Source organism: Streptomyces sp. NPDC097617 (genome assembly GCF_044761485.1).
GTDB lineage: Bacteria > Actinomycetota > Actinomycetes > Streptomycetales > Streptomycetaceae > Streptomyces.
Genome location: NZ_JBIWCL010000034.1, coordinates 1 through 56,203, shown reverse-complemented (window position 1 = coordinate 56,203; position 56,203 = coordinate 1). Strand labels below are relative to the sequence as shown.

Genomic DNA, 56,203 nt, shown 5'->3' with positions numbered 1-56,203 from the left:
AAGAGGTGTACGCCTGTGCCCGCTCTTGTGCTGCTCGGAGCTCAGTGGGGTGACGAGGGCAAGGGAAAGGCCACCGACCTGCTCGGTGGATCCGTTGACTATGTAGTGCGCTACCAGGGCGGCAACAATGCCGGCCACACGGTCGTCGTAGGCGACCAGAAGTACGCGCTGCACCTTCTCCCTTCCGGCATCCTCTCCCCCGGATGCACCCCGGTCATCGGTAACGGTGTCGTCGTCGACCCGGCCGTCCTGCTCTCCGAGCTGCGCGGCCTCAACGAGCGCGGCATCGACACCTCCAAGCTGCTCCTCAGCGGCAACGCGCACCTGATCACGCCGTACAACGTCACCCTCGACAAGGTCGGCGAGCGTTTCCTGGGCAAGCGCAAGATCGGTACGACCGGTCGCGGCATCGGCCCGACGTACGCGGACAAGATCAACCGCGTCGGCATCCGCGTCCAGGACCTCTACGACGAGTCGATCCTGGTCCAGAAGGTCGAGGCGGCGCTCGAGGGCAAGAACCAGCTCCTCGCGAAGCTGTACAACCGCCGTGCGATCGACGCCGCCCAGATCGTCGAGGAGATGCTCCAGTACGCGGAGCAGATCAAGCCGTACGTCGCCGACACCACCCTCATCCTCAACAACGCGCTGGACGAGGACAAGGTCGTGCTGTTCGAGGGCGGCCAGGGCACGCTGCTCGACGTCGACCACGGCACCTATCCCTTCGTCACCTCGTCCAACCCGACCGCCGGCGGCGCCTGCACCGGCACCGGCGTGGGCCCGACGAAGATCAGCCGTGTCATCGGCATCCTCAAGGCCTACACGACCCGAGTCGGCGCGGGCCCGTTCCCGACCGAGCTGTTCGACCAGGACGGCGAGGACCTGCGCCGCATCGGCGGCGAGCGCGGCGTGACCACCGGACGTGACCGCCGCTGCGGTTGGTTCGACGCGCCGATCGCACGTTACGCCACCCGTGTGAACGGCCTCACCGACTTCTTCCTCACCAAGCTGGACGTACTGACCGGCTGGGAGCAGATCCCGGTCTGCGTCGCGTACGAGATCGACGGCAAGCGCGTCGAGGAGCTGCCGTACTCGCAGACGGACTTCCACCACGCGAAGCCGATCTACGAAAACCTCCCCGGCTGGTCCGAGGACATCACCAAGGCCAAGACCTTCGACGAGCTGCCGGCGAACGCACGGGCGTACGTCAAGGCCCTGGAGGAGATGTCGGGCGCCCCGATCTCCGCGATCGGCGTCGGCCCCGGCCGCACCGAGACGATCGAGATCAACTCGTTCCTCTAGGCCCTGACCCCGAAGGGGCGGCAGGCGCACCCGCGCCCGCCGCCCCTTCGGCGTTCCGGGGACCGCGCGCAGGGGCCCGGAAGATTTTCCCGCCCTCCGTCACATCCGTGCGCGCCCGTCCGTCAGTGCTGTGTGGACCCCGATCGGGGCACCGAACCGGGAACACCGACCGAAGGACAGCAGCCATGACGAGCACCTCCCTCTCGCGGATGCCCGACCCGGCCGAGTTCGTCCCCGAGCTGAACGACATCAGCGCGGCCCTCTTCCGGGCCACCGGCAACCGCTCGGTGCCGCGGACCACGATGAGCCTGGTCCACCTGCGGGCCGGGCAGATCGTCGGCAACACCTACCTGACCATCCTGAACACGGGATTCCTGCGCAGGGCCGGGGAGTCCGAGGAGCGCATCAACGCCGTCTCCTCCTGGCAGGACGCCCCTTACTTCACGGACGCCGAGCGCGCCGCCCTCGCCCTGGTGGAGGCCACCCTCCAGGGCGCCCCGCACGGGCGGGAGCGGGTCAGCGACGAGCTGTACGCCGAGGTAGCCGCGCACTACGACGAGAAGGCCCTGGCCACCCTCACGATCGCGATCGGGCAGATCAACTTCTTCATCGCCCTGGCGGTCCTCGGCAAGCCGCAGCCGATCGCCTCGCTGGCCGACGAGCAGTGGGACTGAGCCCCCGCAGGGTGATCCCGGCCCCGGCAGGGCGTGAGCCCGCCCCCGGCTGAGCCCGGGACCGCCCCCGGGGCGGGCCGGGTCTCGGCGGGCGGGTTCCGGGTAGGCGGAAATATGATGTGCACGGGCTTTTCGCGCAGCGGAAGCAGGGACGGACGGATGGATGCACCTCGGAGCGTTCCGTGAGTCCTCGCCGTGCCCCGCGGGCGGCCAGCGCCGACCTGCTCAGCACCCTCGGGCGGCTCGCCGACCAGGCCCGCCGCGGGGTGGAGCTGCAGCAGGCCCGGGTGGACCTGGCCGAGGCGCTGCAGAGCGAGATGCTCCCGGCGTCGCTGCCCGCGCTGCCGGGCCTGCGCTCCGCCGCCCGGTACTCGCCGGCCCGGCACGGCCTGGACATCGGCGGCGACTGGTACGACGGCTTCAAGCTGCCCGAGGGCGCACTCGCCTTCTGCATCGGCGACGTCCAGGGGCACGACGTGGAGGCGGCCGCCTTCATGGGGCAGGTGCGGATCTGCCTGCGCGCCGTGGCCGCCGTCGTCGTCGATCCGGGCGAGGTGCTGAGCCGGGCCAACGAGGTACTGCTCTCCATGGACCGCGAGCTCTTCGCGACCTGCAGCCTGCTCCGCTTCGATCCGCAGACCCGGGAGCTGGAGACGGCGCGGGCCGGCCACGTTCCGGCGGTCTGGGCCACCGTGGACGGCGAGTACGGCATCGCCGAGGACGACGGCGGCCTGCCGCTGAACCTGATGCCCGGCTCGGGGTACGCGGTGACCCGGCGCCGGCTGACGAAGGCCGGGTCGATCGTCCTGCTCACCGACGGGGTGGTCGAGGGCCCGCAGTTCCCGATCGAGGTGGGACTGGAGCGGGTGGCCAAGGTGGTGCGGGAGGCGGCGGGCACCGATCCGGGCGAGCTGGCCGCCGAGGTGATGAAGGTGGCCGACTCCACCGGCCACGCCGACGACGCCGCCGTGCTCGTCCTCAGCCACGACGCGGCCGGGCCCGGTAACGGTCGGTAGCGCACCGTAGCGCGTGTCACGGCCCGGCCGGGCGCCGGGCTGTTGTCTGATGCTGTGGTGCGCACCGAGGGATGGCGACGTCTGCCCGCAGCTCTGCTGCCGATCCTCGCCGTCGCGCTCGCCTACTACGCGGGCGGACTGATCGGCCTGTACCAGCGCGTGGTCGTCAACGGCGCGGAGGTCACGCCCCTGTGGCTGCCGACCGGCGTCGCGGTGGCCGCCCTGCTCTGGCTGGGCCCACGGGTCTGGCCGGGGATCGCGCTCGGTACGTACCTCACCATCGAGCGGATCACTGATTTCGACCCGCCCGGCCTGATCATCGTCGCGGGGAACGTCCTCGCCCCGGTGTGCGCGTACCTGATGCTGCGCCGGGCGGACTTCCGCGTCGAGCTGGACCGGCTGCGGGACGCCCTGGCGCTGGTCTTCCTGGGCGGTCTGCTGCCCATGCTGATCAGCGCCACGATCGGCACGTGGACGCTGGTGCTGACCGGCGACCTGCCGATGGCGCAGTTCTGGCCGGTCTGGACGGCCTGGTGGGCCGGGGACGCGATGGGCGTGCTGGTACTGACTCCGCTGCTGCTCGTCCTGCGCAGGGTCACGGTGGCCCGGCTGCCCCAGGGCGCCTACCGGGCGGTCGAGGCGACGGCCCTGGCGCTCTGCACCGTCGGCGCCACCCTCGTGGCCACCCGGAGCACCCTCTCGCTGCTGTTCCTCGTGTTCCCGCTGATCATCTGGGCGGCCGTGCGCTTCCAGCTCGCCGGGAGCGCGCCGGTCACCCTGCTGGTATCGGTCCTGACGATCTCGGCGGCGACCGACCACACCGGGCCGTTCACCGACCACACCCTCCTGGAAATCATGATCAACCTCCAGGCGCTCAACGGCGCGGCGGCCCTGACCGGGCTGCTGCTGGCGGCTCTGGTCACCGAGCAGAACAACGTGCGCCTGAAGATCGAGCAGGTCTGCGAGGACCTGGCCGAACTGGTGGCCAACCTGGCCCCGGGAAAACGGGACCGCTGGACCGGGCCGGACGGCTGAGGGCGCCCGCGAAGGCCGGGGCGCTCCCCGGGCCGGCGGACACGCGAAGGCGCCCCGGGACAGGATCCCGGGGCGCCCTGGTGCGGAGGGACTAGTTGGTCTCGTAGTAACCGAAGAAGTCGACGACCAGGTCGGTGGTCGCCCACTCCTCCCAGCTCTGGTTGAAGAAGTCGACGATGCCGTTCTCGCCGGAGCTCGCCTGGACCAGGTTCGCGACGGTCCGGCCCTTCCCGAGCCAGTTCAGGGTCGAGGAGCCCGGTGCCTCGACCGGCTCGGTCGTACCGTTGCGGTAGTCCTCGAGCGAGTTCGGGTCCGGGGCGACCGAGAGGAAGCCGCTGTTGGCGGTGTTGGTGACCGTGGCGTTCAGCACGTAGCCCGAGACGCCGTCGTCCGCGGCGCTGGGGGAGAAGATCACGGGCAGGAAGTAGCCGCCGGGGATCGCACCGTGGTACGGGTCCTGCGGCTCACGCGTGTCCAGCCGGCGGAACGGGGCGACCGGGACGAACGCGCCCTTGCTGTCCGGGCTGTAGTAGCCGACCACGTCGACGACGACGTCCGCGCCGGCGTAGGCGCCGTTGCGGAAGCTGACCTTGCCGTCCTTGCCGACCGGCACGATCACCGAGTTGGCGATGGTCTGACCGGCACCGAAGTTCAGGCTGGAGGTGTCCGGCGCCGCCTGGCCGCTCGGGAAGACGGTCAGGTGACCGTACTTGCCCGGGTTGGTGACGGTGACGTTCAGCGCGACGGCGGTGGTGCCCTGGGGCACACCGCGCAGGCCGTTGATCTGCGTGCTGAAGGTCGTCTGGCCGGCCAGCTGGCCCCGGGAGGTGCCGAGGCCCTCGCGGGTGTCGACGAAGCGGGCCGGGGTCATCGGCGTGTAGCCGCTGGACGCCTTCGGTGTGAAGTAGCCGCTGACGTCGGCGATCAGGTGGGTCGCAGAGCCCCAGCTGCCGTTGTACAGGTCGACGTAGCCGTTCTTGCCGACCGGCACGATCACCTGGTTCGGGACGGTCTGACCGGCCACCCAGTTGACATTCGACGTGATCGGGCGCTCGCCGCCCTCCGGGAAGGCGGTGACGAAGCCGGAGTTGTTGGTCTCGGTGGCGGTCACGTTGAGGACGACCGCGGTGACCCCCTCGGGGATGCCGGCGTTGCCGCCGACCTTCACCCGGGCGGTGCCGGAGGGCAGCACGATGCCCTGGGGCCCGCCGATGCCGGTCCGGGTGTCCAGGAGGCGCGTGGGCGCGACCGGGGTGAACTCCGACCCCGCGGTGCCGTATTCCAGGTTGTTGACGACCTCGACCGCGTTCGCGGCGTCCGTCACCGTGACCTTGATGTTGTACTCGCCCAGCTCCGCGTAGGCGTGCTGGTGCGTCACCGGGCCGGCGCCGGAGGCGGCGACGACGTCCTTCCTGCCGTCGCCCCACTCGACGGTGACGGTCAGCGACGCGGTCTCGCTGATGAGGTCGGTCACCAGTTCCACGCCGTGGGCGCTCTTGCTGGTGGCCGACAGGACCATGTTCAGGTCCGGGTTGCCCGCGGCGGCGGCTGCCTTCCCCTTGGCAGCCGGCAGCGCCTTGCGGACCGACTTCTCCGCCGGGCTCTTGAAGGTCTTGAAGTTCGACGCCGCGGCCTTGCCGAGGTCGAGCTTCGGCGCCGAGACGGGCGGCGGCGAGACGGGCTCGGCCGCCTGCGCCATACCCGGAACGAGACCGATCGTGGCCGCGATGACGGCAACGGAAATTACGAGACGGCGACTGCGCACCGGCCCCCCCATTTTTTTGAACGCGCTCAGTATTGAGCCTCCAGAGTACACAGATCTTCCTGGAGCGATCAGTAATTTACATACAAGCGCGGGGAGTTGGCGTGATTCTGTCCGGCAGTGAGCACATTGCCCTCTTCGGCCCCGGTGCGCCAACGGGTGGGAGGGGCGGCACGCTCTCGCGCACCGCCCTCCCACCCGTTCACCGGCGCATCAGTCGTTCTCGTAGACGCCGAAGATGTCGACGACCAGGTCCGCGTCCTTCCAGCCCTGGTTCCAGAAATTGATGATGCCGTGCTCACCGGCGCTCGCCTGCACCAGGTTCGGAACGGTCCTGCCGGCCGTCCAGTTCAGCGTGGAGGCGCCGGGACGCGGCGGCTCGGGCGCGTTCGGGTCGTCGTTCACCAGCCACGGGAAGGGGCTCGGCGCCACCGAGAGGAAGCCGGAGTCCGCCGTCTCGGTGACGGTGGTGTTCAGGACGTACGCCTCGTCGCCCTGCGCCTCGCCGGTGACCCACTGCGAGATGTGGCCGCGGGCCGGCAGGCGGCCGCCCGGCCACCAGCCGCCCGGGTCGCGGGTGTCGAGCATCCGGCGCGGCGTGAACGGCACGAAGGCGGCCTTGCTGTCCTTGCTGTAGTAGCCGACCACGTCGACCACGACGTCGGTCGGACCCCAGGCACCGTTGAACACGCTGATCTCGCCGTTGGCGGAGACCGGCACGATCACCGAGTTCGCGATGGTCCGACCGGCCGCGAAGTTCAGGTTGGACGCCGTCGGGACCGGACCCCCGGCCGGGAAGACGGACAGGTGACCGAGCTGCTGCGGGTTGGTCACCGTCACGTTCAGCGCCACGGCCGTGATGCCCTTCGGCACACCGCGCAGGCCGCCGATCTGCGTGGTGAACACACCCTGCCCGGCGAGCTGCCACTTGGGCGCGCCGAGGCCCTCACGGGTGTCGACGAAGCGCACCGGGTCCAGCGAGGTGTATCCGCTGGACGGGGTGCGGGTGAAGTAGCCCGTGACGTCGGCGATCAGGTCGACGGCGCCCCAGCCCGCGTTGTAGAGCTCCACGTAGCCGTCGGTGCCCACCGGCACGATCACCAGGTTCGGGACGGACTGACCGCCCACGTAGTTGATGTTCGAGGTGTCGGGCCGCTCCGTGCCCTTGCCCGGCCACGCCGTGATGTGCCCGGCGATGGAGGTGTTGGTGACCGTGACGTTGAGGGCGACCGCCCTGACCTCGCCGGGGATCTCGGCGTTGCCCGCCACCTTCACTCGGGTCGTGCCGCGCGCCGCGACCTTGCCCGCCGTGGTGCCTGTTCCGTTGCGCGTGTCCAGCAGCCGGGTCGGGGCGTGCGGGGTGAACTCGGAACCGATGGTCATGATCATGATGTCGTTGGAGCCTGCGATGGCGTTGGCGACGTCGGTGGCCGTCACCTTGACCTTGTACTCGCCGACCTCGGCGTAGGTGTGGCGGTGGAAGAGCTCGCCGGAGCCCTTGATCGTCGTCTTCTCCGTCGTGCCGTCGCCCCAGTCGACGACGACATCGAGTACGGAGTCCGGACCCGTGATCTTGGAAGTGACCTCGAGCCCGTGCGCGGTGTGGCTCCGGGCGTCGATCCCCACCGACACCCCCTGGTGGTCCCCCGCGACCTTGTTCCCGCCGGTGGGCAGCCCCGTGCGGACCGTACGGCCGGCGGGGCTGCTGAACGTCTCGCGTGCGGATGCCCCGGCCTTCGCCGCACCGGGCGAGGCGACGGGCTTGGTCGGCCCGGTCGGCCCCTCTGCGGCCGAAGCCGTGCCCGGGATGACACCGAGACCCGCCGCCACGAGGGCAGCGGTCATTACGAGTCGGCGATTGCGCACCGGCCCCCCATTTTTTCATTTTTGAACGCGATCAGAGCAAACATGATCAGCGTACACATGGATCAAGCCACCCCTACGCCGACTTTCGGGCCGGACCAGGGGGCGGGTCAGAGGGCGGGTCAGGGGGCGGCCGGGGCCGGATCGTGGAGGCGGGCCGGGGGACGGCTCGGCTCTACCAGGCCAGCTGCGAGATCTCCTCGGCGACCACCGCGCACGCGTCCGCCGCCGGGTCGATCAGCGGGAAGTGACCGACCGCGTCCAGCAGCGTCAGCCCCACCGTCTCCCCCGCCTGGGCGGCCGCCGCCACATACGCCTCGGCCACCTGCTGCGGCACCACGATGTCGTCCCGGCCCTGGACCACCGCCGTGGCGATCCCGGTCGGCAGCAGCGCCGCCGGATCGGCGCACGGCAGCCGCTCCTCCCAGTGGTCCGCCCCGCCCAGCAGCTGCGCGCTCGCGCCGCCGCACACACCCAGCTCCTCCGCGACCGCGAAGTCCGCGATCGGGGCCAGCGCCACCACACCGCGCAGCTTCGGCGGGGCGGGCAACCGCCACGGGGAGTCGTACGGGAGCACGTGCCGGGCCGCGGCCCACAGTGCGAGGTGACCGCCCGCCGAGTGGCCGGTGACGACCGTGCGGCGGACGTCGGCCTGCGGGAGGGCGGCGGACGCCAGCGCCGGAAGGGCGTCCATCGCGGCGGCGACGTCGTCGAAGGTCTCCGGCCAGCGCCCTGCGACCGGCCCCTCCGCGTTCTGGTGCGGCAGGGAACTACCGCGCCGGTACTCGACATTGGCGACGGCGAAACCCCGCCGGGCCAGGAAGTCCGCGAAGGGTGTGACGTGCTGCCGGTCGTACGGGGCCCGCCACGCGCCGCCGTGCAGCAGCACCACCAGCGGGGCCGGTCCCCGGGTCTCGCCGCGCGGGGCGTAGAAGTCGACGACGTGGTCGGGGTGTTCCCCGTACGCGGCGGTCACGTCCGGCGCCACGGCCGGGTGGGCGAAGGCCGAGGCGGCCTCCGCGGCGTCCCGTTCCACTGCGGCGGGGTCCGTCATCGGCTCAACCTCTCGGTAACGCGTGGGACAGCGGGGACAGATGTTCCGGTGATCCGGCAGAGCGGGACCGTATCAGTCCGGAACAGGCCGTTCCGTGCGGGGCCCGGAATATGACCGGGCGGACGGAGCCGTAGCCCCGCCCGCCCGGTGATGTGACGTTTCGCTACCGAGTCACCCGAAAATGTGACCCAGTGTGCGTGCGGCACGCTCGGCGTCGGCGAAACCGACGTAGAGCGGGGTGAAGCCGAAGCGCAGGACGTCGGGCGCGCGGAAGTCGCCGATGACGCCCCGGGAGATGAGCTCGCCCATGACCTCGCGGGCGTTCTCGGTCCGCAGCGAGATCTGGCTGCCGCGGCGCTCGTGCTGGTCCGGGGTCACCGACTCGACCCGGCCGTGCGGGACGTACGCGGCCACGCAGGCGAGGAAGAAGTCGGTCAGGGCGAGGGACTTGGCCCGTACGTCTTCGACGGACACCCCGTCCCAGGCGTCGAGCGCCGACTCCAGGGCCAGCATGGACAGGATGTCCGGCGTGCCGACGCGACCGCGGGTCGCGCCCTCGGCCGCCTCGAAGGCCGGGGTCATCGCGAAGGGGTCCGCGTGACCGTTCCAGCCCGGGAGCGGGGAGTCGAAGCCGGCCTGGTGGCGGTCGGCGATGTACAGGTACGCGGGCGCGCCGGGGCCGCCGTTGAGGTACTTGTACGTGCAGCCCACCGCGAGGTCGACGCCGTGCTCGTCCACGCCGACCGGGAGGGCCCCGGCGGAGTGGCACAGGTCCCAGACCGTGACCGCCCCGGCGGCGCGGGCCGCCGCGGTGAGGGCGGGGAGGTCGTGGAGCCGTCCGCTGCGGTAGTCGACGTGGTTGAGGAGGACCACGGCGGTGTCCGCGTCCATCGCCCCGGCCGCGTGCGAGGGGTCCACCGGGACGACGGTCAGACCCGTCATCCGGGCCGCCGACTGCGCGATGTAGCCGTCGGTGGGGAAGGTCGCGGCGTCGACCAGCAGCCTGGTCCGGCCGGGGGCCGCGAGACGGGCGGCGCCTACCAGGGCCTTGAAGAGGTTGACGCTGGTGGAGTCGCCGACGACCACCTGGCCGGGGGCCGCGCCGATGAGCGGGGCCAGCTTGTCGCCGATCCGCTCGGGCGCCGTCCACCAGCCGCTCTCGTCCCAGGACCGGATGAGGAGCTCGCCCCACTGCCGGGCGACCACGTCGGCGGTGGTGTGCGCGACACCGGCCGGCAGGGCGCCGAGGGAGTTGCCGTCGAGGTAGACGACCCCGTCGGGGAGGGTGAAGCGCTCGCGGAGCTTCGCGAGCCCGTCGGCGGCGTCCAGCGCGGCCGCGCGGCCGCGCAGGTCCGCCGCTGTGCCCGTGGAGTCGTCAGACATAGCTGCGCGCCGTCCAGAGCTCCGGGAAGACGTTCTTCGTGGCGCGCTTCTCCAGCCAGGTCACGCCGGCCGAGCCGCCCGTGCCGGTCTTCGCGCCCATGGCGCGGCGGGTGGCGACCAGGTGGTCGTTGCGCCAGCGCCAGACGAGCTCGGCGACATCGGTGAGGACCTCGCCGAGGCGGTGCAGGTCCAGGGTCTCGTTGTCGTCCGGGGCGGCGTACAGGCCCGTCCAGACGGCCTCGACCTCGGCCGAGGGCTCGTAGCGCTGCGACAGGTCGCGGTCCAGGACGGCGTTGGGGACCGGCAGCCCGCGGCGGGCGAGCAGGCGCAGCACCTCGTCGTAGAGGCTGGGCTCCTGCAGGGCCTTCTCCAGCTCCGCGTGAACGCGCGGGGCGCCCCGGTGCGGGACCAGCATGGAGGCGGACTTCTCGCCGAGCAGGAACTCCATCCGGCGGTACATCGCCGACTGGAAACCGGAACCTTCGCCGAGGGCGGCGCGGTAGGCGTTGAACTGGCCCGGGGTGAGCTGCGCCAGCGGGCGCCAGGAGGCGTTGAGGGCCTCCAGCTCGCGGAGTGAACGTTTCAGCGCATCCATCGCGACCGGGATGCGGTCCTCGCGCAGGGCCGTCGCGGCGGTCTCCCACTCATGGACGATGACCGTGAACCACAGCTCCATGACCTGGGTCGTGACCAGGAAGACCATCTCGCCCGGGTCGTCCGAGCGCAGGTGCTGGAGGTGGGTGAGGACGTCCGCCTGGACGTAGTCCTCGTACGGGGTAGTGCCGTCGAAGTCGAGGTTCGGGGTGTCCGACCCGCCGACTCCGGAGGCATCAAGGGTTTTCGACATCGCTGTCTCCTCGACACGTGCTTCCGGGTAGCGGTCCGCCCCTTCCGTGAGGTGAGTGGAGCCCCGGTCCCCTGCCCGCATCATAGGACCCCGTCGCGCCGGCGCTCCAGCGGAGAGTGACGCAGACCACACAATTTCGGTCGGTGTCACTCCCCGCCGTACGGACTCAGGCGCTCAGCGTGTCCGCCGCCGTCGGGGAGGAGTCCCGCAGGAAGGTCGAGCAGCGCGCGTACTCCTCCTTCTCGCCGATCTCCCCGGCCGCGCGGGCCAGGGCGTGCAGGGCGCGCAGGAAGCCGCGGTTCGGCTCGTGCTCCCACGGGACCGGGCCGTGGCCCTTCCACCCGGCGCGGCGCAGGGCGTCGAGGCCGCGGTGGTAACCCGTACGGGCATAGGCGTACGACTCGACCGTGTTGCCGGCGGCGAAGGCCTCGTCGGCGAGGATCGCCCAGGCGAGGGAGGACGTGGGGTGCGCGGCCGCCACCTCGACGGCGGGGGTGCCGGCGGCGATGGCCTCGCGGCCCGGCTCGTCGGGCAGGTGGGTGGGGGCGGGGCCCCCGAGCAGGTTCTGGTGAATGGACATGCCCCCAGTCTGCCGGGCCGCCGGCGCCGGGTTGAGCGGTGGTGCGCCGCGTCCCCGTACGGACGGGACGGATCCGGGGCGGATGAGCCCGAAGCGGGCGCCGCGGCCCGGCGCGTCGGGGGCGAACGCCGAAGGGCCCGGCCTCCGTCCTGGGACGGGGCCGGGCCCGGTGGTGCGGCTCGCTGAGGCCGACTACTTCAGCTTGGTGCCCGTGGAGCGCAGGTTCGCGCACGCCTCGGCGACGCGCGCGGCCATGCCCGCCTCGGCGGCCTTGCCCCAGGTGCGGGGGTCGTACTTGGACTTCGTACCGACCTCGCCGTCGACCTTCAGGACGCCGGCGTAGTTGCTGAACATGTGGTCCACAACCGGACGGGTGAAGGCGTACTGGGTGTCGGTGTCGAGGTTCATCTTCACGACGCCGTTCTCCAGCGCGGTGGCGATCTCCTCGGCCGAGGAGCCCGAGCCGCCGTGGAAGACGAAGTCGAACGGTGAGGCCTTGCCGTACTTCTCGGCGACACCGGCCTGGAGGTCCTTGAGGAGCTCGGGGCGCAGGACGACGTTGCCCGGCTTGTACACGCCGTGGACGTTGCCGAAGGACGCGGCCAGCAGGTAGCGGCCCTTCTCGCCCAGGCCGAGGGCCTCGGCGGTGCGGATCGCGTCGTCGACGGTGGTGTAGAGCTCGTCGTTGATCTCGTGGCTGACGCCGTCCTCCTCGCCACCGGTCGGGGTGATCTCGACCTCAAGGATGATCTTGGCGGCGACGGCCTTGGCGAGCAGCTCCTGGCCGATGGCCAGGTTGTCGGCCAGGGTCTCGGCGGAACCGTCCCACATGTGCGACTGGAAGAGCGGGTTCAGACCGCGGGCCACGCGCTCGGCGGAGATGTCGAGCAGCGGACGTACGTAGCCGTCCAGCTTGTCCTTCGGGCAGTGGTCCGTGTGCAGGGCGACGGTGATGTCGTACTTGGCGGCCACGATGTGCGCGAACTCGGCCAGGGCGACGGCGCCGGTGACCATGTCCTTGCTGTGCTGGCCACCCAGGAACTCCGCACCACCGGTGGAGATCTGGATGATGCCGTCGCTCTCGGCCTCCGCGAAGCCGCGCAGGGCAGCGTGCAGGGTCTGGGAGGAGGTCACGTTGATGGCCGGGTAGGCGAACTTGCCTGCCTTCGCCCGGTCGAGCATCTCGTTGTAGACCTCGGGGGTTGCGATGGGCATCTGCCGGCTCCTTGAATGTGCGGGGAGTGTGCTTATTGCGGGCCCTGACCTGGGGGCGACGTCATCGTCGCGCCTATCCTTCCAGACTCGGCGCGGGGGTCCAGACCGCCGGTCTCACGTGGTGGGCGAACGGCCCGGGATGTTTCACGTGAAACATCCCGGGCCGCCGGATTCTGCCAGGTCAGGCCACTCCCATGGGCGGCCGAGGACCTTCTTCACCAATTCGCGCGGTGGCCGGACCTAGGACAGGCCGAGGTCCCCGAGGAGGTATCCGGTGAGGTAGGGCAGCCCGGCCGCGGCGATCGCGTCGGCCGCACCACGGTCGACGATCGTCGCGACGGCGACGACCTCGCCGCCGGCCTCCCGGACCGCCTCGACGGCGGTCAGCGGGGACCCGCCGGTGGTCGAGGTGTCCTCGACCACCAGGCAGCGCTTGCCCTTCACATCGGTGCCCTCGATGCGGCGCTGCATGCCGTGGGCCTTCTGCGCCTTGCGGACGACGAAGGCGTCCAGGCTCCGGCCGCGCGCGGCGGAGGCGTGCAGCATCGAGGTCGCGACCGGGTCGGCGCCCAGGGTCAGACCGCCGACACAGTCGAATTCGAGCTCGGCGGTGAGGTCGAGCATGACCTGACCGACCAGCGGGGCCGCCTCGCCGTCGAGGGTGATCCGGCGGAGGTCGATGTAGTAGTCGGCCTCGCGACCGGAGGAGAGGGTCACCTTGCCGTGCACGACGGCCTTGTCCTTGATCTGCTGCAGAAGCGCATCGCGTACATCACTCATGTCCCTGAGCTTAGAGGCGGCCTAGCCGAGGCGACGCCAGGTCCAGGTGGTGGATACCTCCAGCGGATCCACCGGCGTGACCAGGCGCGGGAGGGTGTTCAGCCCGTTCGGCGGGCCCGACTGGGGCTCCACGCACACGGACTCGGGCTCCTCGTCGTAGATGACCACCCATTCGGCCCGGCTGGTGACCCGCAGTTCGAGGGCGCCCGGCCAGGTGAGGGTGACGTCGACGCCGTGCGGCATGCCGAAGCAGTCGTCCCAGGGGCGGGGCTTCGGGTCGATGCGCCTGCCGGTGGGGATGTGGTCCTCGCCGCGCTCCTCCTGCCATCCGGGCTCGAAGGCGACCTCCGCGTCCGGGCCGCCGGTCCCGAGGTTGCGCAGGAACCAGGGGTGCCAGCCGACCTGGGCCGGGAAGGAGTCCCCGTACGTCTCGACGCCCATGGTGAGGGTCAGCGAGTCCTCGGCGAGCGCGACGACCTGTGTCACCCGGCCGGGGTAGGGCCACGGTTCGGCGAGGTCGTAGGCGAAGGCGGCCTCGGTGGTGGCGGCGCCGGCCGGGCGCCAGGGCGCATCGCGGGCGAAGCCGTGGAGCGCGTGGGGCGGGTGGTTGAGCGGCATCTGGTGGACGTTCGCGCCGTCGCGGAACTGTCCGTTCGCGGTCCGGCCGCACCAGGGGACCATCGGGAAGGCCCCGTACCTCGGCCCCTGGCGCAGCAGTTCCGTCCCGTCGATGCGCAGGCTGCTGATCCGGCAGCCGTTCTCCTGGTCGACCGTCACCTCGGCGCCGCCGGCGCTCAGTTGCGTACTCATGCGCCCGACCCTAATGCGGCCGGCCCCCGGTTCAGCGACGACGGCGCAGGGCCCGCCCGATGACAACCGCCGAGGCCAGCGCGATGGCGGCGGCCGGGGCGATCCAGCGCAGGCTGTCGCCGGCGGTGGCGGACGCGGGCGCGGGGACCGGGGCGTACCGGCCGCGCGGCGGGGCGTGGTCCACCTCCTCCGCGCTGCGGCCGATCATGGTGCGGCGGGCGTGGGCGGCTTCGGCCGGGGGCTGCGGCGCCGCGTCGGCGCCGTCGAACTGACCGGCGAGGAAGGGATCCAGGGACGGCGGCGGCGCATCGGTCTCGGACAGGGAGGCGCTGACCTCGCCGACCCCGTCGTCGCCCGCTTCGGACTCGGGTGCGGACTCCGACTCGGCCACCGGGTCGTCGGGCGCCGACCCGAGGGTCAGCGCCCCGGCGGCCCGGTCGAGCAGCCGCTGCACGGCGGTGGCCGTGGCCTCGGGAGGGAAGCCCGCGGCCCGTCCGTCGGCGGTGGCCGTGGCGGTGAAGTCCAGCCGGGTCCCCTCCGGCACCGGGACCAGCCTCAGGTCGAGGAGGAACTTCACGCTCCCGCTGCCCCGGACCTCGGTCCCCTCGCCGTCGAAGGTGAAGTGCCCGGGGTCCCGCTCGGTGACGGTCAGGGCGCCCCGGTAGGTCACGGTGCTCCCCCCGATCCGGACCTTGAGCCGGCCCGAGAGCGGCCCGGCCGCGGTGTCGGCGTCCTGCTGGAGTCCCGGCACGCACCGGGCCACCCGAGCGGGGTCGCGCAGCACGGCGCGGAGATCGTCTGCCGGTACCGGGACGAACACCTGATGCTCCATGCGGTCGAGCCTACCGACGAGACCGCACCGGGTCACGAATACCGCGGGTGCGGCAGGGTCGACGGCGGAAGTCCGGGCACCCGGGTGCGTTCCGCGTCGCGTGCGGCGTCCTGCAGGGAGCGGGTCGACAGCGAGCGCAGTGCGGGCGTGTCGCGGTCCACGCGCAGCGGCGGGTCCTGGTCCCGGGAGGCCAGGACGAAGCCCCAGTCCTGCGGCGGTGCGTCGCTCTCGCCGAGCGGAGTGCGGTCGGGTCCGGCGGCGAAGCCCGTGAGGCGGCCGCCCGCGCTGTAGGGGGCGGTGCGCAGTCCGGCCGCGCGGAGGGTGGAGTCGACGGTCCAGTACGTACGCGGGCGCGTGGCGAGCGGTCCGGCGTGCACGGCGATCCGGCCCCCGGGGCGCAGGGCCCGCGCGGCCAGCCCGTAGAACTCCTGCGAGTACAGCTTCGTGCTGGGGGTGATGCCCGGGTCGGGGAGGTCGGAGACGATGACGTCGAAGCGGTCGCCGGCGGCCGGTCCGCGCAGCCAGCGGAAGGCGTCCTGGGTGACGACGGCAAGGCGCGGATCCTCGTACGCCCGGGAGTTGAGCGCGGAGAGCATCGGATCGGTGCGGGCGAGGCGGACCACGCCGGGGTCGAGCTCGACGACGGTGACCGAGGAGACGTCCCCGTACTTGAGCACCTCGCGGGCGGCGAGCCCGTCGCCGCCGCCGAGGACCAGGACGCGGGAGTGCGGGCCGGTCATCGCGGGGTGGACCAGGGCCTCGTGGTAGCGGTACTCGTCGTAGCCGCTGACCCGCAGCCGCCCGTCGAGGTACAGGTCGAGGGAGCGCGGGGAGCCGGTCGACGGCCCGGTGAGCACCAGTTCCTGCACCCCGGTCTGCACGGCGACCCGCACCTCCCCTCCGTACACGGCACGCCGGGCGGTCCGCTCGAAGTCGTCGGCGAGGACGGTCGCGGAGGCGAGTACGGCCAGGACGGTCACGTTCGCCGCGACCAGCAGCCAGCGGCAGCGTCTGCTCAGGTCCCGGCGGAACAGCCACAGGACCAGCCCGCCGCCGACGATCACGTTGACGGTGCCGGTGACCATGGCGCCCGTGAGCTGGCCGAGCAGCGGGAGCAGCAGGAAGGGGAAGGCGAGGCCGCCGACGAGGGCGCCCACGTAGTCGGCGGCGAACAGGTCGGCGACGGCCCCGCCCGCGTCCTGTCTGCGGATGCGCTGGATGAGGACCATCAGCAGCGGGATCTCCGCGCCGATGAGCACCCCGATGGCGAAGGCGAAGGCGACCAGCGCGGGGCGGGATTCCCCCAGCCAGGCGAAGCTCGCGTACAGCGCCATGGCCGAGAGCCCGCCGAGAAGGGCGAGCGCGGCCTCGATGGCGCCGAAGCCGAAGGCGGGCCGGTGGCGGAAGCGCTTGGCGAGCAGGGAGCCGACGCCCATGGCGAAGACCATGACGGACAGCACGACCGACGCCTGGGTGACCGAGTCGCCGATCAGGTAGGTGCCGAGGGCGAGCAGCTCGAGCTCGTACACGAGCCCGCAGGCGGCGCAGATGAACACGGTGGCCAGGACGAGGAGTCGGCCGGTCCGGGGCCGTACGGGCAGGGCGGCCGGGACGGTCGCGGCGCCCCGAGGCTCCGGGGCCGGAAGCACCCGGCGCGGGACGGAACGGTCGATCATGAAGCGAACCGTACGTCACCGCCCACTCGCATCCGGTCACCCACATGGGTTCAAGTGGGGTGCTGATCCCGCCAGTTGGCGTAACCGCGGCGGATAATCGCGCCCCGGCGCCCGCTACAGCAGCGCCTGCGACTCCAGGGCCGCCGTCGCGGGAGCCCCCATCCGTACGCCCACCCGCGTGCGGGTGGCCACCAGCTGGCCCTCCTGCGGGTACGCGTGCCACGTCCGCCAGCGCACCTGCCCCTCGTAGTGCTGCGCGAGCATGGCGGTGAAGGCGTGCGGACTGCCCGGAAAGGTCCCCGCTAGCCCGTTCGGGTGGTCCGCCACCAGTGCGAGCAGCTCTTGGGCCCGCCCCGCGAAGGATCCGCGGGACAGGGTCTCGACCCGCGCGGCGAACTCGTACTCCCAGTCGCCCACCCGCTTGGCCACACCGAGCGGCAGCGGCGTGCTGCTGCCGGGCATACAGGCGACCGTCTCCGAGCAGAGCACCTCCCCCTCCTCCAGAAGCACCTGGTGGGACGCCCCGAGCAGGCGCAACTCCACCTTCGCCCCCGAAAGTTCGAGATTCAGTACGGCCAGGGCGGGCAGCCGGTCCCGACCCAGGGCCCAGGCGAGATCGGCGGCACGCGTGTCGGTGTATGAGGTCTGGAGGGTCGTGAGCATGAGTCGGCTCCGCAAACGCGCGAGGGAGATGGGCCGGGGCCCGCCAGCGGTAGCAAGCGCGGGTGGGGGGACACCGGCACGGGTCCACAGGAAGTCCAGGGAGGTCCGAGGACTGGTCTACTCAACCGAGGGAATCATGAAAGGCACGGCACTCACAGCGTTTTTACCCAACTTGAAGGGGTTTACATCCCCCCGGGGGCTCCGCAGTTCACGTGTTCAACAAGTTGCGCCCCGCGCGTCGTCATGCATCGACGAACAAGAGGGCGCCCGACGGCAGTCGGGCCGTCGAACGCCCTCGTCAACTCGGTGTCGCGCGGTGCCGGCCGCCCCGTGTCAGCTGGAACCGCCGCACCCGCCACCACCGCCGCACGAGGAGGACGATCCCCCGCACGACGAGGAGGAGCCGCAGCTCGACGACGACCCGCAGCCCGAGCCCGACGAGGACCCGCCGTCCACCCACCAGCTGCTGCGGCGGCCCCGGCGACGGGGCGAGGTACGCCCCCTGGAGGAGCGGACCAGCTTGGTCAGGAAGAAGGCCGCAAAGAAGAGCAGGATCACTACGAAGACGAACCCCATGTCCGCCACCTCTCTCACACCCCGGTCTTCCCGGGGGAGCAGGATCCCCGCGTCCTGCGTGAAGGGGGGATTCCCGCGGCCCGCACGACCCAAAGCACACTTGAGGAAGTCCAGAGGTTGCCCGCAGGATGGCGCTCATGAGCGCACCCGTGAACAGCGACCGCCCCTTCCTGAACCGCCGCCTGGCGGCCTTCGGCACGACGATCTTCGCGGAGATGTCGGCGCTGGCCGCCCGCACCGGTTCGATCAACCTCGGCCAGGGATTCCCCGACACCGACGGTCCCGCGCAGATCGCGGAGGCGGCCTCCCGCGCGGTCCTCACCGGACGCGGCAACCAGTACCCGCCGGGGCCCGGCGTCCCGGAACTGCGCACCGCGATCGCCGCCCACCAGCAGCGCTTCTACGGCCTCACCCACGACCCCGACACCGAGGTCCTCGTCACGGCCGGCGCCACCGAGGCCATCGCCGCCACGCTCCTCGCCCTCCTGGAGCCCGGCGACGAGGCCATCGCCCTGGAGCCCTACTACGACTCGTACGCGGCCTGCATCGCCATGGCCGGCGCCGTACGCGTCCCCGTCACCCTGCGCCCGCACGCCGGGGCCTTCGTCCTCGACCTGGACGAACTGCGCGCCGCCGTCACCCCGCGCACCCGCCTGCTGCTCCTGAACACCCCGCACAACCCGACGGGCACCGTCCTGACCCCGGCCGAACTCACGGCGATCGCCGAGCTGGCCGTCGAGCGCGACCTGCTGGTCGTCACGGACGAGGTGTACGAGCACCTGGTCTTCGAAGGCGCCCACACGCCCCTCGCGGGCCTGCCGGGCATGCGCGAACGGACGGTCACCATCTCCTCGGCCGGCAAGACCTTCTCCTTCACCGGCTGGAAGGTCGGCTGGGTGACGGGTACCGCAGAACTTGTCACCGCCGTCCGCTCCGCGAAGCAGTTTCTGACCTATGTCGCCTCCGGCCCTTTCCAGTACGCCGTCGCCGAAGCTCTACGGCTGCCCGACACGTACTTCACAGCCTTCCGCGAGGACCTGCGGGCCAAGCGGGACCTGCTGTGTACGGGACTCGCCGACGCGGGCTTCGGAGTCTTCCGGCCGGCCGGAACGTACTTCATCACCGCCGACATCCGCCCGCTCGGCGAGAGCGACGGCATCGCCTTCTGCCGGTCCCTCCCGGAACGCGCGGGTGTGGTCGCGATCCCCAACGCGGTCTTCTACGACCACACGGAGGCGGGCACCCCCTATGTCCGGTTCGCGTTCTGCAAACGCACCGAGGTACTGATGGACGCGACGGAACGGCTCCGCAAGGCATTCGCATACTGACCGCCGTCCTACGGGGCCGGTCGTTGCTGGCGCTTGCCCACACCACAGAGGGGGGCGTACAATTTCTTGTACGTGAAAGGGGTCGATCGTGAAGACCATGACATATTCCGAGTCGCGCGCGCGGTACGCCGAGGTGCTCAACTCCGTCACCGACGACCGTGAAGAGATCGTTATCACCCGGGCCGGACATGAGCCGGTCGTCATCGTCTCTCTTGAGGACTACGAGTCCCTGAAAGAGACCGCGTACCTGCTGCGAAGCCCGGCGAACGCCCGGCGCCTGCTCGCGTCCATCGACGAGCTGGAAAGCGGCGGCGGCACCGTGCGCGAGCTGGCGACCGGCGAGTAAGGGCCGCGAATGAAGATCACCTTCGCCTCCCGCGCATGGGAGGACTACCTGTGGTGGCAGCTCCAGGACCGGAAGATCCTGAAGCGCATCAATGCACTCATCGCGGACATTGCCCGGAACGGCAACGAGGGGATCGGCAAACCGGAACCGCTCAAGCACGGATTCCAGGGCTACTGGTCACGCCGCATCAACGACGAGCACCGACTGATCTACAAGGCCACCGAGGATGGCGTCCTGATTGCACAGTGCCGCTACCACTACGAGAGCTGACACGGCTCAAGGATCGAGCAGAGCCCCTGCCGGTCCCGCGTCGCGCAGCAATCACGCATGTCGGCAAGGGCGGAACCTGGGCTTGACGTGCCTCTTGGCTTTCGGCGCGGGTTCGACTTCATCGTCGGCGCTGGGATCCGACTTTGGTCGCCGACCTGCGCAGCCGCTTGGCCAGCGCCTTGTCCCGAGCTCTGAGGTGCCGCCCCGCCGCTTCCAGGACGGCTTCGGTGGCGGGGTGCTCGCAGCGCCACAGATCGTCGGCGGCCTGCTCCAGGAGCGGCAGTACCGAGTCCCCTTCCTGGTCCAGGAACGTGGCGAATGCCTCGTCGGCTACGCCGAGCGGACCCCACAGGTGGTCGACGAGCCCCCAGCGCCGGAGTTCCGGACCGTGTCCCTCGGGGATCTCGCCACGGCCGACCAGCGTGATCGCCGCGGACTCGGCGCAGCCAGGGACACCCGAGGCCGCGGCCTTGCGCAGGACCGCGAGCGCTCTGGGTTCATCCAGTTCTGCCAGCACCGGTGCGGCGGCCAGGCGGCGGAGGGCCGCGTCGGCTTCCAGTCCAGCGCAGGCGTCGATGAGCTGGACCGCGGCCGGGCCCTGGCCCCGATGGCTGATCCATCCGGTGATCTCGGTGTGGGCGGCGTCCTGGTCATAGTCGAGCAGGGCGTCGAGCAGCGTCGGGGCGTCGGCGTCGGCCAGCTCGCCGACCAGCGGAGCGTGGACTCCCCCGGCGAGCAGGTACTCACGCAGTCCGTGGCGTCCCAGCGGGGTGAGCCTGAGCCTTGTCCCGGGCAGGGGAGTGTCGTCGCCGTCCTCGGTGTTCCCCATGACGCCGAGGAGGTCGAGGAGGATGCGGTCGTGCTCCCGGCCCGTCTCCGGACCGGTCTCGACCTCCGCTGCCTGGTACTCGGCGAGGAGCAGGGCAGCTTGGTCGAGGATCTGCAGGAAGAGCAGTTCGACCAGTCGTGCCTCCTGCTCGGGGAGGCCCTCTCGGAGTGCGCCGACGAGCAGCGCCGTATCCAGCCATTCGCCGTCGGGAACTTCGTACAGTGCCCGCAGCACCACCGCCGCCAAGCCGTCGACGTCCTCGTCCTGCATGCCCAGCGCGGCCAGCAGCAACGGGGGCAGGCCGAGGGCCCCGAGGTCGTCCAGGCCATCGAGTTCGTCCTCGAGCGCCCGGCACCAGAGCTCCAGTACTCCCTCGCCCCCCGCGGTGGCGGGCAGGCCGGCACCAGGCCGGGCGGTGCCCGCGCTGATCTCCACCAGGTCCGCGTCCAGAGCAAGACACCAGGGGCTGTCCAGGCAGGGCAGATCGCCGGAGCTACGCAGGCGGGCCAGCCGCTCGTCGCGCTCCGCGGGCCGGAGTGCGCTCAGTTCGTCGTCCTGGGCCCACAGTTCGAGTTCCTGGACGGCCAGGCGGCCCAGAGCAGGCTTGAGCATCTCCCGGGACGTGACGGCTCGTCCGCCCCGGCACCAGTCGGCCAGGCGGAGCGCGGTGGCGATCCGCGGCACCCTCCGGGCGGCCGCGGCGAGCTCCGCGCGCGGTGCCAGGGAGACGGGGCGCACCGGGACGAACTCCGCGGCGAGGCCCTCGTCGTACTCGTCGTCGTGGACCTCGCCGCAGGAGCAGCGCCGCCCGCCGGGGGCAGCCGCGGCCGACTGTCGTGCCGGGGCGGCCGTGGGCGGCCGCGGGTCCAGTCCGGCCAGTTCCCGGTCCAGGGCCTCGCGGTCGAAGTCGGCGGGGTCGAACCCCTCCTCGCGCAGCGTTTCGACCAGGTCTGTCCACGGCTCGGGGGCCGGTGCGCCGCGGTCCGCGACGGCGTCGAGTACGGCCTGCAGCCCCCAGGCGCCACCGGTGTCCTCGGCGTAGGGCATGGCGCGGCGTCCACCGGTGCAGCGAACGCGTCGGTCGGGAGCGGACGTGGGGAGGCTCTTCTCCAGGGTGATCTGGTGCCGCCAGTCGTCGCCGAAGTCGTAGGTGTACTCCAGCCGGCCGCCTTCGTGGGGCAGCAGCTCGGCCACGGTCACGGACTCCTCGTCGGCATCGCGGACAGGATCGCGGTCCAACGGCGCGTCGAAGTCGGCGAATTGGCGGCCGGATCTGGGTTCGGCGAAGGAATGAAGGTGCGAGTCGTCCCAGCCGAAGCATGTCTGGATGATGTCGTGCAGGCAGCCGAGCGAGGTGTCGGCCGGCAGGGTGACCCGGCGCCAGACCGGTGGGCTGGTGTCTCGCAGGGCGATCTTCAACTGGTAGGTCGGCACAGACTCTGCGGTCACGGCGAACGATTCCCTCAAGGCGGAGACGGATTCCGGCACCGGCGAGGGGCCGCGACCACGAAGGCGTCGCAGCCGTCTCTGGTGGGCGCCGGAGACATCTTCCCGCATTGCGCCGAGTGGGCGAAGCCATTCTTGGCACGTCCCGTCCGCCGGCGCGGATAGCCTTGCTCCGACAAGGGCGGCGCGGGTACCCGTGTCCTCCCGAGTAGTTACACGATCGTGTGCCAGGAGTGGGCGTAGTGGCGAAGCTTTACCCGTCGGCTGGATCCGCTGCCCCGCGCACGGCCGGATCCGCCCGGTCGACCGCGCCGGAGTCGTCGGTTCCCGACCGGGAGCGGCTGCTCTCCTGGTTGCCGGAGCTCGCCGCCGGCGAGGCGGTGTTCCTTCCCGCGGACCCGCCCCGGATGGGACGGATGGCATTCTGGACGCCCGGGAGTGAGCCGCCGCCGGGCCTCGGGGTGCAACCCGAGGAACTCACCGTGGTCCGCCCGCACGGCTCGTCCGTGCGCCGGGCACGGGTGGCCGCCGTGCCGCTGCCGGTGGAGAACGCGCTGCCGCTGCTGACCCGCTGCCGGGCGCTCGGCGGGGACGGCAGCGGTCGAGCGTCGGCCAGTACGGCGTTCTGGGGCACGGCGGCCCTGCTCGGTCTGGCCCTGGTCGGCCGCGGCCGGATGCTTCCAGGGGTGTCACCGGAAGGCTTCGACGCGTGGCGGGCCGGCCCGCTGGACGCCGAGGACCACGAGCGGCTGGTTTCCCTGGCCGCCGCCATGCCCCCGGAGGCCCGCGCGGTCGCGGTTCCCGGACTCTCCCCCCTCACCCTTCCGGCGGCCGAGCCCATGCTGCGGGCCTTCCTGGACGCCGTGGCCGATTCCCTCGCCCGCCCTCCCGCCGCCCGCCAGGTGACCGGCGGACCGGCGTTCGCGGTCCGAGCGCCGCAGTCCGTGCCCGAGCAGCGAGGCTGGGCCGCGGAGGTCGCCGCCGGCCGCGACGCGGGTCTGGCGGTATCGCTGCGGCTGGAGCTGAGCCGCTCGGACTCCTTCCGGGCCGTGGTCCAACTGCGCAGCCTGGCCGATCCCACGGTGCTCGCCGACGCCGCGGACCTGTGGTCCGGCAGGGCCACCGCCCCCGAACTGTTCGGCCCACGGGCCAAGGTCGACACGCTGCTGACGCTGCGCCGGGCCGCCCGCGCCTGGCCCCCGGCCGGACGGCTGCTGGACTCCGCCGCCCCGGCCGGTCTGGAGCTGTCCGACGAGGAAGCCCAGTCGCTGCTGGGCGACGCGGCCGAAAGCCTGGGCGCCGCCGGTGTCGCCGTGCACTGGCCCAAGGAGCTGGTACGCGAGCTGACCGCCTCCGGGGTCCTGGAACCCGTACGCCGCCCGGGGACGCAGTCCTCGGCCGAGTCCTTCCTGTCCACCGGCGGCTTGCTGGACTTCCGCTGGCGGGTTGCGCTCGGGAACCGGGAACTCACCGAGGAGGAGCTGGAACGGCTGGTCCAGGCACACCGGCCGATCGTGCGGCTGCGCGACCAGTGGGTGGTCGTGGACCCGGAGCTGGTCCGCCGACTGCGGCGGGCCGCGCAGTCCAAGGCGACCTCGCTCACCGCGATCGATGCCCTGGGCGCCGCGCTGACCGGCAGCCTCGAGGTGGACGGCGAACAGGTGGCGGTCACCGCGAGCGGCATACTGGAGGAGCTGCGCTCCCGGATCGCCGACCCCGAGGCCCGCGCCACACGCGAGCCCCAGGGGCCGCCGAAAGCCCTGGCCGCGACGCTGCGCGACTACCAGCTGCGCGGCCTGAACTGGCTGCACCGGATGACCTCGCTCGGCCTGGGCGGCTGCCTCGCCGACGACATGGGCCTGGGTAAGACAGTCACCCTGATCGCTCTCCACCTGCGTCGCCAGGAACGGAAGACCACCGCCGGCCCCACCCTGGTGGTTTGCCCCGCCTCGCTGCTCGGCAACTGGGAGCGCGAGATCCAGCGCTTCGCACCGACCACCCCGGTGCGCCGCTTCCACGGCCCCGGCCGCGAACTGGCCGGCCTCGACGACGGAGCGGACGGCGGCTTCGTCCTGACCACCTACGGGACCATGCGCCGCGACACCGAACGCCTCACCGAGCAGCCGTGGGGACTGCTCGTCGCCGACGAGGCCCAGCACGTCAAGAACCCGCACGCGCTCACCGCCCAGGCCCTGCGCCAGATCCCCTCGCGGGGGCGGGTCGCACTGACCGGCACCCCGGTCGAGAACAACCTGTCCGAATTGTGGTCACTGCTCGACTGGACCACCCCCGGCCTGCTCGGCACGCTCTCCTCCTTCCGTGACCGCTACGCCACCGCTGTCGAGGGCGACCGGGACGAACAGGCCGCTCTGCGGCTGGCCGCGCTGGTCCGCCCCTTCCTGCTGCGCCGGCGCAAGTCCGACCCCGGCATCGCGCCCGAACTGCCACCCAAGACCGAGACCGACCAGCCGGTGTCCCTGACGAAGGAACAGGTCTCTCTGTACGAGGCGCTGGTACGCGAGCTCATGGCCGAGATCGAGGAGAAGCAGGGCATCGCCCGGCGTGGTCTGGTGATGAAGCTCCTCACCGGCCTGAAACAGGTCTGCAACCACCCCGCGCAGTTCCTGAAGGAGCCTGCGAGCGCGAAGCTGCCGGGCCGCTCGGGGAAGCTGGAGCTGCTGGACGAACTCCTGGACACCGTCCTGGCCGAGGACGGGTCCGCTCTGGTCTTCACCCAGTACGTGGCCATGGGCGCGCTGATCGAGCGCCACTTGGCCGACCGTGGCGTGGACACCCTGTTCCTGCACGGAGGCACCACGGTCAAACGTCGCGAGGAGATGGTCGACGCCTTCCAGGCCGGCGAGAAGAAGGTGTTCCTGCTGTCCCTCAAAGCCGCCGGGACCGGTCTGAACCTGACCCGGGCCGGACACGTCATCCACTACGACCGATGGTGGAACCCGGCCGTGGAGGACCAGGCCACCGACCGCGCCTACCGGATCGGACAGACCCAGCCGGTCCAGGTGCACAAGCTGATCGCCGAGGGCACCGTGGAGGATCGCGTAGCCGAGATGCTCCGGCAGAAGCGAGAACTGGCCGACTCGGTGCTCGGCTCGGGTGAGGCGGCCTTCAGTGAACTGAGCGACAGCGAACTGGCCGAACTGGTCACACTGCGGAGGACGGGACGATGACCAGGCGTAGCCGACCGGGCGAGCCGGGCGCCCGCACCTTCGAGGCACTCCCGCCGGCCAAGGGCAGCCGCGCACCCTTCGCCGAGTCCTGGTGGGGCCGCGCATGGCTGCGCTCCCTGGAGGAGTCCTCCCTGGACTCCGGCCGCCTTTCGCGTGGCCGCACCTATGCGCGCGGCGGCGCGGTCGGACCGGTTACCGTCGGCCCCGGCTCGGCCGCCGCCCCGGTGCACGGCAGCCGCCCCACCCCGTACCGCTCCACGGTCCAGGTCGAGCAGCTGACGGACCGGCAATGGGACCAACTGCTCGACATGATCGCCGAGCGGGCCGCCAACATCGCCGCACTGCTGGACGGCGAGATGCCCGCCGGCCTCGCCGACGACGCCGCGGCCGCCGGCGTCCCGCTGCTGCCCGGCCCCCGGGATCTCGACCCCGAGTGCAGTTGCCCCGACTGGGGCTACCCCTGCAAACACGCCGCCGCCCTCTGCTACCAGGTCGCCCGGCTCCTGGACCGCGACCCCTTCGTGCTGCTGCTCCTGCGGGGCCGCGGCGAGCGGGAGCTGATGGACGAGCTCGGCCGCCGCAACACCGCCCGCGCCGCCACCGAAGCCGCCGCGTCCACGGCGACCGCAAGTGCGGGCCCGGCCGCGCTCCCGGCCCGGCCCGGTGATCCAGCCGGTCCCGCCTTCAACGCCCGTGCCGCGCTGCCACCCTTGCCCGATCCGCCGCCGCTTGCCGACCGGCCCGGCCGCGGCCCCGCGCTGGTGGATTCCGCCGTGCCTGAGCCCGGTGTGGACCCGGCCGCCCTCGAACTGCTCGCCGCCGACGCCGCGACGCGCGCCCACCATCTCCTCGCCGGAGCTCTCGGCGCACGGCACGCCGAGACCGCCCCACCCGCCCCGCTCACCGAATGGCAGGACGCCGTCCGCCTCGCCGCCACGCACACCACCACGGAAGTCTTCGCCAGGATCGCCTCGAACTGCGGCCGCACCCCCGGCGAACTCTCAGCCGGCACCCGCGCGTGGCGGCAGGGCGGCGCGGCATCCCTGGACGTCCTGGAGACCCCCTGGAGCCCGCCCGCCTCACGCCTGGAGCGGGACAGCGAGGCCCTGCGGGCGGACTGGGCCGACGGGAGACCACCCCGCCTCCGCTCCTGGCGCAACCGCTGGACCGTCGAGGGCCACGCTGCCCAACTGCGCCTGGGCCGGGACGGGCTGTGGTACCCGTACACCAAGGACAAGGGCACCTGGTGGCCGGCCGGACCACCCGACGCCGACCCCGCCGTCGTCCTGACCGCCCTCCTCTCCACCTGATCCGCGCCGCGTACAAAGAGGCGTACGAACCAATAGGTGTGCGAACGGGGAGTGGCCTGGGTCACCGCGTCCCCGGAGCTGGTCACGGCGGTCCGCTCGGCGAAGCAGTTCCTCACCTACGTCGCCTCGGGCCCCTTCCAGTACGCGATCGCCGAGGCCCTCGCCCTGCCCGACGCGTACTACGACACCTTCCGCGCCGACCTGGCCGCCAAGCGCGACATCCTCGCGGACGGCCTGGCGGCGGCCGGCTTCGAGGTCTTCCGCCCGCAGGGCACGTACTTCATCACCACGGACATCACCCCCCTCGGCGAGAAGGACGGCCTGGCCTTCTGCCGCGCCCTGCCCGAGCGCTGCGGCGTGGTCGCCATCCCGAACCAGGTCTTCTACGACGACACGTCCGCGGGCGCCACCCAGGTCCGCTGGGCCTTCTGCAAGCGCGAGGACGTCCTGCGGGAGGCCGCCGAGCGGCTGCGCCGGCTGTAGCTCCGCAGCGCTCCGCGCCGGGCCGATCCCCTGCGGACCGGGCGTTGCGCTGCCCGTCACCACGCGTCCTTGCGGGGTTGTGCGGGCGGTGTGAAGCTGTGCGTCGTGCACGTGCCCGAAGCCCTCACCAACGGGTGAGCGGAACCACCCACGGCGAGCCGGAGAGTCGGGATTCATGGCAACGGGCAGAGCGGGCGTGTCCGCGTCGCCGCTGGAAATGCGCGCGCTCCGGGCCGTCCGGTCGGCCGCGCCGACCACCGTGATCGCACTCGGGGTGTTCACCGCCGTGCGCGGGACCGGGGTGCTGGTGATCACCCTCGGGGCCTGGTGGGCCGGGCGGGATCCGCTCAAGGTGCTCGGCCGGTCCTGGGACTCGGACTGGTACCTCAGGATCGCCGCCCACGGCTACGGGCGGACCCTGATGTGGCCCGCGGCCGCCACCGGGACCGGGCCCGTGCAGAGCGACCACGCCTTCTTCCCGCTCTACCCCGCCCTGATACGGGTCGTCTCCGAAATACTGCCCGGCGGTACCGCCCTGGCCGCGCTCCTCGTCGCCTGGGTCTCCGCCGGCGTGGCCGCCCTCGGGATCTACCGGGTCGGGGAGCACCTCATAGGGCCGCGCGCAGGGCTGCTGCTCGTCGGGCTGTGGGCGGCGCTGCCGCACGCGGTGGTACTCACCCTCGCCTACACCGAGGCCCTGCTGGCCGCCTTCGCCGCCTGGGCGCTCCACTGCCTGCTGCGCGGCCGCTGGCTGTGGGCCGCCGGCCTCGCCGTACTGGCCGGGCTGACCCGGCCCACCGGGCTGGCCGTCGCGGCCGCCGTGTCGGCCATGGCCCTCCACACCGTCGTCGTCGGAAGATCCCGGGCGCCCGAGGTGTGGCTGGCCGGGCTGGTGGCTCCGGCGGGCTGGGCGGCGTACGTCCTGGCCGTCGGGGTGAAGGTGGACGACCCGATCGGCGGCTATTTCGCCGTGCAGCGCGACTGGGGCTCCCGCTTCGACTTCGGCATCGGGGCGCTGCGCTCCACGGAACGCGTGCTGACCGGCGGGCACGTGCAGCTCGCCACCACCGTGACGGTGGTCCTGCTGGCCGCGGCCGGGCTGCTGGCCGTCCTGCTGTTACTGGACCGCACCCCGCTGCCGCTGCTCGCGTACACCGCGGTCCTGCTGGTGATCACGTTCGGCGGGGCCGGCTTCTTCGAGTCCAAGCCGCGCTTCCTCCTGCCGGCCTTCCCGCTGCTCCTGCCGGTGGCCGCCGTCATGGCGAAAGCCCGGCCCCGCACCGCGGTCATGGTGACCGCGGTGGTGGCCGGGCTCTCGTACGGCTACGGGCTGTACCTGCTGCTGGTCGCCCGCGTGCCGCTGTAACGACTAGCTGTTGGTGTCGCCGTTGCTGTCGCCGTTGCTGTCGTCGTCGCCGTCGGCGGAGTCGACGTCCTGCTCCAGGCCGAGCTGCTCGACGAGCCACTTGTCGAACTCGATGGACGCGCGGACCCAGCTGACCGTGGAGGACACGAAGTGCTCCAGGTTGACGCCGGTGCCGATCAGCATCTGCGCCTCACCGATCAGGCGGACCGAGCCGTCGTCGTGGGTGTGGCTGTAGACCTTCGGCCACAGGGTGCGGCGGTTCCAGTCGTCGATCGACTCGAGAAGCTGGGGCTTCTCGTCGATCTTGTGCGGACGGTCGTAGAAGGTACGCACAGAGAAAACCTGCTGCTCGTCCTCGCCGCGGAACATGAAGTAGGTGCGGAACTCCTCCCACGGCGCCGCGAGGTCACCCTCGTCGTCGACGACGTACTTGAGCTCCATCTGCTCCAGCAGCTGCTTGACCAGATCCTGGTCGGGGACGACGGGGCCCGCCGGTCCTGTGGCCTGCGGCTCGGGCTGCTGCCCTCCGAAGTTCGGAATCGAGGCCGGGTCGATGCTCACCGTGTACTTCCCTTCGTGCGGATACCTGCATCCTCCCCCATGGCTCCCACCCCGTGTCCAGCCCCGGAGGCCCGATCCGCTCCGGGCGCAAACGCGTCCCGCCCGCAGCCCGCTCCGGGCGGCCCCGGAGCAGCTCAGAGCACCTTGCCGACCAGCAGTTCCTCGCCCGCCACGTCGACCCGTACCGTGTCGCCGTCCCGGACCTCGCCGGAGAGGATCTCCCGCGCCAGCCGGTCGCCGATCGCCGTCTGGATCAGGCGGCGCAGCGGCCGGGCGCCGTACGCCGGGTCGTTGCCCTTGTCCGCCAGCCAGGCCAGCGCCTCGGGGGTGACGTCCAGGGTCAGCCTGCGGTCGGCCAGGCGCCGGGCCAGGCGGCCGATCTGGAGCTCCGCGATGTGCGCGAGCTCGTCCCGGGTCAGCGCGGAGAAGACGACCAGGTCGTCGAGGCGGTTGAGGAACTCCGGCTTGAAGGAGGCCCGCACCACGTCCAGGACCTGCTGCTTCTTCTGCTCCGGCGGGGTCAGCGGGTCCACCAGGAACTGGCTGCCCAGGTTCGAGGTCAGGATGAGGATGGTGTTGCGGAAATCCACCGTCCGGCCCTGCCCGTCGGTGAGCCGGCCGTCGTCCAGGACCTGGAGCAGGACGTCGAAGACCTCGGGGTGGGCCTTCTCCACCTCGTCCAGGAGCACCACGCTGTACGGGCGGCGGCGTACGGCCTCGGTCAGCTGGCCGCCCTCCTCGTAGCCCACGTAGCCGGGCGGGGCGCCGACGAGACGGGCCACGCTGTGCTTCTCGCCGTACTCCGACATGTCGATGCGGACCATGGCCCGCTCGTCGTCGAAGAGGAAGTCGGCGAGCGCCTTGGCCAGCTCCGTCTTGCCCACGCCCGTCGGGCCGAGGAAGAGGAAGGAGCCGGTCGGGCGGTCCGGGTCGGCGATGCCGGCCCGGGTGCGGCGCACGGCGTCCGAGACGGCCCCTACGGCCTCGCCCTGCCCGATCAGCCGGCGGCCCAGTTCGTCCTCCATGCGCAGCAGCTTCTGGGTCTCGCCCTCCAGCAGCCGGCCGGCCGGGATGCCGGTCCAGGCGCCCACCACGTCGGCGATGTCGTCCGGGCCGACCTCGTCCTTGACCATCGCGGACTTGGAGCTGCCGGTCTTGGAGGCCTCTTCCTCCTCCTCGGTGGCCTCCGCCAGCTCGCGCTCCAGGGTCGGGATCTCCCCGTAGAGCAGCTTGGAGGCGGTGTCGAAGTCGCCGTCGCGCTGGGCGCGCTCGGCCTGTCCGCGCAGGTCGTCGAGGCGCTCCTTGAGCTCGCCGACCCGGTTGAGGGACTGCTTCTCCTTCTCCCAGCGGGCGGTCAGGCCGCGCAGCTCCTCCTCGCGGTCCGCGAGGTCCTTGCGGATCTTCTCCAGGCGCTCGATCGAGGCCGGAGCGGACTCGTTCTTCAGGGCCAGCTCCTCCATCCGCAGGCGGTCTACGGAGCGCTGGAGCTCGTCGATCTCCAGCGGGGAGGAGTCGATCTCCATACGCAGCCGGGACGCGGCCTCGTCGACGAGGTCGATGGCCTTGTCGGGGAGGAAGCGGGAGGTGATGTAGCGGTCGGAGAGGGTAGCGGCGGCCACCAGCGCGCTGTCGTTGATGACGACCTTGTGGTGGGCCTCGTAGCGGCCCTTGAGGCCGCGCAGGATCGCGATCGTGTCCTCGACGGACGGCTCGGCGACCAGCACCTGCTGGAAGCGCCGCTCCAGCGCCGGGTCCTTCTCGATCCGCTCGCGGTACTCGTCGAGGGTGGTCGCGCCGACCATCCGCAGCTCGCCGCGGGCCAGCATGGGCTTGAGCATGTTGCCCGCGTCCATGGCGGAGTCGCCGCCGGCGCCCGCGCCGACGACCGTGTGCAGCTCGTCGATGAAGGTGATGATCTGGCCGTCGCTCGACTTGATCTCGGCCAGTACGGTCTTCAGCCGCTCCTCGAACTCGCCGCGGTACTTGGCCCCGGCGACCATGGCGCCGAGGTCCAGGGAGACGAGGCGCTTGTTCTTCAGGGACTCCGGGACGTCGCCCTTGACGATGCGCTGGGCCAGGCCCTCGACGACGGCGGTCTTGCCGACGCCGGGCTCGCCGATGAGCACCGGGTTGTTCTTCGTACGGCGCGAGAGCACCTGCACGACGCGCCGGATCTCCTGGTCGCGGCCGATGACCGGGTCGAGCTTGCCCTCACGCGCCGCTGCCGTGAAGTCGGTGCCGAACTTCTCCAGGGCCTTGTACTGGCCCTCGGGATCGGGGGTGGTCACCCGCCGTCCTCCTCGTGCGTTCTCGAAGGCCTCGAGCAGCTTCTTCGCCGTCGCGCCCTGGGTGGAAAGGACCTCGCCGGCCGCGCCGCCCTTGGCGGCGACGGCGATGAGGAGGTGTTCGGTGGAGAGGTACTCGTCGCCGAGCCTGCCGGCCTGCGCGTCGGCCTCGGCGAGTACGGCGAGCAGGTCGCGGGAGGGCTGCGGGGGCGCGACCGTGGAACCGGTGACGCTGGGCAGTGCCGCGAGCAGCCGCTCGGCACCGCTGCGTACGGCGGCCAGGTCGGCCTCGGTCGCGACCAGGAGGTCGATGACGTTCTCGTTGTCCTCGCCGGCGAGGAGCGCCAGCAGCAGGTGCGCGGGGGTCAGGTCCGCATGGCCGTCCTTGACGGCCCTGCTGGTGGCCGCGTTCAACGCGGCACGGCTCTTGTTGGTCAGCTCGGCGTCCACTGCGTCTTCTCCTCTCCCCGGGGGGTGCGTGAGACAACAACACTGACACAGTCAGCGTATGCAAAGTTGAGTCTATTCCACTCAAGGCACCTGAGGACAGCGTCGAGTCGTACCCTTCGGCGCATGTCCCATGACGTACTCAACCCGACGCCCGAGTACCTCGCCTTCTGGCGGGAGCGGCACGTCTGCACCCTGACCACCCCGCGGCCCGACGGCACGCCCCACGTGGTGCCGGTGGGCGTGACGTACGACCCGGAGGCCGGCCTGGCCCGGGTGATCAGCAACCGGCACAGCAAGAAGGTGCGCAACATCCTGGCGGCGCAGGAGACGCAGGAGACCCAGGTGGAAGGCGCGTGGACCGGCGCCCGGGTCGCGGTGTGCCAGATGGAAGGGCGCCGCTGGGCGACCCTGGAGGGCCGCGCGGTGATCCGCACGGACGGGGCGTCGGTCGCCGACGCGGTGGCGCGCTACGCGGAGCGCTACGGGCGCACGCCGTCGCCCAATCCCGACCGCGTGGTCATGGAGATCACCCTGGACCGGGCCATGGGGCGCGCGTAGGCCGTTGATTCTTCATCTTGTCCGGTTAAGGCACTGGACGCGGACATCACAACGGCGCCATCGTGGTCAGGTCCACGATGGCGCCGTTGTGTGGGGGTAGCGCCTGAGCGATCTGCAACGACGGGGGAATCGCTTCAGGCACTGCGGGGGGTGGCGGTGGTGATATCGGGTTCGAAGAGCTGGTGGTCCCGCTGATCGAGATTGACGAAGACCATTCCGTAGCGCACCTCGCAGCGGACGGGCTGCGGCGCGCCCCGCGGGCGGCGCAGGCACCGGTAGGCACGTACGTCCTCGTCCTCCTCGCGCACGACGACGATCGGTTGACCGAACAGGGTGACCATCAGCGAGTCGCCCGGGTGGGGAATGGCCGTGGCGAGATCGATGAACTGCCAGCCCGAGCGGTAGGCGGAGGCCATCTCGCGGCGGAAGCCGCGGTCGTCGGGGGTCACGCCGACACCGTCACAGGGGTCTCGGTCCAGCCCGTATCGTCCTTACCCCCGCCACTGAGCCGGCCGCTGGTCCAGCCGGTGTCCGCGTACTTACCCACGGGCGCCGTGGTCCAGCCGGTATCGATCTCCGTGCTCGTCAGGCTCGTGCCCTGACCGTCCCTAGCGCTCCCCGCGTCACTTTCGACGGCGCTGACTGCCCCAAAAACCGCAACGGCGGAGAAAACTATGGCAAGCACCGAGCGAAGCATTCTCTTGTACATGGTCGGCTTCGTCCTCACTTGATGGAATCCTCTCCCCCGCGTGACAGACGATGGCTCATTCAGGCACGTCAATGCCACAGGGACGATGCATCATGTTCTTGCATGTTCAGGACCCTGGGGGGTGGAGATTTGACGCGAATCGAGACGAAAGCGACACATCCCCACCCCGTCACGTCTATGTGCACCGAGGGGACGCGGCTCTACGCGACCGCGCTGAGTACCGGCCGGATCGCCCGGGGCGAGATCAAGAACGCCCCCTGCCTGCTTGAATTCGCTCTCCTGCAACCCGACCCGGATGACGCGAACCAACTGCGTCCGGTTCCCCCGTCCGTCGCATTGGCTCAACGGCTTCATCCGATCGAACGTGAGATCCAGGACCGCCGGCGCAGCGCTGTAGATCTCACCGACACTTTCGAGCCTTTCCTCGCCATCAGCGCACAGAGCCCGGCCAACACCCATGCCATCACGGTGCTGGAGGGCTTTGAACAGATCAACGCCGCCCTGAACCTCGCGACGGCCGAATGCCACACCGAGGTGCTCACGGTCCAGCCGGGCGGGGCACGGCCCTCCCTGGCCCTGACCCAGGCCCTGGAGCGCGACCAGCCGTTGATCGACCGCGGGGTCAGCATACGGACCCTGTACCAGCACACCGCACGGCACAGCCAGGGCACGCTCGCCTACGTGGAGCGGATCTCGACGGGCAAGGTGGAGATCCGCACGCTCGAAGAGCTGATCGAACGACTGATCATCTTCGACCGCACGGTCGCCTTCATCCCGGTGAGCGACGACCGCCGGGTCGCCCTGGAGCTGCGCCACCCGGGTCTGGTCGACTACCTCATCAAGGTGTTCGAGCAGCTCTGGCACCGCGCCGTGCCCCTCCAGGAGGAAGTGACGTACCGCAGCACCCCCGGCGGGATCTCGGGCGTACAGCGGACGATCGCGCAGCTCCTGATCGAGGGCCACGTCGACGAGGCCATCGCCCGGCGCCTCGGCATGAACGTCCGCACCTGCCGGGCGCACATCGCCAAGCTCGCCACCACCCTCGGCAGCGGCAGCCGCGCGCAGCTCGGCTACCTCATCGCCCGGTCCGGCATCCTGGGCCGGCCCTCCGGCCCCGAACAGGACTGCGAGGACCATCAGGGCCACGAGGGCCACGAAGCGGACGGGGAAGGCCTCTGACAGCCCTCAGGCCCCGCCCTGGAGGGGGCGGGGCCTGAGGGTGTGAGACAGAGACCTCGGGGACCGGGTACGAGCCCGGGCCCGGGCCCGCGTCAGTCCATCGGCCGCTTGGGGCTGGGCCGCCAGACCACCAGGGCACTGCCCGGCTGCGGAGGCTGGTACGGGACCAGGTCGCGCCGGTACGAGGCGTGCACCTGGGCCTCGCGCGCCTGGAGCGTGGCCGCCGCGCCGTCCACGGCCGCGGCGAGCTCGGCCACGCGCTGCTGGAGCGCCGCGACCTGGTTCTCCAGTTCGATGATCCGCTTGATGCCCGCCAGGTTGATGCCCTCGTCCTGCGACAGCGCCTGCACCGTACGGAGCAGTTCGATGTCGCGGGCCGAGTAGCGCCGGCCGCGGCCGGCCGTACGGTCCGGGGAGACCAGGCCGAGACGGTCGTACTGACGGAGGGTCTGCGGATGCAGGCCCGAGAGCTGGGCGGCCACCGAGATCACGTAGACCGGGGTCTCGTCGGTGAGTTGGTAGGCACCACTGCCCAGACGAGAGGACTGTCGTCGGCGGCCGTCCATGTCATGCTCCCTTCGCGGACTCGAACAGCGCGGAGCGCGGGTCCTGCGGCTCCGTCGCCTCGCGGTACATCTCCAGGGCCTCACGGGCCTTGTCGGACAGCTCGGTCGGGACCGCGACCTCCACCGTGACCAGGAGATCGCCGCGGGTGCCGTCCTTGCGGAGGGCGCCCTTGCCGCGGGCCCGCATGGTGCGCCCGTTGGGCGTGCCCGGCGGCAGCTTCAGCGTCACCGAGGGGCCGTTCAGGGTCGGGACCTTGATGTCGGCCCCGAGCGCCGCCTCCGCGAACGTCACGGGCACGGTCACCGTCAGGTTGTCGTCCTTGCGGCCGAAGACCGGGTGGGTGCCGACGTGCACGACGACATAGAGGTCACCGCCGGGACCGCCGCGCTCGCCCGGCGCGCCCTTGCCGCGCAGCCGGATCCGCTGGCCGTCGGAGACGCCCGCCGGGATCCTGACCTGCATGGTGCGAGAGCTGCGGGCGCGCCCGCTGCCCTTGCAGACGTCGCAGGGGGTCTCCGCGATCAGGCCGCGGCCCTTGCAGTCCGCGCAGGGGTCCGTCAGCGAGAAGCCGCCGCCGCTGCCGCGCGAGACCTGGCCCGTGCCGACGCAGGTCGGGCACACCCGGGGGGTGCCGTTCTTGTCGCCGGTGCCCGAACAGGCCTTGCAGGGAGCCTGGGAGGACATCCGGAGCGGGACCGTGGCCCCGTCCACCGCCTCCGTGAAGGAGAGGGTGACCTCCGACTCGATGTCCTGGCCGCGGCGCGGCTGGGTACGGGTGCCCGTACCCGGGCCGCCGCCGCGGTTGAAGAGGCCGCCGAAGACGTCACCCAGGCCGCCGCCGAAGCCGCCGGCCTGACCGGCGCCCTGCTGCTGGCCCCCGAAGAGGTCGCCGAGGTCGAAGTTGAACGAGCCGCCGCCGCCCGGCCCGGGGCGGAAGCCACCGTTGCCGAACAGGGCGCGCGCCTCGTCGTACTCCTTGCGCTTCTTGGCGTCGCCGAGGATGTCGTTCGCCTCGGAGATCTCCTTGAAGCGCTCCTCGGCCGAGGCGTCGCCCTTGTTGGCGTCCGGGTGGAACTCGCGAGCGAGCTTCCGGTACGCCTTCTTGATCTCGGCCTCGGTGGCGTCCTTCGGGACACCGAGGACCTTGTAGTAGTCCTTCTCGACGAAGTCCTTCGTGCTCATCCCCGGTGTCCCTCCTCTCGTGCTCCTACGTGTGGTGCATCAGCCCTTGTCGGGGGCATCCGTGTCCTTGTCGGACGGTGCTTCGCCCTCCGCCGACTCGGACTTGGGGGCCGCGCCCGGCTGGGGCTCGGCCACCGCGACCCGTGCGGGACGGATCGTACGCTCGCCGATCCGGTATCCCGGCTGCAGGATCGCCACGCACGTGTCCTCGGTGATGTCCGGCGCGTACGAGTGCATCAGGGCCTCGTGGATCGTCGGGTCGAAGGGCTCGCCCTCCTTGCCGAACTGATGCAGACCCATCTTGGCGGCGACCGTCTCCAGCGATTCGGCCACCGACTTGAAGCCGCCGACCAGCTCGCCATGTTCCCGCGCCCGGCCGATGTCGTCCAGGGTCGGGAGCAGTTCCGTCAGGAGGGACGCGACCGCGATCTCCTTGACGGTGATCCGGTCCCGCTCCACCCGGCGGCGGTAGTTCTGGTACTCCGCCTGGAGCCGCTGGAGGTCCGCGGTGCGCTCGGAGAGCGCGGTACGGGCCTGGTCCAGCTGCGCCAGCAGCGCTACGTCCTGACTCGCGTCCCCGGCCGGGGCCGCCGCCTCCTCGTTGGCGGAGTCGGCGGCCTTCGGCTCGGCGTCGTTCTGACCGGCGTCGGGGACTTCGGGCTTCTCGTCGAAGCCCGGGGTCTCCTCCGACATCAGGCAGCGCCGCCCTTCGGCTTCTCGTCGTCGACGATCTCGGCGTCGACGACGTCGTCGTCGGCCTTGGCCTGGCCCGCGTCACCGGCGCCGCCGGCCGCACCCTGGGCGGCCTGGGCGTCGGCGTAGATCGCCTGGCCGAGCTTCTGGCTGACCGCGGCGAGCTTCTCCGTCGCAGTGCGGATCTCGGCCGTGTCCTCGCCCTTGAGCGTCTCCTTCAGCTCGGAGACGGCCGTCTCGACCTCGGTCCTGACGTCGGCCGGGACCTTGTCCTCGTTGTCCTTGACGAACTTCTCCGTCTGGTAGACGAGCTGCTCGCCCTGGTTGCGGGACTCGGCCGCCTCCTTGCGGCGCAGGTCCTCGTCCGCGTACTGCTCCGCCTCCTGGCGCATGCGGTCGACCTCGTCCTTGCCGAGCGAAGAGCCGCCGGTGACGGTCATCTTCTGCTCCTTGCCCGTGCCGAGGTCCTTGGCCGTGACGTGCATGATGCCGTTGGCGTCGATGTCGAAGGAGACCTCGATCTGCGGGACGCCACGCGGGGCCGGGGGCAGGCCCGTCAGCTCGAACATGCCGAGCTTCTTGTTGTACGCCGCGATCTCGCGCTCGCCCTGGTAGACCTGGATCTGGACGGACGGCTGGTTGTCCTCGGCCGTCGTGAAGATCTCGGAGCGCTTCGTCGGGATCGTGGTGTTGCGCTCGATCAGCTTGGTCATGATGCCGCCCTTGGTCTCGATACCGAGGGACAGCGGGGTCACGTCGAGGAGCAGGACGTCCTTGACCTCACCCTTGAGCACACCGGCCTGGAGGGTGGCGCCGATGGCGACGACCTCGTCCGGGTTGACGCCCTTGTTGGCGTCCTGGCCGCCGGTGAGCTCCTTGACGAGCTCGGCGACGGCCGGCATACGGGTGGAGCCGCCGACCAGGACCACGTGGTCGATCTCGGACAGCGCGATGCCGGCGTCCTTGATGACGTTGTGGAACGGGGTCTTGCAGCGGTCGAGCAGGTCCGCGGTCAGCTGCTGGAACTGGGCGCGCGTGAGCTTCTCGTCCAGGTGCAGCGGGCCCTCGGCGGAAGCCGTGATGTAGGGCAGGTTGATCGAGGTCTCCGTGGAGGAGGACAGCTCGATCTTCGCCTTCTCGGCGGCCTCGCGCAGGCGCTGGAGCGCCATCTTGTCCTTGGAGAGGTCCACGCCGTGACCGTTGGCGAACTGCTTCACCAGGTAGTCGACGACGCGCTGGTCCCAGTCGTCACCACCGAGGTGGTTGTCACCGTTGGTGGCCTTCACCTCGACGACGCCGTCGCCGATCTCCAGGAGCGACACGTCGAAGGTGCCGCCACCGAGGTCGAAGACGAGAATGGTCTGGTCGTCCTTGTCGAGGCCGTAGGCCAGGGCGGCGGCCGTCGGCTCGTTGACAATGCGCAGGACGTTCAGGCCCGCGATCTCGCCGGCCTCCTTCGTCGCCTGACGCTCGGAGTCGTTGAAGTAGGCCGGGACGGTGATGACCGCGTCCGTGACCTTCTCGCCCAGGTACGCCTCGGCGTCGCGCTTCAGCTTCTGCAGGATGAAGGCGCTCATCTGCTGCGGGTTGAAGTCCTTGCCATCCAGGTTGATCTTCCAGTCAGTGCCCATGTGGCGCTTGACGGAGCGGATGGTCCGGTCCACGTTCGTGACCGCCTGGCGCTTGGCCACCTCGCCGACGAGGACCTCGCCGTTCTTGGCGAAGGCGACGACGGACGGCGTGGTCCTGGCGCCCTCGGCGTTGGTGATGACGGTGGGCTCGCCGCCTTCCAGAACGCTGACGACGGAGTTAGTGGTGCCCAGGTCGATGCCGACCGCACGTGCCATTTCAATTCCTCCAGCTGACTTGAGTGGAACAGACTCAACCATGCCCCATCGCCGCGCGTGCGTCAACAGAACTGAGTCGAGTCGACTCAACCTTTAACCCTCTCTTACGCGCAATCTTTGAAGGCGGCCCACGGGCCGGTGGTGCGCGGCACGGGGTCCGGGGGCGGCGCCCCCGGCAGCGGCGGCACGGCCGAACGGGTCACCGCAGCCGCGCGCCACCGCAAGACCGCCGCAGGCATACGGCAGCGTGCTGGCATGCCGCTCACTCTCTCCACCCCCCTGCTGCGGGCCCGCATCCCCACGGTCCCGCCGGCGAAGAGGGTGTTCGACCTCGCCGGAGCGGCGATCCTGCTGACCCTGCTCGCGCCGGCCCTGACAGCGGCCACCGCACTGCTGTACGCGACCCAGGGCGGGCGGCCCTTCGCACGGGAGGCCGCGGCAGGCCTGGCCGGCAGGCCGTTCCGGACCTGGCGGCTGCGCACCGCCGACACGGGCCGGCTCGGGGCGGTCCTCGACCGCTGCGCCCTCGACGCCCTCCCGCAACTGCTGAACGTGCTCCGCGGCGAGATGTCGCTGGTCGGGCCGCGCCCGGAAGCCCGAACGGACCGCCCCGAGCGGCTGCTTGTACGTCCGGGAATGACCGGTTTGTGGCAGGTCAGCGCGCGTTCGGACCTCCCCTGGGAGGAGATGGCTCTGCTCGACCGGCACTACGTGGAGAGCCACTGGCTCGGGATGGACCTCGCGATCCTGGCGCAGACCCCGCGCGCGGCGTACCGGCAAAGGGTCGCCTGAGCGACACAGATCACCGCACGCTCGGCTACATTGCGGCGTCGGGAATGGGTAACCTCAAGCCTTGACTTCATAAGTTACCGCTTAGTAAGTGCCGCCCGAGGAGCCCTTCCATGCAACTCGCCGCGATCATCGTGTCGCTGGTCCTGACCGTGGTCGGCGTCGCGCTGCTCGCCCGAGCCGTGGCGCAGATCTACCGCTTCGTGAAGCTCGGCCAGCCCGTGCCGGCAGGCAGCCGCACGGATGACCCGAAGGCCCGAACGCTCACCCTCGTCCGCGAGTTCCTCGGCCACAGCCGTATGAACCGCTGGGGCATCGTCGGCTTCGCGCACTGGTTCGTCGCGATCGGCTTCCTGACGCTGCCGCCGACCCTGGCGCAGGCCTACGGCCAGCTCTTCCAGGCCGACTGGGTGCTGCCGATCGTCGGCGGCTTCCTGCCGTTCGAGCTCTACATCGAGTTCATCGGCCTGATGACGGTCGTCGGCATCCTGGTCCTGATGGCGATCCGGCTGCTCAGCCTGCCCTCGCGGGCCGGCCGCAAGTCACGCTTCACCGGCTCGAAGGCCTGGCAGGCGTACTTCGTCGAGTACATCATCCTGACCATCGGCCTCGCGATCCTGTGCCTGCGCGGCCTCGAGGGCGCGATCCACCACGTGGACAGCTACGAGCCGGCGTACTTCGTCTCGTACCCGCTGGTGCTGGCCTTCAAGGGACTCTCGGCGAGCGCGCTGCAGAACGCCATCTACTTCACCGCGATGATCAAGATCGGCACCTCGCTGATCTGGATGATCGTGGTCTCGCTCAACACCAACATGGGTGTCGCCTGGCACCGCTTCCTCGGCTTCCCGAACATCTGGTTCAAGCGGAACGCGGACGGCTCCACGGCCCTCGGCGCCCTCCTGCCGATGACCTCGGGCGGCAAGGAGATCGACTTCGAGGATCCGGGCGAGGACGACTCCTTCGGTGTCTCCCAGGTCGAGCAGTTCTCCTGGAAGGGCATCCTCGACTTCTCCACGTGCACGGAGTGCGGTCGCTGCCAGTCGCAGTGCCCGGCCTGGAACACGGGCAAGCCGCTGTCCCCGAAGCTGCTCATCATGTCGCTGCGCGACCACGCGCACGCCAAGGCCCCGTACCTGCTCGCCGGTGGCGGCAAGGACATGGAGGGCAATGAGAAGGCCACGGCCGAGCAGCTCGCCGGCGTCCCGGCCGCCGCTCTCGCGGAGGCCGAGCGCCCGCTGATCGGCACCGCCGAGGAGAACGGCGTCATCGACCCGGACGTGCTGTGGTCCTGCACCACCTGCGGCGCGTGCGTGGAGCAGTGCCCGGTCGACATCGAGCACATCGACCACATCGTCGACATGCGCCGCTACCAGGTGATGATCGAGAGCGCGTTCCCGTCGGAGGCGGGCACGATGCTCAAGAACCTGGAGAAGAAGGGCAACCCCTGGGGCCTGGCGAAGAAGCAGCGCGTCGAGTGGACCAAGGAGGTGGACTTCGAGGTCCCGATCATCGGCAAGGACGCGGAGGACCTCTCCGAGTTCGACTACCTCTACTGGGTCGGCTGCGCCGGCGCCCTGGAGGACCGGGCCAAGAAGACCACGAAGGCCTTCGCGGAGCTGCTGAACATCGCGGGCGTCAAGTTCGCGATCATGGGCGGCGACGAGAAGTGCACCGGTGACTCGCCGCGCCGCCTGGGCAACGAGCCGCTGTTCCAGCAGCTGGGCCAGGAGAACGTGGCCATGCTGAACATGGCGTTCGGCGAGGACGATGAAGATCCTTCGACCCGTAAGCCGAAGTCGGCGAAGCGGATCGTCTCGACCTGCCCGCACTGCTTCAACACCATCGCGAACGAGTACCCGCAGCTGGGCGGCGAGTACGAGGTCATCCACCACACGCAGCTGCTCCAGCACCTGATCGACGAGGGCCGCCTCACGCCGGTCACGCCGGTCGACGGCCTGATCACGTACCACGACCCGTGCTACCTGGGCCGGCACAACAAGGTCTACACGCCGCCGCGCGAGATCATGTCGGCCGTGCCGGGCCTGCGCCAGCAGGAGATGCACCGCCACAAGGAGCGGGGCTTCTGCTGTGGCGCCGGTGGCGCGCGGATGTGGATGGAGGAGCGGATCGGCAAGCGCATCAACAATGAGCGCGTCGACGAGGCCCTGTCCCTGAACCCGGACATCGTCTCCACCGCCTGCCCCTTCTGCCTCGTGATGCTCACCGACTCGGTGAACGGCAAGAAGAACGACGGCCAGGCGAAGGAACACGTCCAGGTGGTCGACGTGGCGCAGCTGCTGCTCGACTCCGTGAAGATTCCGGGCCCGACGGAGGCGGAGCTGGCGGCGCTCGCGGCGGAGGCCGCGGCGGAGGCCGAGGCGGAAGCCGCGGCCGAGGCGGAGGCCGCGGCGGCGAAGGCTGCTGCCGAGGCGGAAGCGAAGGCGGAAGCCGAGGCGAAGGCTGCCGCGGAGGCGGAGGCCACGGCGGAAGCCGAGCCGGAGGCTGAAACGGAGCCGGCGGCCGAGGCGAAGGCCGACACCACGCCCGAGGGCGAGCCCGAGGCCGAGGCGAAGGCGAAGGCCGACGCCACGCCCGAGACCAAGACCGAGGCCAAGACCGACCCCGAGGCCGAGTCCGAAACCAAGTAGGGCCACGCACAGCACCGGAACGGCCGGTCCCCACGCGGGGGCCGGCCGTTCCGGCGTGTACGGGCGGGGACTCAGCGGTGGCTGCGCGGCACGGCGAAGCCCACCCCGGCCACACCCGCCGGGAAGTCGTACACCCAGCTGTTCCCGCCGCTCCTGCCGTCGATGACGACGAACGTCACGCGCTTGCCGTCCCGGACGAGCCGGTACGTCCAGCCGTCGCTGTACGCGCTCGGCCGCGCGAGGTCGAGCGCGCCGAGCACCCGGCCGTTCGGCAGGGATATCTCGACGTGCTTGCCGTTCGGGCCGTCCACGAGCACCGCGATCCGCCCGTCGGGCATCGCGATCCGCACCGAGCTCACCTTCTTGGCCTCCTTCACGTGCGGCTCGGGCTTGGGCTGCGGCTGCGGCTTCGGCTTCGGCGCGCCGTCCATCCACGAGGTGATGGAGCCGTTCGGCTGGAGCACGACGTGCAGGCCGTTGCTCTGCCCGTACGACGCGGCCGCGCCCTTGCTGACCAGAGTGTCCAGCCTCGTGGAGCCGGCGAGGATGTCCGCCTCGAAGTGGTTGCCGCTGATCCGGTGGACCTTGGCGACGGACCCGTCCGCCGGCTTCACCGCGGTGACGTACGCCCTGACGCCCGGGGCCGGCTTCACCGCCGCCTCCGGTGCGGCCGGTGAGTCCGCGAAGGCGGACCCGACCGGGAGGGCCAGGAGGGTGGCCGCGCCGGCGACGACGGCTGCGCTGCGGAGAGTGGTACGGCGAGTGTTGCGCATGGTGTGGGCTCTTCTCGTGCTCGTTCGTGCTGCGGGGCGGCGACGCGTACGAAGCCACGGACCTGATATGCGCGTATTCCATCGACAACGTAACGGAAAGCCGCAGAACGCCACTCAACCCGGTAGACCGGACACACGGTCAGGCCCGACCCGGGGTGGGGACAACCCCTCGGGGATCCCCTAAGGGATGTCACAGGTCAGCCGCAAAGGGTGGCTGTTCCGGCCGCCCGGCCACCGACGCCCGCCGGACCAGGTACGTTCGATCACGTGGCTGGATTCAGGATCGGACGCGGCCGGGACAACAACCGCTCTCCGCAACAACCCCCGCAGCAGCAGCAGTCGTACGGTCAGCAGCAACCGCCGCCGCCGTACGGCCAGCCGCCCTACCCTCCCGTCGGCGGGCCGCCACCGCAGCAGCAGTGGCCGCAGCCGGGCGCCGGGGGCCAGGGCGAGCCGGAGTACTTCGACCCGTACGGACAGCAGCCGCCGCATGCGCAGCAGCCCCCGTACGGCCACGGGGGCAGCGGCGGCGGTGGGGGCTACACCAACGACAACCCGGGGCACACCCAGGTCTTCGCCGTCGGCGAGGACCCGTACGGCCAGGGCGCGACCTACCAGGCGGGCGCGGCCGCGGCCGCGCCGTCCGGGCCGCGGCTGCCGTGGAAGGAGCTGCTCCGCGGCATCGTGACGCGGCCGGGGCAGACCTTCCTGCAGATGCGTGACTACCCCGTCTGGGGCCCCGCGCTGATCGTGACCTTCCTCTACGGGCTCCTCGCGGTCTTCGGCCTCGACGACGCCCGCGAGGACGTCATCAACGCGACCCTGGCCAAGGCCGTCCCGATCGTCCTCTCGGCCGGCGTGGCCTTCGTCATCTGCGGGATGATCCTGGGCGCCGTCACGCACACGCTGGCCCGCCAGCTGGGCGGCGACGGCAGCTGGCAGCCGACCGTGGGCCTGTCGATGCTGGTCATGTCCATCACGGACGCGCCGCGCCTGCTGTTCGCCGTGTTCCTCGGCGGCGACAACATGGTCGTCCAGGTCCTGGGCTGGGCCACCTGGGTCGCGGCCGGAGCCCTCTTCACCTCGCTGATCAGCAAGTCGCACGACCTGCCGTGGCCGAAGGCCCTGGGCGCGTCCGCGATCCAGCTGGTCGCGCTGCTGTCGATCATCAAGCTGGGCACGATCTAGCCCCGCCCCGCGAAGACAAAAGGGCCCGCCGCGCACGATCTGCGCGGCGGGCCCTTCCCGTATGCCTGGGGCGGTCCGGCGGACTAGGCGTCGAGGACCTGGCCCTCGCGCTTCACGACGGGCGGCTCGACGGACCAGGGGAAGTTGATCCACTCGTCGGTCTTCTTCCACACGTACTCGCACTTCACGAGGGAGTGGGACTTCTCGTAGACGACGGCGGAGCGCACCTCGGCGACGTGGCCGAGGCAGAAGTCGTGGACGAGCTTCAGCGTCTTGCCGGTGTCGGCCACGTCATCGGCGATGAGGACCTTCTTGTCCGTGAAGTCGATCGCCTCGGGGACGGGTGCCAACATCACGGGCATTTCAAGAGTGGTACCCACGCCCGTGTAGAACTCGACGTTCACGAGGTGGATGTTCTTGCAGTCCAGCGCGTACGCCAGCCCGCCGGCGACGAACACGCCGCCGCGGGCGATGCTCAGGATGATGTCGGGCTCGTAGCCGTCGTCGGCGATCGTCTGCGCCAGCTCGCGCACGGCGCGCCCGAAGCCTTCGTAGGTCAGGTTCTCGCGTACGTCGCTCATGCCTCGTGCCTGACCTGGGTGCGGTGGAAGTTCTGGAAGGAGCGCGAGGCGGTCGGCCCGCGCTGCCCCTGGTACCTGGACCCGTAGCGCTCGCTGCCGTACGGGAACTCGGCGGGCGAGCTGAGCCGGAACATGCACAGCTGCCCGATCTTCATGCCCGGCCAGAGCTTGATCGGCAGGGTGGCGAGGTTCGACAGCTCGAGGGTCACGTGACCGGAGAAACCGGGGTCGATGAACCCGGCGGTCGAGTGCGTCACCAGACCGAGGCGGCCCAGGCTGGACTTCCCCTCCAGCCTGGAGGCGATGTCGTCGGGCAGCGAAATGACCTCGTACGTCGAGGCGAGGACGAACTCACCGGGGTGGAGGATGAACGCCTCGTCCCCCTCCGGCTCGACCATCCGGGTCAGGTCCGCCTGCTCGACCGCCGGATCGATGTGGGCGTAGCGGTGATTCTCGAACACCCGGAAAAACCGGTCGAGACGTACATCGATGCTGGAGGGCTGCACCATCGAATCCTCGAACGGGTCGATGCGAACCCGTCCGCTGTCGATCTCGGCCCGGATGTCTTTGTCAGAGAGAAGCACGTCCCGAGGATACGCAGAGCGCGCGGGCCACCCCCAATCGAGAGGGGTCGACCCGCGCGCCCGGCCCAGCGTCCACCGCTGCCTAGCGCTTCACGCCCCCCACGGGCACGGCGTGGCGCAGGCGCGCGCACCGCGGACACCTCAGCAACCGCCCGGGCCCGATCCGGCCGGCACCGAGGTGCTGCAGCGGGAAGGAGGCGGTACTGAAAACGTGCCCTTCGGCACAACGGACGACGGTGTGCTCCATCGAGTCCCTTTCCCCAACAAACCATACTGCGACGAATCGCCACATTAAGGGATGTTCGGTACCCGCTCCAGCCGCCGCTCCGCACTCACACGGTACGCCCCAACTCCCGCACCCACACGCCTCGGTGCACGCCACACACGACAACGACCCCGCGGCAAATTCACCGGGGGTCGATCATGAGGTAGAGTGTGGAAAGCCACGGATCCAGGCAACTGGCCCGATGTGCGGATGTAGTTTAATGGTAGAACATGAGCTTCCCAAGCTTATAGCGCGGGTTCGATTCCCGTCATCCGCTCTTGCAAGAAGGCCCAGGTCATCGACCTGGGCCTTCTTCGTTGTCCAGACCCGTCGAGGCGCCGCGCACCACTAGCGCACCACCTGTCTTCCCCGCGCGGCCTGCTCGGCAGCCTCCTGTCACCCCGCGCGACCATCCCTGTCAGCCCCGCCCGCACCTCCTTCCGCCTGTGGTGATCAGAGTGCCGGTAGATCAACGCGGCCTTATCCGAGGGCCGGCATGCGCGGACCATAGATGCCTTCGAGGTGGCAGCGGCCCAGGGAGCAATCCGCACTTCGGAATCACCAGACATGCGGCGGGGGCACTGGGAGCAGCGGCTCATAACGACCCATCGCTGGGCTCAAGACCACCACGGAGCGGGTGCTGCGCCGTGGTGGCCAGAGTCACGGGCAGGAGGTGCCGGTCGCCGGATAGAGGGAGACATCCTCAGCTCGCATGCGGACGGCATGTTCGGAAGAGAAGCGGCCACGCGCCGGGGAGGGATCCCACACCCACAGGTCGCTGCCTTCCCGGGGGAACACCAGGACGGGCCGGCTCGTCGGGAGCGGGCCCGGCTGGACGGAAATCGGTTTGGCCGGGTCAACCGGTCGCACGCAAACCAGCCGCCCCTTGATACCGAAGTATCCCGGAGGCTGATCGCCCTTGACCGCAGCCGAGTATGTACGTTCCGCAGCAGCCTGGACCTCCTTCAAGGTCAGCTCAGCCACCCCGAGGGCTGCGAGCAGGACGAGTAGGGGAAACACCCCATTCACCATCACGCCTTGCGAGATGTGCAGGTTGAAGTACTTGGCCCATCCGTAAAGGGACACGTAGATCAGTGTGATCACAAGTGTCAGTGCCACCGGCTTGAGTGCCGCAGAGGAGCGCCAGTAGAAACTGATGTGCACGGCAGGCTCGGGGCTTCCCAACACATCTTCGAGATAGGCCGTGTGAAGGAAGGAACCGATCCAAGGAAGCACGAACGGAAGCGGCGCGATGAGCACGGGCAGAAGCAGCAGCCGATTGCGGCTCAGCCACGAGCGGGAGAAAGCATGCCAGCAGCCGGAAACGGTCAACAACATCAGCAGTCCCTGGGCCAACCCCCAAGCCTGGGCTCCGAACCCGGCTGGGCCGTGTACCAGCCACTGGTGCACCACCCAGGTCGAGCCGCCCACGACGACCGCACCGCACGCGAGGCGCATGAGCCGGGGCCTTGGCTCGTTCGACGTAATCCAGTGGCCAACCGGCCCGAAAGCAGTGAGAGGCGCCAGCAACGCCAGAAACCGCCACGGGGAGGAGAACGACGCAATCGTCCAGGCACACAGCAGCGGGAAGGCCGCAGCGAGCAGTGCCATCGCCGCAGGTCCAAAGCGGCGCAGAACATCACTCGGTGACGATGATTCCTCTGTCTCCCGTCTTGGTCTGGGCCCGACAGAAAGGCGAAGGTCGTGGATGTCGTCGTCGAACACCGCAGATCCCTGCGTGAGATTCGCCCACTGCTCCTTCACCCTGGCCTTCAGCTGCTCACCGTCCTCCCCCGGGGACGAGCGGAACAGTCAGCACATGACCGGTATCGGCTCCGCCGAGGGCCTGGATGTGGCGTCCAAGCCAGCGGCGGAACCTCCCAGCCCCCGGCGGCGTCCGTCGCACCACCCGTACCAGGGTGGTACCCCGCTCCTCCTCGTACCGGGCGAGTCTTGCCTCCCGGATCTGGAAGTTGACTGGAGGTTTCCTCAATAGGCGGACCGCCTGCTCGCGGACAGCACCAACCGCCGTCCTCCGCTGGCCGTACGCGAGGGCATCGATGACCAGAACAACGCGCCCATCTGTCACCATCAACCTGTCGTGCGGCTGTGCGGTCCGTACCTTCCATCCCGGCTGGGATCCGAGTGCCTCGACCGCGCGCTGGGTCTCATCCGGGTCGTTGGGTCCCTCGACGATCACCCAGACGCGCTGAGTGGCAGCAGGGAGCACTTCCCCCGCCGCGCCGCCGCCGTCAGGCTGACCGGCCACGGCCCCGGCGGCACTGGGCTCACCTCTCTGGGGCGGCACCACCGCCGGCAAGTGGGCCCGTCCAGGGCGCCTCACCTGCACTAAGGCATTCAGAAGTCCCGCCACCGTCTTCCTCCTTCTACTCCTGTGAAGTGGAGGAGAAAGAGTGACAGCAGGCACTGACAAAGCACTCACCGGGCAACGTTGCGGCCAACAGGACGGAGCGGCAACGGTTCCAACTGTATTGCTTGCTTGTGCACCACCTCGCAAGCAACGAAGTCACGGGCCTTCCGTCGCCTCGCTTCACGAAGACGGAGACAAGAACGCGAACATGGCCTGGCCGTCCACCCGGGCGCTCTCGTCTGTCAGTTGACGCCAAGCTGCATGCTGCGGATCGTTCAAGGCCTTCGCGAACGCGAGCTTCTTACGGTCACCCTTGTCGAGTTGATCTCTGAGTTGCAGAGGATTGGCGGGCAACGAGAGCAAGAACGCCAGATCGCGGTAGTGACGTTCCGGTGAAGCGGTCTTGATGCTCACTGCGGCAGCCTTTGCCACGATCGCCCCAAGCAGACTGGGGCGGCGAATGCGGCCCGTACGGTTCCCCAGCTGAACCACCACAGCCTCGGTGCGCTGCGCAGCCTGCCGGCCGCCTGGCACCTCCAGCGTGCGGCCGGGCGGCGTCGTTGTGAGGTCTGCACGGGGGCCGAGGTTGTCGGGCGCCAGCAGATCCACCACCAATCGCTGTGGCTCCACACCGCGCTGATAGCGATGCAACAGGTTGCCCTGCGGCGACATCCCTGCTGGGGAGAACCCGAGCCGTTCCAGCGCCGCGACCAGACGGCGCAAGCTCTGCTGGTCAGACTGCACATCAGCCAGGACATCCAGGTCGGCGCTCGCCGCCGGTGGAGTCCGACCGTGCTCCAGGCCGTGCAGGAGCACCATCTGCCCACCGATCAGCGACCAGGCATCCGGCACGCGCTCCGACAGGTCGAACAAAACGCCCCACAGCTCCACCAGCGGATCGGCGAATAGGTCTGATTCCAGTCGCACGTCGGGCATCTCCACCACCATGATCACACCCTCCGAGGCTGTACGTAGCGAGCCAGAAGAACCTCGAGGAGCCCGGCTGCCGCGGTGTCGGCTCGGCCCTCGTGGAGGTCCAGCAAGTCGGCCGCCACTACCGAGGCCGGAGCATCACGGACCTGCCCAGCCGTTACAGGCCTTGAAGTCAGGAACGACCACATCTCCGCCGGGGGAACGCGGAGCAAGACATTGCCCCGCTCTTCGTCACGGACCAACCCGAACTCGGCTTCCAACTTGTCCACCTTCTCGGGATGGACGTAGATCTCCGCACGACCGAGAGCGACATAGTCCGCCCCCACCTGGGCTGCGGCGCTTGCTCCACCCCTCACCACTTCCTGAGCGGCGATCAACGCCGGCAGCATGCCTGAATGAACGCGGTACGAGCGCAGCTCAGCCCGGGCAGCAAGAAGCTCTTGGAGTAGCGCCGGGGCCGACCGCTCGTGAACCAGGAGATTCCGCAACCGCATCTTCACCCGGGACCTTTCGGCGTCGGACAGACCCACGGGCCGATTGCCGTCCAGTACCGCCAGTACGCCCCACGCGTTTCGGACCGACAGCGGTCTCCGCGAACGAGGGCCCCGGTCCTTGCGATCCCGGACGCTGTCCCCGGAAACCAGCCAACGGCCACCGACTCGCTGGCCTTGGAGCTTTCCGTCGTGCAGCAACTGACGAACACGGGAGTCATCCACCCCGAGCAGGGCCGCAGCCTGCTTCACCGACAGCAATTCCATGACCAGCTCCTTGCGGCTGCCCTCACGAAGGCGGGAGAGAACACGCAATCAGCCTCCCACCCCGACCGTCTTGCGTCAACTCTCACGATTCCGGGAGGCAAGGCGCAATCGCCTCCATGGCGGCCCGACGCATGAGGCTTCCCCTGCGGCACGGGCCCCCTCACCAGCACCGACCCTCCCGGTTGCACGCGCAGCGCGGGCCCCGTCGCACGGTGTCGAACCCTTTCCGATCCGCCTACCCGGCGGGGGATACACCCCAGCCGACGGGCACGTGCCCTATCCGTGCCCTTCGGAGCGGTGAACAGCGGTCAATACGGGCGCAGGCAGACCCACGCGGCAGCCTGCTCGGCGGGGTGTTTTCGCAGGTCAGACGCCTTACCGGTGCCCGGTACGCCATAGATTCCCAAGCTTATAGCGCGGGTTCGATTCCCGTCATCCGCTCCATTACAAAGCCCCAGGTCAGCGACCTGGGGCTTGTTTGTTGTCTAGACCTATCGGGCCCTGCCGTGCCCTCCGCGTGCCCCAACTCCCCTGAACCCCCTGGCCAGAAGGCTCTTCACGGGCCGTCTGGACCGTAGGAGCGCGATGCGGTCTCGCACCCGCGAGGGGCCATGTGCATGACCCGCGCCACAGGCTGCTCGGGTCCATCCGTTCGCACCCCGAAACGCAGGCGATCAACCACCCCGCCGCACCGACCAGTTCGCGCGGGCATGCGGCGCCTCGCCGAGCCCCCTCCGGACGCCCCGACCGCCTCCACAGCAGCGACTTTCCGTTCGTTGCCTTGCGGGATCCCGACACCGCATGCCGCAGCCTGCGGCGAGCACGCAAGAACACTGCGCTCGGGGCGAATCAATATCTATGACCGCGGCCTAAGGATTTAATGGATCCAGTGGGGAGAGTTTCTACTGCAACACGGCCGATGGAAATAATCAACGCACACAAGCCACTGCAGCGTGCTACTGTCGATCTCGGTTGCAGTTTTGGTACCCAAGAAACTTCAAGCGCCTCCAGCCGGAATTCATTCCACTGGAAGCGTTTTGTATTTTCCGGTCGTTTACCGGGCGGGGCATCATCGCGGCGACACGGCGTCCGCATAGTGCAGACGCTGATGTATTGCCCCAAAGGAGATATGACATGGCTGCTGGTACCGTGAAGTGGTTCAACGCGGAAAAGGGTTTCGGCTTCATCGAGCAGGAGGGTGGCGGCGCTGACGTGTTCGCCCACTACTCGAACATCGCCGCCCAGGGCTTCCGCGAGCTGAACGAGGGCCAGAAGGTCACCTTCGACATCGCGCAGGGCCAGAAGGGCCCGACGGCCGAGAACATCGTTCCCGCCTAAGCGCTGAGACGCATTCTGCAGCTGGGGCTTGCATCCCTCGGGGTGCGGGCCCCAGCTGCACGCATTTCCCGCGGTGCGTTCACCCGCGGTATTGAGCATTGAGACACTCGGCCGACCGGCCCCCTCTGCGCCGCATCCGAGTCCCTTGCTTTGGTTGTCGCGTCCACAATGACGCCACCTTATTCCAGCGCCTGAGCCCGTACAGATTTCCTGTCCGCCAGATCCGCTTTCGCATTTCAATCGGCCCGTTCTCGCAATTCCCTGCGCCGCTCCTACGCTGCGGGAATTCCTTGATACGTGCCGTATCAAGGAAGGTTCCGCATGAACCCCACACGTACGAACGACCGCTCCTCCCGCACCCGAAGCCGCACCGGCGGCCCCGCTTTCGGTACCGGCGCTGGCTCGGGCCGGGGCAGCCGCTTCGGCTCTTCGGCCCAGAGCCGCTCCGGAGCCCCGAGCCGCTCGGGCGGATACGGCCGCCGGCCCGCCGCGATCCAGGGCGAGTTCGCACCGCCGAAGACGATCACCCCCGCACTGCCCGCCGTCGAGGCCTTCGCCGACCTCGCCATGCCGGCCCAGCTGCTCGCCACACTCACCCGCGAGGGCATGGCCACGCCGTTCCCGATCCAGGCCGCCACGCTCCCCAACACCCTCGCGGGCCGCGACGTCCTCGGCCGTGGCCGCACCGGCTCCGGCAAGACCCTTGCTTTCGGCCTCGCCCTGCTGGCCCGTACGGCCGGCCAGAGCGCCGAGTCGGGTCAGCCGCTCGCGCTGGTCCTCGTACCGACGCGCGAACTTGCCCAGCAGGTCACCGCCGCCCTCACCCCCTACGCCCGGGCGGTCAAGCTGCGCCTGGCCACCGTGGTCGGCGGCATGCCGATCTACCGCCAGGCCGCCGCACTGCGCGCCGGGGCCGACGTGGTCGTCGCCACGCCCGGCCGCCTCAAGGACCTCATCGACCGTGGTGACTGCCGGTTGAACCAGGTCGCGATCACCGTCCTCGACGAGGCCGACCAGATGGCCGACATGGGCTTCATGCCCCAGGTCACCGCCCTCCTCGACCAGGTGCGTCCCGAGGGTCAGAGGATGCTGTTCTCCGCCACCCTCGACCGCAACGTCGACCTGCTGGTGCGCCGCTACCTGACCGACCCGGTCGTGCACTCGGTCGACCCCTCGGCCGGTGCGGTGACGACGATGGAACACCACGTCCTGCACGTCCACGGCGCCGACAAGCAGCGGACGACGACGGAGATCGCGGCCCGCGACGGCCGGGTGATCATGTTCCTGGACACCAAGCACGCAGTGGACCGCCTCACCCAGGACCTTCTCGACAACGGGGTACGGGCCGCGGCCCTGCACGGTGGGAAGTCCCAGCCGCAGCGGACCCGGACCCTGGCCCAGTTCAAGACCGGCCACGTCACCGTCCTGGTCGCCACCAACGTCGCGGCCCGCGGCATCCACGTCGACAACCTGGACCTCGTCGTGAACGTCGACCCGCCGACCGACCCCAAGGACTACCTGCACCGCGGCGGCCGCACCGCCCGCGCCGGCGAGTCCGGCAGCGTCGTCACCCTCGTCACCCCCAACCAGCGCCGCGAGATGGCCCGCCTGATGACGGCCGCCGGCATCAGCCCGCAGACCACCCAGGTCCACTCGGGCGACGAGGCCCTGAACCGCATCACCGGCGCCCAGGCACCCTCCGGCATCCCGGTCACCATCACCGCACCGGTATCCGAGCGGCCCAAGCGCAGCACGGCCTCCCGCGGCCGGCGCGGGCCCGCCTCGGCTGCCCGGCGCGCGAGCGCGCGGCAGTCCGCCTTCGATGCGGCGGCCTGAGAACCACGTGATCAGGAAACTGACCCATCTCTGCAGGAGGCAGATTTTGACGCTGGTCCAGATGCAGCCCCGCTCCCCGCATGCCGACCTCACGCACCGGACGGTGGACGACGCCATGGAGGCGGCTGGTCCGCAGGTCTGTGACGACATGACCGTCGAGGTGGCCTTGGCCGTCACGGCCAGTTCCCGCACGGACCATCTGCTCGTCTGCGACGAGGACGGCCTCTGCACCGGGCTGATCACGCGGGAGCAGCTCAGCTCCATCCGCGACAGCGCCGCGTACACCGACCGGCTCCGTCTGCGCGATGTCCTCGGTGACCACGGGCCGTTCACCTCATTCATGACCACGATGGCCGAGGCCGAGCACGCGATGCGCTACCGCAAGCTCGCCGCCCTGCCCGTCGTCGATGAGCAAGGCAGCGCTCTGGGCGTCCTCGCCCTCGCCCGCTGAACCACCTCACCATGGCCGGACCCCTCCTCTCTTCTCTCTGTGAGGCATCATGCGCTGTGTCATCGCCCGCTTCCCGTTCGACCTGACCAAGACGGGAGTCCTGGAATCCATGAAGGGCATCAAGCCTGAACAGGTCGTCGGCGAGTCCGTGATCATCGGCCGCCGCACCTACCCCGTCAAGCAGGTCGGCCAGGTCGTCACCCGCCAGGACCGACGCGACTTCAGTGCCGGCGAAGTCCTCCGCGCCATGACCCAGCTCGGCTTCACCTGCCGCGGAACCCTTCCCGAAACCACCGTGGCCGCACGCGTACTCAGCCCCCTCCAGCGGGCCTCCGCCATGCTCGGGACCCCCGCGACCGCCTGACCGGTGGGCGCCCGGCGCGCGCCGCCACCCGAACAGCGAAGAGGGCCCGACCAGTACGCCGGTCGGGCCCTTCCGCATACCCCCAGGGAAGCGCACCTGGGTGAACCGCACTCCGGCTGGCCTGGCATCAGCGCCCTGACCGCCGCCGGAAACCGCGTACAGGCCGCCCAGGCCGACATCGAACTCGCCGCCGTCCCCGCCCACACGCTGCACGTCCTGCGGATCATCCGCATGGACCAGGCCCTCCGCCCCGTGCCCGGCACCGAGTCCTGACCGTCAGGACTCCGCGCGGAGAGGCCCTGGCTCGGCTACCCGACCGCAGGCTCGCGCTTTCCGCCGGTCCGACGGGGCAGGAGGGCTCGTACGGCTTTCCCGCCTCCGGGCGTGGGCGTGACAATGGTGGCGCGGGCGAGGTCGTTGACCATGTGCCAGCCAAACCCGCCGGTGCCGTCGACGAGGTCGGGGGTACGCATGCGCGGCGCGTGGGGACTGGAGTCCTCGACGGCGACCTCGATGGTGTCGGAGTGCACGGCCAGGCCAAGCGCGTAGGCGCCGCCGCCGTGACGCAGGGCGTTGGTGACGAGCTCGGAGACGACCAGGATCACGGTGTCGGCGCAATCCCGATCGATGCCCCACGGCCCAAGGGCGCCGAGGAATGTCCGGGTGGCCTGGCGCGCCTCGGCGACGGCGGACGGAGAAGCAAGGGCTGTGCACTCGGCGCTCATCGTGGTCATCGCGCGCTCCGGGTCTGTTGTCGGTGTCCGGCCTTGCCTGCCCGGTCGTTGTTCCCTGACCCACGACTGTTCAACCTGACGCGACCGGATTACCTCCGTGGCACGCACTCAAAAATCTATCGCGACTGGAGTAGACATTGGGTGGTGGCGTGGTTATGGTTTCTCTCGTAACCCAGAGAGACAGCAGGGCCCGGCAGAGACGAACTGCCGGGCAGCAGTACACGCAGTACCCGAAGTTGCAGTGCGCAGGACGGTGCGGTGGTGGAGTCCCGAAGCCAAGCAGTTGAACGACGGCGACGGGACTGACGACCGGACCGGGTGGCCCGCAGTGATCAGGGGCCACCACGAGCAGTACCCAGCAGTGAAGTCAGTGAGCAGCACCTCGGTGAAGGCGTCGGCTGCGGCGCGCGCACCGGGAAGTTCGGCAGTGGGGTTCTAAGCCAGAGCAGACGCAGGACGGGCGACGGGGCTGGCTGCCGAAACGTGGCGCTAGGTCAGGTCACGAGCAGTACAAGCGGTTCGCAGTACAGCAGTAATCACCACCCGCAGTAGACGCAGTACCCGTAGTTGCAGTGCGCAGGACGGTGCGGTGGTGGAGTTTCGAAGCCAGAGCTACTGCAGGATGGCGACGGGACTGACGACCGGACCGGGTGGCCCGCAGTGATCAGGGGCCACCACGAGCAGTACCGCAGTTGACGCAGTGGCAGTACCTGTAAGTGCAGTTCTCGTAAGTGCAGTACCCAGCAGTGAAGTCAGTGAGCAGCACCTTGGTGAAGGCGTCGAGTGCAGGCGCGGCCACCAGGAAGTTCGGCAGTGGGGTTCCAAGCCAGAGCAGATGCAGGACAGGTAACGGGGCTGGCTGCCGAAGCGGCGCTAGGTCAGGCCGCGAGCATGACAAGCAGTACGCGGTAGAGCAGTGAGCATTACCAGCATTACGCAGTCCCCCGCTTGGTAAGCAGTTGATCACCGAGGGAAGAACGGAGGAGCTTAGCGCCATCAGGATCGCCCGGGCCGGCAGGTAGAAGCCCGGGTACCGCAGGACATCGATAGTGAGGTGGTCTCCGGTCAAGCAACCGCGATCCCCGCATTCCCGGCAGCATCTCGGCCAGGTCAGCGGAAACAGAAGGCCGGCGCAGTATCAGGGCCGGCAGATGGTGTAGCAGTTCCTTCGGGGCCCTGGTGCCATAGGCACCAGGGCCCCTCCACGCGTTCCAGAAAGAGGTTCAATGACAGCAGACGACTCGTTCGGCCGTCTCGACGACGACGATTACCCCGCCTACACCATGGGCCGGGCCGCAGCGATGCTCGGCACCACCCAAGGTTTCCTCCGCGCCCTGGGCGAGGCCCGCCTCATCACCCCGCTCCGCTCGGACGGCGGACACCGCCGCTACTCCCGCTACCAGCTGCGCATCGCCGCCCGCGCCCGCGAACTCGTCGACCACGGCACCCCGATCGAATCCGCCTGCCGGATCATCATCCTGGAAGACCAGCTCGAAGAAGCCCAGCGCATCAACGCCGAATACCGCCGCGCCAGCGAATCCTCCGATCCATCGGCATCGGCCTGAGGTGATCGCGCCCGTCGGCATCGGCGGGCTCTCGATCTTGACGCATTCCCGAGGCGACGGGGGTGGGCAGGCGCGTGGCCTCTTCGGACTCTCTCCTTGCCGCCACCCTTCGGCACCGCAAGCCGGACCCGAATGGCCTCGCTGCGCCCGCCACACAGGCCCAGGGGGCGACGTTCGGACCACTGCGGCTTCGCCGTCCTTCTCACCGCAACTTGGACTCTGGACGCCGCGGGCCTCGGGTGCCGAGGCTTCTGCGCGGTCCGCCCTGTCTCGGCGACGGGTGAAATGAGGGCCACGGACGGCGGATCAAAAGTGAGCCACTCTGCGATCTCTTGATCATTCTGACTTCACTGGAGCTGGAGT

General features: G+C 70.2%; 51 protein-coding genes, 1 tRNA gene and 1 pseudogene. 23 read left to right on the top strand and 30 right to left on the bottom strand.

Translation table 11 applies throughout. The features are described from left to right. Window positions 1-15: 15 nt before the first annotated feature. The 4 genes from ACIQZO_RS36300 to ACIQZO_RS36285 all read left to right on the top strand — a co-directional run bounded on the left by ACIQZO_RS36300 (window position 16) and on the right by ACIQZO_RS36285 (window position 4,024). Window positions 16-1,299 (top strand): adenylosuccinate synthase, encoded by a 1,284-nt coding sequence (locus tag ACIQZO_RS36300; protein ID WP_403635007.1) that lies wholly within the window; start codon window positions 16-18, stop codon window positions 1,297-1,299. Between the two features lie 185 nt (window positions 1,300-1,484). Then, window positions 1,485-1,973 (top strand): carboxymuconolactone decarboxylase family protein, encoded by a 489-nt coding sequence (locus tag ACIQZO_RS36295; RefSeq protein WP_403635004.1) that lies wholly within the window; start codon window positions 1,485-1,487, stop codon window positions 1,971-1,973. A gap of 182 nt (window positions 1,974-2,155) precedes the next feature. Further along, a complete protein-coding gene (locus tag ACIQZO_RS36290) occupies window positions 2,156-2,989 on the top strand; it encodes a PP2C family protein-serine/threonine phosphatase (protein WP_403635001.1) in 834 nt (277 codons plus the stop codon). Window positions 2,990-3,043: 54 nt separating this feature from the next. Continuing rightward, a complete protein-coding gene (locus tag ACIQZO_RS36285) occupies window positions 3,044-4,024 on the top strand; it encodes an MASE1 domain-containing protein (protein WP_403634999.1) in 981 nt (326 codons plus the stop codon). Between the two features lie 91 nt (window positions 4,025-4,115). Here the strand turns inward: ACIQZO_RS36285 and ACIQZO_RS36280 are convergent, their stop codons facing one another. From ACIQZO_RS36280 to ACIQZO_RS36220, 13 genes are all read right to left on the bottom strand, one after another. Then, window positions 4,116-5,789: a hypothetical protein gene (locus ACIQZO_RS36280; protein ID WP_403634996.1), complete on the bottom strand. Its 1,674-nt coding sequence runs from the start codon at window positions 5,787-5,789 to the stop codon at window positions 4,116-4,118. Window positions 5,790-5,999: 210 nt separating this feature from the next. Beyond that, window positions 6,000-7,631: a hypothetical protein gene (locus ACIQZO_RS36275; protein ID WP_403634993.1), complete on the bottom strand. Its 1,632-nt coding sequence runs from the start codon at window positions 7,629-7,631 to the stop codon at window positions 6,000-6,002. Between the two features lie 193 nt (window positions 7,632-7,824). Then, window positions 7,825-8,703 (bottom strand): alpha/beta hydrolase, encoded by an 879-nt coding sequence (locus ACIQZO_RS36270; protein WP_403634990.1) that lies wholly within the window; start codon window positions 8,701-8,703, stop codon window positions 7,825-7,827. Window positions 8,704-8,874: 171 nt separating this feature from the next. Continuing rightward, window positions 8,875-10,086 carry a kynureninase gene (gene kynU / locus ACIQZO_RS36265; RefSeq protein ID WP_403634987.1) on the bottom strand — a complete coding sequence of 404 codons (1,212 nt, stop codon included), beginning with the start codon at window positions 10,084-10,086 and terminating at the stop codon, window positions 8,875-8,877. Next, the gene (locus ACIQZO_RS36260) at window positions 10,079-10,933 is read right to left on the bottom strand and encodes a tryptophan 2,3-dioxygenase family protein (RefSeq protein ID WP_403634985.1); all 855 of its coding nucleotides are present in this window, start codon (window positions 10,931-10,933) and stop codon (window positions 10,079-10,081) included. The genes kynU and ACIQZO_RS36260 overlap by 8 nt, the downstream gene beginning before the upstream one ends. 166 nt (window positions 10,934-11,099) lie before the next feature. Beyond that, window positions 11,100-11,513, bottom strand: coding sequence for a DUF3151 domain-containing protein (locus ACIQZO_RS36255; RefSeq protein ID WP_403634982.1), 414 nt, complete (start codon window positions 11,511-11,513; stop codon window positions 11,100-11,102). Between the two features lie 192 nt (window positions 11,514-11,705). Beyond that, a complete protein-coding gene (gene fbaA / locus ACIQZO_RS36250) occupies window positions 11,706-12,728 on the bottom strand; it encodes a class II fructose-bisphosphate aldolase (protein ID WP_403634981.1) in 1,023 nt (340 codons plus the stop codon). Window positions 12,729-12,968: 240 nt separating this feature from the next. After that, window positions 12,969-13,508 carry an orotate phosphoribosyltransferase gene (pyrE, locus tag ACIQZO_RS36245; RefSeq protein WP_403634978.1) on the bottom strand — a complete coding sequence of 180 codons (540 nt, stop codon included), beginning with the start codon at window positions 13,506-13,508 and terminating at the stop codon, window positions 12,969-12,971. Between the two features lie 21 nt (window positions 13,509-13,529). Further along, the gene (locus ACIQZO_RS36240) at window positions 13,530-14,318 is read right to left on the bottom strand and encodes an aldose 1-epimerase (protein ID WP_403634975.1); all 789 of its coding nucleotides are present in this window, start codon (window positions 14,316-14,318) and stop codon (window positions 13,530-13,532) included. A 31-nt stretch (window positions 14,319-14,349) separates the two neighbouring features. After that, complete coding sequence (locus tag ACIQZO_RS36235; RefSeq protein WP_403634973.1) at window positions 14,350-15,150, bottom strand: SRPBCC family protein; 801 nt, start codon at window positions 15,148-15,150, stop codon at window positions 14,350-14,352. A 32-nt stretch (window positions 15,151-15,182) separates the two neighbouring features. Beyond that, window positions 15,183-16,826, bottom strand: coding sequence for a polyamine aminopropyltransferase (locus tag ACIQZO_RS36230; RefSeq protein WP_403634970.1), 1,644 nt, complete (start codon window positions 16,824-16,826; stop codon window positions 15,183-15,185). Window positions 16,827-16,940: 114 nt separating this feature from the next. Then, the gene (locus tag ACIQZO_RS36225; protein ID WP_403634968.1) at window positions 16,941-17,489 is read right to left on the bottom strand and encodes a DUF2617 family protein; all 549 of its coding nucleotides are present in this window, start codon (window positions 17,487-17,489) and stop codon (window positions 16,941-16,943) included. Between the two features lie 298 nt (window positions 17,490-17,787). Further along, entirely contained in the window at window positions 17,788-17,949 is a 162-nt protein-coding gene (locus ACIQZO_RS36220; protein WP_403634965.1) for a hypothetical protein, read from the bottom strand. Between the two features lie 244 nt (window positions 17,950-18,193). On the opposite strand from ACIQZO_RS36220, the gene ACIQZO_RS36215 reads away from it, so the two are divergent. The 3 genes from ACIQZO_RS36215 to ACIQZO_RS36205 all read left to right on the top strand — a co-directional run bounded on the left by ACIQZO_RS36215 (window position 18,194) and on the right by ACIQZO_RS36205 (window position 20,009). Further along, complete coding sequence (locus tag ACIQZO_RS36215; RefSeq protein ID WP_403634962.1) at window positions 18,194-19,393, top strand: pyridoxal phosphate-dependent aminotransferase; 1,200 nt, start codon at window positions 18,194-18,196, stop codon at window positions 19,391-19,393. Between the two features lie 88 nt (window positions 19,394-19,481). After that, a complete protein-coding gene (locus ACIQZO_RS36210; RefSeq protein ID WP_403634960.1) occupies window positions 19,482-19,739 on the top strand; it encodes a type II toxin-antitoxin system Phd/YefM family antitoxin in 258 nt (85 codons plus the stop codon). A 9-nt stretch (window positions 19,740-19,748) separates the two neighbouring features. Beyond that, window positions 19,749-20,009: a Txe/YoeB family addiction module toxin gene (locus tag ACIQZO_RS36205; RefSeq protein WP_403634958.1), complete on the top strand. Its 261-nt coding sequence runs from the start codon at window positions 19,749-19,751 to the stop codon at window positions 20,007-20,009. A 118-nt stretch (window positions 20,010-20,127) separates the two neighbouring features. Here the strand turns inward: ACIQZO_RS36205 and ACIQZO_RS36200 are convergent, their stop codons facing one another. Then, window positions 20,128-22,287: a hypothetical protein gene (locus ACIQZO_RS36200; RefSeq protein ID WP_403634956.1), complete on the bottom strand. Its 2,160-nt coding sequence runs from the start codon at window positions 22,285-22,287 to the stop codon at window positions 20,128-20,130. A 404-nt stretch (window positions 22,288-22,691) separates the two neighbouring features. Here ACIQZO_RS36200 and ACIQZO_RS36195 point away from each other — a divergent pair, with 404 nt between their 5' ends. The 4 genes and pseudogenes from ACIQZO_RS36195 (at window position 22,692) to ACIQZO_RS36180 (ending at window position 28,631) form a co-directional block, all read left to right on the top strand. After that, window positions 22,692-25,472 carry a DEAD/DEAH box helicase gene (locus ACIQZO_RS36195; RefSeq protein WP_403635091.1) on the top strand — a complete coding sequence of 927 codons (2,781 nt, stop codon included), beginning with the start codon at window positions 22,692-22,694 and terminating at the stop codon, window positions 25,470-25,472. Further along, on the top strand, window positions 25,469-26,782 hold the full coding sequence (locus tag ACIQZO_RS36190; protein ID WP_403634953.1) for an SWIM zinc finger family protein: 1,314 nt from the start codon (window positions 25,469-25,471) through the stop codon (window positions 26,780-26,782). The genes ACIQZO_RS36195 and ACIQZO_RS36190 overlap by 4 nt, the downstream gene beginning before the upstream one ends. A gap of 51 nt (window positions 26,783-26,833) precedes the next feature. Next, a pseudogene (locus ACIQZO_RS36185) lies at window positions 26,834-27,265 on the top strand (aminotransferase class I/II-fold pyridoxal phosphate-dependent enzyme); the annotation flags it as partial. Window positions 27,266-27,440: 175 nt separating this feature from the next. Continuing rightward, on the top strand, window positions 27,441-28,631 hold the full coding sequence (locus ACIQZO_RS36180) for a glycosyltransferase family 39 protein (RefSeq protein WP_403634950.1): 1,191 nt from the start codon (window positions 27,441-27,443) through the stop codon (window positions 28,629-28,631). 3 nt (window positions 28,632-28,634) lie between these two features. On the opposite strand, the gene ACIQZO_RS36175 is transcribed toward ACIQZO_RS36180, so the two are convergent. Together ACIQZO_RS36175 and clpB are read right to left on the bottom strand one after the other, a co-directional pair. Then, entirely contained in the window at window positions 28,635-29,192 is a 558-nt protein-coding gene (locus tag ACIQZO_RS36175) for a YbjN domain-containing protein (RefSeq protein WP_403634947.1), read from the bottom strand. A gap of 134 nt (window positions 29,193-29,326) precedes the next feature. Beyond that, on the bottom strand, window positions 29,327-31,927 hold the full coding sequence (clpB, locus tag ACIQZO_RS36170) for an ATP-dependent chaperone ClpB (RefSeq protein ID WP_403634944.1): 2,601 nt from the start codon (window positions 31,925-31,927) through the stop codon (window positions 29,327-29,329). A 123-nt stretch (window positions 31,928-32,050) separates the two neighbouring features. Between clpB and ACIQZO_RS36165 the strand changes: the two genes are divergently transcribed. Beyond that, window positions 32,051-32,485 carry a pyridoxamine 5'-phosphate oxidase family protein gene (locus ACIQZO_RS36165; protein ID WP_403634942.1) on the top strand — a complete coding sequence of 145 codons (435 nt, stop codon included), beginning with the start codon at window positions 32,051-32,053 and terminating at the stop codon, window positions 32,483-32,485. A gap of 134 nt (window positions 32,486-32,619) precedes the next feature. Here ACIQZO_RS36165 and ACIQZO_RS36160 read toward each other — a convergent pair whose 3' ends face one another. Together ACIQZO_RS36160 and ACIQZO_RS36155 are read right to left on the bottom strand one after the other, a co-directional pair. Beyond that, entirely contained in the window at window positions 32,620-32,901 is a 282-nt protein-coding gene (locus ACIQZO_RS36160) for a (2Fe-2S)-binding protein (RefSeq protein WP_051762453.1), read from the bottom strand. 29 nt (window positions 32,902-32,930) lie between these two features. Further along, window positions 32,931-33,212 (bottom strand): hypothetical protein, encoded by a 282-nt coding sequence (locus ACIQZO_RS36155; RefSeq protein ID WP_403634939.1) that lies wholly within the window; start codon window positions 33,210-33,212, stop codon window positions 32,931-32,933. Window positions 33,213-33,296: 84 nt separating this feature from the next. Between ACIQZO_RS36155 and ACIQZO_RS36150 the strand changes: the two genes are divergently transcribed. Further along, window positions 33,297-34,373: a helix-turn-helix transcriptional regulator gene (locus ACIQZO_RS36150; protein ID WP_403634936.1), complete on the top strand. Its 1,077-nt coding sequence runs from the start codon at window positions 33,297-33,299 to the stop codon at window positions 34,371-34,373. A gap of 92 nt (window positions 34,374-34,465) precedes the next feature. Here ACIQZO_RS36150 and ACIQZO_RS36145 read toward each other — a convergent pair whose 3' ends face one another. The 4 genes from ACIQZO_RS36145 to dnaK are packed head-to-tail and all read right to left on the bottom strand — an operon-like array spanning window position 34,466 to window position 38,662. Continuing rightward, complete coding sequence (locus ACIQZO_RS36145; protein WP_030755701.1) at window positions 34,466-34,939, bottom strand: heat shock protein transcriptional repressor HspR; 474 nt, start codon at window positions 34,937-34,939, stop codon at window positions 34,466-34,468. Between the two features lies 1 nt (window position 34,940). Further along, window positions 34,941-36,122 (bottom strand): molecular chaperone DnaJ, encoded by a 1,182-nt coding sequence (dnaJ, locus tag ACIQZO_RS36140; RefSeq protein WP_403634934.1) that lies wholly within the window; start codon window positions 36,120-36,122, stop codon window positions 34,941-34,943. 39 nt (window positions 36,123-36,161) lie between these two features. After that, entirely contained in the window at window positions 36,162-36,815 is a 654-nt protein-coding gene (gene grpE / locus ACIQZO_RS36135) for a nucleotide exchange factor GrpE (protein WP_403634931.1), read from the bottom strand. Continuing rightward, the gene (gene dnaK, locus ACIQZO_RS36130) at window positions 36,815-38,662 is read right to left on the bottom strand and encodes a molecular chaperone DnaK (protein WP_403634928.1); all 1,848 of its coding nucleotides are present in this window, start codon (window positions 38,660-38,662) and stop codon (window positions 36,815-36,817) included. The genes grpE and dnaK overlap by 1 nt, the downstream gene beginning before the upstream one ends. A 255-nt stretch (window positions 38,663-38,917) precedes the next feature. On the opposite strand from dnaK, the gene ACIQZO_RS36125 reads away from it, so the two are divergent. Both ACIQZO_RS36125 and ACIQZO_RS36120 read left to right on the top strand, forming a co-directional pair. Next, on the top strand, window positions 38,918-39,454 hold the full coding sequence (locus ACIQZO_RS36125) for a sugar transferase (RefSeq protein WP_403634926.1): 537 nt from the start codon (window positions 38,918-38,920) through the stop codon (window positions 39,452-39,454). Between the two features lie 110 nt (window positions 39,455-39,564). Beyond that, window positions 39,565-42,099, top strand: a complete 2,535-nt coding sequence (locus tag ACIQZO_RS36120; RefSeq protein ID WP_403634924.1) for a heterodisulfide reductase-related iron-sulfur binding cluster — start codon at window positions 39,565-39,567, stop codon at window positions 42,097-42,099. 71 nt (window positions 42,100-42,170) lie between these two features. Here ACIQZO_RS36120 and ACIQZO_RS36115 read toward each other — a convergent pair whose 3' ends face one another. Then, window positions 42,171-42,872 (bottom strand): hypothetical protein, encoded by a 702-nt coding sequence (locus ACIQZO_RS36115; protein ID WP_403634922.1) that lies wholly within the window; start codon window positions 42,870-42,872, stop codon window positions 42,171-42,173. A gap of 267 nt (window positions 42,873-43,139) precedes the next feature. On the opposite strand from ACIQZO_RS36115, the gene ACIQZO_RS36110 reads away from it, so the two are divergent. Beyond that, window positions 43,140-44,060: a Yip1 family protein gene (locus ACIQZO_RS36110; RefSeq protein WP_403634919.1), complete on the top strand. Its 921-nt coding sequence runs from the start codon at window positions 43,140-43,142 to the stop codon at window positions 44,058-44,060. A gap of 83 nt (window positions 44,061-44,143) precedes the next feature. Here the strand turns inward: ACIQZO_RS36110 and ACIQZO_RS36105 are convergent, their stop codons facing one another. Both ACIQZO_RS36105 and dcd read right to left on the bottom strand, forming a co-directional pair. Next, window positions 44,144-44,641 carry a phosphoribosyltransferase gene (locus ACIQZO_RS36105; protein ID WP_382589192.1) on the bottom strand — a complete coding sequence of 166 codons (498 nt, stop codon included), beginning with the start codon at window positions 44,639-44,641 and terminating at the stop codon, window positions 44,144-44,146. Further along, window positions 44,638-45,225 (bottom strand): dCTP deaminase, encoded by a 588-nt coding sequence (dcd, locus tag ACIQZO_RS36100; RefSeq protein WP_403634916.1) that lies wholly within the window; start codon window positions 45,223-45,225, stop codon window positions 44,638-44,640. The genes ACIQZO_RS36105 and dcd overlap by 4 nt, the downstream gene beginning before the upstream one ends. Before the next feature lie 471 nt (window positions 45,226-45,696). Here dcd and ACIQZO_RS36095 point away from each other — a divergent pair. Then, a tRNA-Gly gene (locus ACIQZO_RS36095) sits at window positions 45,697-45,767 on the top strand. A gap of 383 nt (window positions 45,768-46,150) precedes the next feature. Here the strand turns inward: ACIQZO_RS36095 and ACIQZO_RS36090 are convergent. The 4 genes from ACIQZO_RS36090 to ACIQZO_RS36075 form a co-directional block, all read right to left on the bottom strand. Continuing rightward, on the bottom strand, window positions 46,151-47,215 hold the full coding sequence (locus tag ACIQZO_RS36090; protein ID WP_403634913.1) for a hypothetical protein: 1,065 nt from the start codon (window positions 47,213-47,215) through the stop codon (window positions 46,151-46,153). A 55-nt stretch (window positions 47,216-47,270) separates the two neighbouring features. Next, a complete protein-coding gene (locus tag ACIQZO_RS36085; protein ID WP_403634911.1) occupies window positions 47,271-47,690 on the bottom strand; it encodes a hypothetical protein in 420 nt (139 codons plus the stop codon). Window positions 47,691-48,041: 351 nt separating this feature from the next. Then, complete coding sequence (locus ACIQZO_RS36080; protein ID WP_403634909.1) at window positions 48,042-48,809, bottom strand: hypothetical protein; 768 nt, start codon at window positions 48,807-48,809, stop codon at window positions 48,042-48,044. A gap of 2 nt (window positions 48,810-48,811) precedes the next feature. Further along, window positions 48,812-49,552 (bottom strand): type IV toxin-antitoxin system AbiEi family antitoxin, encoded by a 741-nt coding sequence (locus ACIQZO_RS36075; protein WP_403634906.1) that lies wholly within the window; start codon window positions 49,550-49,552, stop codon window positions 48,812-48,814. A gap of 1,134 nt (window positions 49,553-50,686) precedes the next feature. Between ACIQZO_RS36075 and ACIQZO_RS36070 the strand changes: the two genes are divergently transcribed. The 5 genes from ACIQZO_RS36070 (at window position 50,687) to ACIQZO_RS36050 (ending at window position 53,814) form a co-directional block, all read left to right on the top strand. After that, window positions 50,687-50,890, top strand: coding sequence for a cold-shock protein (locus ACIQZO_RS36070; protein ID WP_030873616.1), 204 nt, complete (start codon window positions 50,687-50,689; stop codon window positions 50,888-50,890). A 321-nt stretch (window positions 50,891-51,211) separates the two neighbouring features. Continuing rightward, a complete protein-coding gene (locus tag ACIQZO_RS36065) occupies window positions 51,212-52,726 on the top strand; it encodes a DEAD/DEAH box helicase (RefSeq protein WP_403634903.1) in 1,515 nt (504 codons plus the stop codon). 46 nt (window positions 52,727-52,772) lie between these two features. Beyond that, window positions 52,773-53,177, top strand: coding sequence for a CBS domain-containing protein (locus ACIQZO_RS36060; RefSeq protein ID WP_403634901.1), 405 nt, complete (start codon window positions 52,773-52,775; stop codon window positions 53,175-53,177). Window positions 53,178-53,226: 49 nt separating this feature from the next. Next, on the top strand, window positions 53,227-53,541 hold the full coding sequence (locus tag ACIQZO_RS36055; protein ID WP_403634898.1) for an SCO5918 family protein: 315 nt from the start codon (window positions 53,227-53,229) through the stop codon (window positions 53,539-53,541). Between the two features lie 3 nt (window positions 53,542-53,544). Next, window positions 53,545-53,814 carry a hypothetical protein gene (locus ACIQZO_RS36050; RefSeq protein WP_403634895.1) on the top strand — a complete coding sequence of 90 codons (270 nt, stop codon included), beginning with the start codon at window positions 53,545-53,547 and terminating at the stop codon, window positions 53,812-53,814. 35 nt (window positions 53,815-53,849) lie between these two features. On the opposite strand, the gene ACIQZO_RS36045 is transcribed toward ACIQZO_RS36050, so the two are convergent. Beyond that, a complete protein-coding gene (locus ACIQZO_RS36045; protein WP_403634893.1) occupies window positions 53,850-54,275 on the bottom strand; it encodes an ATP-binding protein in 426 nt (141 codons plus the stop codon). Between the two features lie 1,226 nt (window positions 54,276-55,501). Here ACIQZO_RS36045 and ACIQZO_RS36040 point away from each other — a divergent pair. Next, on the top strand, window positions 55,502-55,840 hold the full coding sequence (locus ACIQZO_RS36040; RefSeq protein ID WP_403634890.1) for a MerR family transcriptional regulator: 339 nt from the start codon (window positions 55,502-55,504) through the stop codon (window positions 55,838-55,840). Window positions 55,841-56,203: the final 363 nt, after the last annotated feature.

What these genes read in the sequence shown, in the direction of transcription:
- ACIQZO_RS36180 (WP_403634950.1), top strand. Translation starts at nt 27,441, where the DNA reads ATGGCAACGGGCAGAGCGGGCGTGTCCGCGTCGCCGCTGGAAATGCGC.
- ACIQZO_RS36235 (WP_403634973.1), bottom strand. Translation starts at nt 15,150, where the DNA reads ATGGAGCATCAGGTGTTCGTCCCGGTACCGGCAGACGATCTCCGCGCC.
- ACIQZO_RS36120 (WP_403634924.1), top strand. Translation starts at nt 39,565, where the DNA reads ATGCAACTCGCCGCGATCATCGTGTCGCTGGTCCTGACCGTGGTCGGC.
- ACIQZO_RS36215 (WP_403634962.1), top strand. Translation starts at nt 18,194, where the DNA reads ATGGCGCTCATGAGCGCACCCGTGAACAGCGACCGCCCCTTCCTGAAC.
- ACIQZO_RS36080 (WP_403634909.1), bottom strand. Translation starts at nt 48,809, where the DNA reads ATGGTGGTGGAGATGCCCGACGTGCGACTGGAATCAGACCTATTCGCC.
- ACIQZO_RS36240 (WP_403634975.1), bottom strand. Translation starts at nt 14,318, where the DNA reads ATGAGTACGCAACTGAGCGCCGGCGGCGCCGAGGTGACGGTCGACCAG.
- ACIQZO_RS36270 (WP_403634990.1), bottom strand. Translation starts at nt 8,703, where the DNA reads ATGACGGACCCCGCCGCAGTGGAACGGGACGCCGCGGAGGCCGCCTCG.
- ACIQZO_RS36295 (WP_403635004.1), top strand. Translation starts at nt 1,485, where the DNA reads ATGACGAGCACCTCCCTCTCGCGGATGCCCGACCCGGCCGAGTTCGTC.
- ACIQZO_RS36165 (WP_403634942.1), top strand. Translation starts at nt 32,051, where the DNA reads ATGTCCCATGACGTACTCAACCCGACGCCCGAGTACCTCGCCTTCTGG.
- dnaK (WP_403634928.1), bottom strand. Translation starts at nt 38,662, where the DNA reads ATGGCACGTGCGGTCGGCATCGACCTGGGCACCACTAACTCCGTCGTC.
- ACIQZO_RS36225 (WP_403634968.1), bottom strand. Translation starts at nt 17,489, where the DNA reads ATGCTCACGACCCTCCAGACCTCATACACCGACACGCGTGCCGCCGAT.
- grpE (WP_403634931.1), bottom strand. Translation starts at nt 36,815, where the DNA reads ATGTCGGAGGAGACCCCGGGCTTCGACGAGAAGCCCGAAGTCCCCGAC.
- dnaJ (WP_403634934.1), bottom strand. Translation starts at nt 36,122, where the DNA reads ATGAGCACGAAGGACTTCGTCGAGAAGGACTACTACAAGGTCCTCGGT.
- ACIQZO_RS36255 (WP_403634982.1), bottom strand. Translation starts at nt 11,513, where the DNA reads ATGTCCATTCACCAGAACCTGCTCGGGGGCCCCGCCCCCACCCACCTG.
- pyrE (WP_403634978.1), bottom strand. Translation starts at nt 13,508, where the DNA reads ATGAGTGATGTACGCGATGCGCTTCTGCAGCAGATCAAGGACAAGGCC.
- fbaA (WP_403634981.1), bottom strand. Translation starts at nt 12,728, where the DNA reads ATGCCCATCGCAACCCCCGAGGTCTACAACGAGATGCTCGACCGGGCG.
- ACIQZO_RS36075 (WP_403634906.1), bottom strand. Translation starts at nt 49,552, where the DNA reads ATGGAATTGCTGTCGGTGAAGCAGGCTGCGGCCCTGCTCGGGGTGGAT.
- ACIQZO_RS36040 (WP_403634890.1), top strand. Translation starts at nt 55,502, where the DNA reads ATGACAGCAGACGACTCGTTCGGCCGTCTCGACGACGACGATTACCCC.
- ACIQZO_RS36070 (WP_030873616.1), top strand. Translation starts at nt 50,687, where the DNA reads ATGGCTGCTGGTACCGTGAAGTGGTTCAACGCGGAAAAGGGTTTCGGC.
- ACIQZO_RS36160 (WP_051762453.1), bottom strand. Translation starts at nt 32,901, where the DNA reads ATGGCCTCCGCCTACCGCTCGGGCTGGCAGTTCATCGATCTCGCCACG.
- ACIQZO_RS36150 (WP_403634936.1), top strand. Translation starts at nt 33,297, where the DNA reads ATGTTCAGGACCCTGGGGGGTGGAGATTTGACGCGAATCGAGACGAAA.
- ACIQZO_RS36190 (WP_403634953.1), top strand. Translation starts at nt 25,469, where the DNA reads ATGACCAGGCGTAGCCGACCGGGCGAGCCGGGCGCCCGCACCTTCGAG.
- ACIQZO_RS36065 (WP_403634903.1), top strand. Translation starts at nt 51,212, where the DNA reads ATGAACCCCACACGTACGAACGACCGCTCCTCCCGCACCCGAAGCCGC.
- ACIQZO_RS36145 (WP_030755701.1), bottom strand. Translation starts at nt 34,939, where the DNA reads ATGGACGGCCGCCGACGACAGTCCTCTCGTCTGGGCAGTGGTGCCTAC.
- ACIQZO_RS36260 (WP_403634985.1), bottom strand. Translation starts at nt 10,933, where the DNA reads ATGTCGAAAACCCTTGATGCCTCCGGAGTCGGCGGGTCGGACACCCCG.
- ACIQZO_RS36115 (WP_403634922.1), bottom strand. Translation starts at nt 42,872, where the DNA reads ATGCGCAACACTCGCCGTACCACTCTCCGCAGCGCAGCCGTCGTCGCC.
- ACIQZO_RS36105 (WP_382589192.1), bottom strand. Translation starts at nt 44,641, where the DNA reads ATGAGCGACGTACGCGAGAACCTGACCTACGAAGGCTTCGGGCGCGCC.
- ACIQZO_RS36045 (WP_403634893.1), bottom strand. Translation starts at nt 54,275, where the DNA reads ATGACCACGATGAGCGCCGAGTGCACAGCCCTTGCTTCTCCGTCCGCC.
- ACIQZO_RS36125 (WP_403634926.1), top strand. Translation starts at nt 38,918, where the DNA reads ATGCCGCTCACTCTCTCCACCCCCCTGCTGCGGGCCCGCATCCCCACG.
- ACIQZO_RS36275 (WP_403634993.1), bottom strand. Translation starts at nt 7,631, where the DNA reads ATGACCGCTGCCCTCGTGGCGGCGGGTCTCGGTGTCATCCCGGGCACG.
- ACIQZO_RS36205 (WP_403634958.1), top strand. Translation starts at nt 19,749, where the DNA reads ATGAAGATCACCTTCGCCTCCCGCGCATGGGAGGACTACCTGTGGTGG.
- ACIQZO_RS36230 (WP_403634970.1), bottom strand. Translation starts at nt 16,826, where the DNA reads ATGATCGACCGTTCCGTCCCGCGCCGGGTGCTTCCGGCCCCGGAGCCT.
- ACIQZO_RS36195 (WP_403635091.1), top strand. Translation starts at nt 22,692, where the DNA reads ATGGGACGGATGGCATTCTGGACGCCCGGGAGTGAGCCGCCGCCGGGC.
- kynU (WP_403634987.1), bottom strand. Translation starts at nt 10,086, where the DNA reads ATGTCTGACGACTCCACGGGCACAGCGGCGGACCTGCGCGGCCGCGCG.
- ACIQZO_RS36055 (WP_403634898.1), top strand. Translation starts at nt 53,227, where the DNA reads ATGCGCTGTGTCATCGCCCGCTTCCCGTTCGACCTGACCAAGACGGGA.